At 61.4% G+C, this 56,976-nt stretch carries 49 protein-coding genes, 2 rRNA genes and 1 pseudogene (1 of these 52 only partly in view); 24 read left to right on the top strand and 28 right to left on the bottom strand.

Annotated features, from left to right (window positions below; translation table 11 throughout):
• Positions 1-471: the end of a nucleobase:cation symporter-2 family protein gene (locus JV551A3_RS21815; RefSeq protein WP_133975421.1), read on the top strand. The gene continues 1,047 nt to the left of window position 1, outside the view; 471 of the gene's 1,518 nt are visible here — the last part of the coding sequence; the start codon falls outside the window, past its left edge; its stop codon occupies positions 469-471.
• Positions 472-648: 177 nt separating this feature from the next.
• On the opposite strand, the gene radA is transcribed toward JV551A3_RS21815, so the two are convergent.
• Positions 649-2,019 (bottom strand): DNA repair protein RadA, encoded by a 1,371-nt coding sequence (gene radA / locus JV551A3_RS21810; RefSeq protein WP_003251626.1) that lies wholly within the window; start codon positions 2,017-2,019, stop codon positions 649-651.
• Between the two features lie 174 nt (positions 2,020-2,193).
• Here radA and mscL point away from each other — a divergent pair, with 174 nt between their 5' ends.
• A complete protein-coding gene (gene mscL / locus JV551A3_RS21805) occupies positions 2,194-2,613 on the top strand; it encodes a large-conductance mechanosensitive channel protein MscL (RefSeq protein WP_027595230.1) in 420 nt (139 codons plus the stop codon).
• Between the two features lie 136 nt (positions 2,614-2,749).
• On the opposite strand, the gene JV551A3_RS21800 is transcribed toward mscL, so the two are convergent.
• Positions 2,750-3,526: a ferredoxin--NADP reductase gene (locus JV551A3_RS21800; protein ID WP_133975423.1), complete on the bottom strand. Its 777-nt coding sequence runs from the start codon at positions 3,524-3,526 to the stop codon at positions 2,750-2,752.
• Between the two features lie 211 nt (positions 3,527-3,737).
• On the opposite strand from JV551A3_RS21800, the gene JV551A3_RS21795 reads away from it, so the two are divergent.
• Positions 3,738-4,445: an autoinducer binding domain-containing protein gene (locus JV551A3_RS21795; RefSeq protein ID WP_133975425.1), complete on the top strand. Its 708-nt coding sequence runs from the start codon at positions 3,738-3,740 to the stop codon at positions 4,443-4,445.
• A 97-nt stretch (positions 4,446-4,542) separates the two neighbouring features.
• Positions 4,543-5,667 (top strand): methyltransferase, encoded by a 1,125-nt coding sequence (locus JV551A3_RS21790; protein ID WP_133975427.1) that lies wholly within the window; start codon positions 4,543-4,545, stop codon positions 5,665-5,667.
• A gap of 132 nt (positions 5,668-5,799) precedes the next feature.
• On the opposite strand, the gene JV551A3_RS21785 is transcribed toward JV551A3_RS21790, so the two are convergent.
• The 3 genes from JV551A3_RS21785 to JV551A3_RS21775 are packed head-to-tail and all read right to left on the bottom strand — an operon-like array spanning position 5,800 to position 8,412.
• Positions 5,800-5,955, bottom strand: a complete 156-nt coding sequence (locus JV551A3_RS21785; protein ID WP_043197828.1) for a DUF2474 domain-containing protein — start codon at positions 5,953-5,955, stop codon at positions 5,800-5,802.
• Positions 5,956-5,964: 9 nt separating this feature from the next.
• The gene (cydB, locus tag JV551A3_RS21780) at positions 5,965-6,972 is read right to left on the bottom strand and encodes a cytochrome d ubiquinol oxidase subunit II (RefSeq protein ID WP_112250132.1); all 1,008 of its coding nucleotides are present in this window, start codon (positions 6,970-6,972) and stop codon (positions 5,965-5,967) included.
• A 3-nt stretch (positions 6,973-6,975) separates the two neighbouring features.
• Entirely contained in the window at positions 6,976-8,412 is a 1,437-nt protein-coding gene (locus JV551A3_RS21775; protein ID WP_133975429.1) for a cytochrome ubiquinol oxidase subunit I, read from the bottom strand.
• Between the two features lie 344 nt (positions 8,413-8,756).
• On the opposite strand from JV551A3_RS21775, the gene JV551A3_RS21770 reads away from it, so the two are divergent.
• The 3 genes from JV551A3_RS21770 (at position 8,757) to trmA (ending at position 12,636) form a co-directional block, all read left to right on the top strand.
• Positions 8,757-9,977, top strand: a complete 1,221-nt coding sequence (locus JV551A3_RS21770) for an MFS transporter (RefSeq protein WP_133975431.1) — start codon at positions 8,757-8,759, stop codon at positions 9,975-9,977.
• 281 nt (positions 9,978-10,258) lie between these two features.
• The gene (locus JV551A3_RS21765) at positions 10,259-11,554 is read left to right on the top strand and encodes an NCS2 family permease (protein WP_133975433.1); all 1,296 of its coding nucleotides are present in this window, start codon (positions 10,259-10,261) and stop codon (positions 11,552-11,554) included.
• Positions 11,551-12,636 (top strand): tRNA (uridine(54)-C5)-methyltransferase TrmA, encoded by a 1,086-nt coding sequence (gene trmA / locus JV551A3_RS21760; protein ID WP_133975435.1) that lies wholly within the window; start codon positions 11,551-11,553, stop codon positions 12,634-12,636. The genes JV551A3_RS21765 and trmA overlap by 4 nt, the downstream gene beginning before the upstream one ends.
• A 125-nt stretch (positions 12,637-12,761) precedes the next feature.
• On the opposite strand, the gene pcaG is transcribed toward trmA, so the two are convergent.
• Together pcaG and pcaH are read right to left on the bottom strand one after the other, a co-directional pair.
• A complete protein-coding gene (pcaG, locus tag JV551A3_RS21755) occupies positions 12,762-13,367 on the bottom strand; it encodes a protocatechuate 3,4-dioxygenase subunit alpha (RefSeq protein ID WP_133975437.1) in 606 nt (201 codons plus the stop codon).
• A 10-nt stretch (positions 13,368-13,377) separates the two neighbouring features.
• Positions 13,378-14,097 carry a protocatechuate 3,4-dioxygenase subunit beta gene (gene pcaH, locus JV551A3_RS21750; protein WP_003251597.1) on the bottom strand — a complete coding sequence of 240 codons (720 nt, stop codon included), beginning with the start codon at positions 14,095-14,097 and terminating at the stop codon, positions 13,378-13,380.
• Positions 14,098-14,321: 224 nt separating this feature from the next.
• Between pcaH and ypfJ the strand changes: the two genes are divergently transcribed.
• Positions 14,322-15,209: a KPN_02809 family neutral zinc metallopeptidase gene (gene ypfJ / locus JV551A3_RS21745; RefSeq protein ID WP_133975439.1), complete on the top strand. Its 888-nt coding sequence runs from the start codon at positions 14,322-14,324 to the stop codon at positions 15,207-15,209.
• A gap of 297 nt (positions 15,210-15,506) precedes the next feature.
• A complete protein-coding gene (locus tag JV551A3_RS21740; RefSeq protein WP_133975441.1) occupies positions 15,507-17,426 on the top strand; it encodes a HAMP domain-containing methyl-accepting chemotaxis protein in 1,920 nt (639 codons plus the stop codon).
• A 133-nt stretch (positions 17,427-17,559) separates the two neighbouring features.
• On the opposite strand, the gene ggt is transcribed toward JV551A3_RS21740, so the two are convergent.
• The 3 genes from ggt to JV551A3_RS21725 all read right to left on the bottom strand — a co-directional run bounded on the left by ggt (position 17,560) and on the right by JV551A3_RS21725 (position 21,015).
• The gene (gene ggt / locus JV551A3_RS21735) at positions 17,560-19,227 is read right to left on the bottom strand and encodes a gamma-glutamyltransferase (RefSeq protein ID WP_133979115.1); all 1,668 of its coding nucleotides are present in this window, start codon (positions 19,225-19,227) and stop codon (positions 17,560-17,562) included.
• Between the two features lie 117 nt (positions 19,228-19,344).
• Positions 19,345-20,241 (bottom strand): LysR family transcriptional regulator, encoded by an 897-nt coding sequence (locus JV551A3_RS21730; protein ID WP_112250120.1) that lies wholly within the window; start codon positions 20,239-20,241, stop codon positions 19,345-19,347.
• Positions 20,242-20,424: 183 nt separating this feature from the next.
• Entirely contained in the window at positions 20,425-21,015 is a 591-nt protein-coding gene (locus JV551A3_RS21725; protein ID WP_133975445.1) for an NADPH:quinone oxidoreductase MdaB, read from the bottom strand.
• 156 nt (positions 21,016-21,171) lie between these two features.
• Between JV551A3_RS21725 and JV551A3_RS21720 the strand changes: the two genes are divergently transcribed.
• Positions 21,172-21,486: a putative quinol monooxygenase gene (locus JV551A3_RS21720; protein ID WP_133975447.1), complete on the top strand. Its 315-nt coding sequence runs from the start codon at positions 21,172-21,174 to the stop codon at positions 21,484-21,486.
• On the opposite strand, the gene JV551A3_RS21715 is transcribed toward JV551A3_RS21720, so the two are convergent.
• Positions 21,476-22,240, bottom strand: a complete 765-nt coding sequence (locus tag JV551A3_RS21715) for a sulfite exporter TauE/SafE family protein (protein WP_133975449.1) — start codon at positions 22,238-22,240, stop codon at positions 21,476-21,478. The two genes, JV551A3_RS21720 and JV551A3_RS21715, sit on opposite strands and share 11 nt — an antisense overlap.
• A 77-nt stretch (positions 22,241-22,317) precedes the next feature.
• Here JV551A3_RS21715 and JV551A3_RS21710 point away from each other — a divergent pair, with 77 nt between their 5' ends.
• The 7 genes from JV551A3_RS21710 to JV551A3_RS21675 all read left to right on the top strand — a co-directional run bounded on the left by JV551A3_RS21710 (position 22,318) and on the right by JV551A3_RS21675 (position 29,316).
• Complete coding sequence (locus JV551A3_RS21710) at positions 22,318-23,199, top strand: LysR family transcriptional regulator (protein WP_133975451.1); 882 nt, start codon at positions 22,318-22,320, stop codon at positions 23,197-23,199.
• A 281-nt stretch (positions 23,200-23,480) separates the two neighbouring features.
• Positions 23,481-24,086 carry a CDP-alcohol phosphatidyltransferase family protein gene (locus JV551A3_RS21700; protein WP_133975453.1) on the top strand — a complete coding sequence of 202 codons (606 nt, stop codon included), beginning with the start codon at positions 23,481-23,483 and terminating at the stop codon, positions 24,084-24,086.
• Between the two features lie 30 nt (positions 24,087-24,116).
• On the top strand, positions 24,117-25,871 hold the full coding sequence (locus tag JV551A3_RS21695) for a bifunctional alpha/beta hydrolase/class I SAM-dependent methyltransferase (RefSeq protein WP_133975455.1): 1,755 nt from the start codon (positions 24,117-24,119) through the stop codon (positions 25,869-25,871).
• The gene (locus tag JV551A3_RS21690; protein WP_133979113.1) at positions 25,872-27,320 is read left to right on the top strand and encodes a phosphatase PAP2/dual specificity phosphatase family protein; all 1,449 of its coding nucleotides are present in this window, start codon (positions 25,872-25,874) and stop codon (positions 27,318-27,320) included.
• Positions 27,317-27,748 (top strand): hypothetical protein, encoded by a 432-nt coding sequence (locus tag JV551A3_RS21685; protein WP_133979111.1) that lies wholly within the window; start codon positions 27,317-27,319, stop codon positions 27,746-27,748. Before JV551A3_RS21690 ends, JV551A3_RS21685 begins: the two co-directional genes overlap by 4 nt.
• Before the next feature lie 10 nt (positions 27,749-27,758).
• Positions 27,759-28,382 carry a lysophospholipid acyltransferase family protein gene (locus JV551A3_RS21680; RefSeq protein WP_025340660.1) on the top strand — a complete coding sequence of 208 codons (624 nt, stop codon included), beginning with the start codon at positions 27,759-27,761 and terminating at the stop codon, positions 28,380-28,382.
• Position 28,383: 1 nt separating this feature from the next.
• The gene (locus JV551A3_RS21675; RefSeq protein ID WP_015271818.1) at positions 28,384-29,316 is read left to right on the top strand and encodes a phosphatidate cytidylyltransferase; all 933 of its coding nucleotides are present in this window, start codon (positions 28,384-28,386) and stop codon (positions 29,314-29,316) included.
• An 18-nt stretch (positions 29,317-29,334) separates the two neighbouring features.
• Here JV551A3_RS21675 and JV551A3_RS21670 read toward each other — a convergent pair whose 3' ends face one another.
• The 3 genes from JV551A3_RS21670 to JV551A3_RS21660 form a co-directional block, all read right to left on the bottom strand.
• Positions 29,335-29,742, bottom strand: coding sequence for a type II toxin-antitoxin system HicB family antitoxin (locus JV551A3_RS21670; RefSeq protein WP_133975461.1), 408 nt, complete (start codon positions 29,740-29,742; stop codon positions 29,335-29,337).
• The gene (locus JV551A3_RS21665) at positions 29,739-29,966 is read right to left on the bottom strand and encodes a type II toxin-antitoxin system HicA family toxin (protein WP_133975463.1); all 228 of its coding nucleotides are present in this window, start codon (positions 29,964-29,966) and stop codon (positions 29,739-29,741) included. Before JV551A3_RS21665 ends, JV551A3_RS21670 begins: the two co-directional genes overlap by 4 nt.
• Before the next feature lie 196 nt (positions 29,967-30,162).
• Complete coding sequence (locus tag JV551A3_RS21660) at positions 30,163-30,438, bottom strand: metal/formaldehyde-sensitive transcriptional repressor (RefSeq protein ID WP_056801572.1); 276 nt, start codon at positions 30,436-30,438, stop codon at positions 30,163-30,165.
• Positions 30,439-30,508: 70 nt separating this feature from the next.
• Between JV551A3_RS21660 and dmeF the strand changes: the two genes are divergently transcribed.
• Entirely contained in the window at positions 30,509-31,450 is a 942-nt protein-coding gene (gene dmeF / locus JV551A3_RS21655) for a CDF family Co(II)/Ni(II) efflux transporter DmeF (protein WP_133975465.1), read from the top strand.
• Between the two features lie 96 nt (positions 31,451-31,546).
• A complete protein-coding gene (locus JV551A3_RS21650) occupies positions 31,547-31,891 on the top strand; it encodes a cupin domain-containing protein (RefSeq protein WP_003258412.1) in 345 nt (114 codons plus the stop codon).
• A 210-nt stretch (positions 31,892-32,101) separates the two neighbouring features.
• Here the strand turns inward: JV551A3_RS21650 and mmsB are convergent, their stop codons facing one another.
• On the bottom strand, positions 32,102-32,989 hold the full coding sequence (gene mmsB, locus JV551A3_RS21645; protein ID WP_112250096.1) for a 3-hydroxyisobutyrate dehydrogenase: 888 nt from the start codon (positions 32,987-32,989) through the stop codon (positions 32,102-32,104).
• A gap of 10 nt (positions 32,990-32,999) precedes the next feature.
• Complete coding sequence (locus JV551A3_RS21640; RefSeq protein ID WP_133975467.1) at positions 33,000-34,526, bottom strand: CoA-acylating methylmalonate-semialdehyde dehydrogenase; 1,527 nt, start codon at positions 34,524-34,526, stop codon at positions 33,000-33,002.
• 132 nt (positions 34,527-34,658) lie between these two features.
• Here JV551A3_RS21640 and JV551A3_RS21635 point away from each other — a divergent pair, with 132 nt between their 5' ends.
• From JV551A3_RS21635 to JV551A3_RS21625, 3 genes are all read left to right on the top strand, one after another.
• Positions 34,659-35,603 (top strand): LysR family transcriptional regulator, encoded by a 945-nt coding sequence (locus JV551A3_RS21635; protein ID WP_133975469.1) that lies wholly within the window; start codon positions 34,659-34,661, stop codon positions 35,601-35,603.
• A gap of 302 nt (positions 35,604-35,905) precedes the next feature.
• A complete protein-coding gene (locus JV551A3_RS21630; RefSeq protein WP_133975471.1) occupies positions 35,906-36,748 on the top strand; it encodes an AbiJ-NTD4 domain-containing protein in 843 nt (280 codons plus the stop codon).
• Between the two features lie 84 nt (positions 36,749-36,832).
• Positions 36,833-37,765 carry a hypothetical protein gene (locus JV551A3_RS21625; protein WP_133975473.1) on the top strand — a complete coding sequence of 311 codons (933 nt, stop codon included), beginning with the start codon at positions 36,833-36,835 and terminating at the stop codon, positions 37,763-37,765.
• 397 nt (positions 37,766-38,162) lie between these two features.
• On the opposite strand, the gene JV551A3_RS21620 is transcribed toward JV551A3_RS21625, so the two are convergent.
• Positions 38,163-38,789, bottom strand: a complete 627-nt coding sequence (locus tag JV551A3_RS21620; protein ID WP_133975475.1) for a recombinase family protein — start codon at positions 38,787-38,789, stop codon at positions 38,163-38,165.
• On the opposite strand from JV551A3_RS21620, the gene JV551A3_RS30765 reads away from it, so the two are divergent.
• Complete coding sequence (locus JV551A3_RS30765; protein WP_166674306.1) at positions 38,782-38,946, top strand: hypothetical protein; 165 nt, start codon at positions 38,782-38,784, stop codon at positions 38,944-38,946. The two genes, JV551A3_RS21620 and JV551A3_RS30765, sit on opposite strands and share 8 nt — an antisense overlap.
• A gap of 710 nt (positions 38,947-39,656) precedes the next feature.
• Here JV551A3_RS30765 and JV551A3_RS21615 read toward each other — a convergent pair.
• From JV551A3_RS21615 to JV551A3_RS21605, 3 genes are all read right to left on the bottom strand, one after another.
• Positions 39,657-40,529: a cyclic nucleotide-binding domain-containing protein gene (locus tag JV551A3_RS21615; protein WP_133975477.1), complete on the bottom strand. Its 873-nt coding sequence runs from the start codon at positions 40,527-40,529 to the stop codon at positions 39,657-39,659.
• Positions 40,530-41,162: 633 nt separating this feature from the next.
• The gene (locus tag JV551A3_RS21610; RefSeq protein WP_133975479.1) at positions 41,163-41,639 is read right to left on the bottom strand and encodes a hypothetical protein; all 477 of its coding nucleotides are present in this window, start codon (positions 41,637-41,639) and stop codon (positions 41,163-41,165) included.
• A gap of 960 nt (positions 41,640-42,599) precedes the next feature.
• The gene (locus JV551A3_RS21605) at positions 42,600-43,526 is read right to left on the bottom strand and encodes a tyrosine-type recombinase/integrase (protein WP_235874629.1); all 927 of its coding nucleotides are present in this window, start codon (positions 43,524-43,526) and stop codon (positions 42,600-42,602) included.
• 484 nt (positions 43,527-44,010) lie between these two features.
• Between JV551A3_RS21605 and JV551A3_RS21600 the strand changes: the two are divergent.
• Positions 44,011-44,148: pseudogene (locus JV551A3_RS21600) on the top strand (LysR family transcriptional regulator); the annotation flags it as partial.
• Positions 44,149-44,300: 152 nt separating this feature from the next.
• Here the strand turns inward: JV551A3_RS21600 and JV551A3_RS21595 are convergent.
• The 8 genes from JV551A3_RS21595 to JV551A3_RS21550 form a co-directional block, all read right to left on the bottom strand.
• A complete protein-coding gene (locus JV551A3_RS21595; protein WP_133975481.1) occupies positions 44,301-44,792 on the bottom strand; it encodes an OmpA family protein in 492 nt (163 codons plus the stop codon).
• 4 nt (positions 44,793-44,796) lie between these two features.
• Positions 44,797-46,068: a diguanylate cyclase domain-containing protein gene (locus tag JV551A3_RS21590; protein WP_133975483.1), complete on the bottom strand. Its 1,272-nt coding sequence runs from the start codon at positions 46,066-46,068 to the stop codon at positions 44,797-44,799.
• Positions 46,065-46,631, bottom strand: a complete 567-nt coding sequence (locus JV551A3_RS21585; protein WP_133975485.1) for a YfiR family protein — start codon at positions 46,629-46,631, stop codon at positions 46,065-46,067. Before JV551A3_RS21585 ends, JV551A3_RS21590 begins: the two co-directional genes overlap by 4 nt.
• A gap of 204 nt (positions 46,632-46,835) precedes the next feature.
• Positions 46,836-48,911: an exodeoxyribonuclease V subunit alpha gene (gene recD, locus JV551A3_RS21575; RefSeq protein ID WP_133975487.1), complete on the bottom strand. Its 2,076-nt coding sequence runs from the start codon at positions 48,909-48,911 to the stop codon at positions 46,836-46,838.
• A complete protein-coding gene (recB, locus tag JV551A3_RS21570; RefSeq protein WP_133975489.1) occupies positions 48,908-52,585 on the bottom strand; it encodes an exodeoxyribonuclease V subunit beta in 3,678 nt (1,225 codons plus the stop codon). The genes recD and recB overlap by 4 nt, the downstream gene beginning before the upstream one ends.
• Complete coding sequence (recC, locus tag JV551A3_RS21565) at positions 52,582-56,064, bottom strand: exodeoxyribonuclease V subunit gamma (RefSeq protein WP_133979109.1); 3,483 nt, start codon at positions 56,062-56,064, stop codon at positions 52,582-52,584. The genes recB and recC overlap by 4 nt, the downstream gene beginning before the upstream one ends.
• A 274-nt stretch (positions 56,065-56,338) precedes the next feature.
• Positions 56,339-56,454, bottom strand: a 5S ribosomal RNA gene (gene rrf / locus JV551A3_RS21555).
• A 131-nt stretch (positions 56,455-56,585) separates the two neighbouring features.
• Positions 56,586-56,976, bottom strand: a 23S ribosomal RNA gene (locus JV551A3_RS21550); the annotation flags it as partial.

Below are 56,976 nucleotides of genomic sequence, written 5' to 3'. Positions count from 1 at the left end.
GCTGTCCCTACTCCGGTACTGGGTGGCGCGGGCATCGTGCTGTTCGGCACCGTGGCGGCCAGCGGTATCCGCACCCTGTCCAAGGTCAGCTACAAGAACAACGTCAACCTGATCATCGTCGCTGCCTCGCTGGGCTTCGGCATGATCCCGATTGCCGCACCGACCTTCTACCACCACTTCCCGAACTGGTTCGAGACCATCTTCCATTCGGGCATCAGCTCGGCGGCGATCATGGCCATCCTGCTGAACCTGATCTTCAACCACTTCACCGCCGGCAACTCGGACCAGCAGTCGGTATTTGCCGCCGCGTACGAGCGCACCATCCAGTACTCGGACATTTCAGCGCTGCGTGATGGCGACTACTTCAAGGATGGCAAGCTGTTCGATGCCGAGGGTAATGAAGTGCCGATGCTGGAGCTGGATGAGCATGGCAATGAGACGGTCAGGCGCACGCCGGTTGCCGAACATTGACTGCTGACTGAGCGGTGAGGTGGGGGGCCGACGCGCATCGTCGGCCCCCTTTTTCATTTACCTGTCAGGGCCCTATCGCCGGCAAGCCAGCTCCCACAGGAATTCCACAGGTTTGAAGTCTTGCACAGTACCTGTGGGAGCTGGCTTGCCGGCGATAGGGCCAGTACAGGCTAAAAATTACTCGAACAATGCATCCAGCGCCTGCTCCAGCCGGGTAACGGCAATCACCTGCAACCCTGCCGGGGCCTCTTTGGGCGCATTGCCCTTGGGCACGATAGCCCGCTTGAAACCATGCTTGGCGGCCTCCTTCAAACGCTCCTGGCCACTGGGCACCGGCCGCACCTCGCCAGACAGGCCGATCTCGCCAAACACCAGCAGGCCATGGGCCAGGGGCCGGTTGCGCAGGCTGGACATCACCGCCGCCAGCAATGCCAGGTCCGAGGCGGTTTCCAGCACCTTCACCCCGCCCACCACGTTCAGGAACACGTCCTGGTCATGGGTGGGAATACCACCGTGGCGGTGCAGCACTGCCAGCAACATGGCCAGACGGTTCTGGTCCAGGCCCAGGGTCACCCGGCGCGGGTTGGCCAGGTGGCTGTCGTCGACCAGCGCCTGCACCTCTACCAGCATCGGCCGGGTGCCCTCCCAGGTCGCCATCACCACGCTGCCCGGTACTTCCTCCTGGGTGCGGTTGAGGAAGATTGCCGAGGGGTTGGACACCTCCTTCAGGCCACGGTCGGTCATGCCGAACACACCCAGCTCGTTGACCGCGCCAAAACGGTTCTTCACCGCCCGCAGCAGACGCAGGCGACCATCGGACTCGCCTTCGAAATACAGCACGGTATCGACCATGTGCTCGAGTACCCGCGGGCCGGCGAGCGAGCCTTCCTTGGTCACATGGCCGACCAGGAAGATCGCCGTGCCGCTCTGCTTGGCGTAGCGCACCAGCAACGCCGTGCTTTCGCGCACCTGTGCCACGCCGCCGGGTGCCGATTGCAGTTGCTCGGTGAAAATGGTCTGGATCGAGTCGATTACCATGACTCGCGGTTTCTCGACACGGGCCGTGGCGATGATGGTCTCGATACAGGTTTCGGTCATCACCTTGAGCTGGTCCTGGGGCAGGCCCAGGCGCCGGGAGCGCATGGCCACCTGCTGCTGCGACTCCTCGCCGGTGACATACAGCGCCGGCATGCCCACGGCAATGTTGCACAAGGTCTGCAGCAGGATGGTCGACTTGCCGATGCCAGGGTCACCACCGATCAACACCACCGAGCCATCCACCAGGCCACCGCCCAGCACCCGGTCCAGTTCGGTGCTGCTTGTGGTGAAGCGCGGGATTTCCTCGACGCTGACTTCGGCCAGGGTCTTGATCTGCGCCTGCTGGCCGGTCCAGCCGGCACGGCCGCTACTGGGCGCAGCGGCACCGCCGCTTTCGATCATGGTCTCGACCAGGGTGTTCCAGGCCCCGCATTCGCCACACTGGCCGGCCCATTTGGGGAAGGTCGCACCGCACTCGGTGCAGCCATACAAGCGCTTGGCCTTGGCCATGGCTGGGTCTCCAGGAAAAACCGCCATGATAGCCGAGCTGGATGTGTCTCGAACGCCTTGGGATGCGACAAAACTATTCGTTCTAACCGCAGTCTGTGGCCCTGAGCACAACGCATGAAGCGTTTGAGTGGCTTACACTGCGTAAACCTTACCTTTTGTTACAAGGAACCAAACATGGGCATGATCAGTGAGTTCAAGGCCTTCGCGGTCAAAGGCAATGTCGTCGACATGGCGGTTGGTATCATCATTGGCGCGGCCTTCGGCAAGATCGTCTCGTCTTTCGTCGGTGACGTGGTCATGCCGCCACTGGGCCTGTTGATCGGTGGCGTGGACTTCAGCGACCTGGCAATTACCCTGAAGGCTGCCGAAGGTGACATTCCGGCGGTGGTGCTGGCGTATGGCAAGTTCATCCAGACCGTGATCGACTTCGTGATCGTGGCCTTTGCCATCTTCATGGGGGTCAAGGCGATCAACCGCTTGAAGCGCGAAGAAGCCGTGGCGCCGTCTGCGCCGCCAGTGCCTTCGGCTGAAGAGACCTTGCTGACCGAGATTCGCGATTTGCTCAAGACGCAGAACCAGAACCGCTTGCCCTGAGATTGCCGGGGGCTGCCTTGCAGCCCTATCGCGACACAAGGCCGCTCCTACAAGGCTTTTGCATCTCCCAGGAAGTCGCGCTCCCCTGTAGGAGCGGCCTTGTGTCGCGATGGGCCGCAAAGCGGCCCCAACGGCCTTACCAGTAGTTTTCCACAGCCACCTGCCCCGGCCGCTTGCTCAGGCTCAACTGCAGGTCGCGCGCCTTCAGTACCTTGCGCGTTTCATCAATCATCTCCGGGTTGCCACACAGCATCACCCGCGAGTGCTCCGGCGACAGTTGCAACCCCGCCGCCTCCTCCAGCCCGCCATTCTCGATCAGCGTGGTAATACGCTGGTTCAACGCACCTGGGTGCTGTTCACGAGTCACCACCGGAATGAACTGCAACTTGCCGGCGAATTCGGCCAGGTAATCACGCTGTTCCAGCCCGGCGATCTCATCCACATAGGCCAGCTCTTTCGCTTCGCGCACCGAATAGACCAGCTTGATGTTGTCGAAACGCACCCAGGCCTCGAAGTCCTGCAGGATCGACATGAACGGCGCAATGCCAGTACCGGTCGCCAGCAACCACAGGTCGCGGCCTCCAACGAAGCGGTCGAGAGTCAGGAAGCCGAAGGCCTGGCGGTCGATCAGCAGGGTATCGCCTGCCCCCAGCCGGCTCAGCTCGCTGGTGAACTCCCCTCCTGGCACCACGATCGAGAAGAAATCGAGGTGCTCGTCATGGGGCGCGCTGACCATGGAATAGGCGCGCCACACCACGCTGCCATCGGCCTTGGTCACACCCAGGCGGGCGAACTGGCCGGAACGGAAGCGGAACCCCGCATCGCGCGTAACCCGCAGGCTGAAGAGGTTCGGCGTGAGCGGCTGAACATCGAGCAGGGTCTGGCGGGTGAACTTTTCGGCGCTAGCGGTCATATCGGGCTCCAAGTTTGGCGTGCGCACAGTGTCGCGCAAAGTGGCGCGGATAAAAACCACTGCTTTGTAGGGCCTCATCTACGGCGATCCTGCCGAAGTCGTAGCGAATCCTGACCCCTATAACAAAAAAATCTCAGCGATTCGGCAAGTCTTTTCCTACACTGATGCGGGCACCCAAACGGACTGGATCCCGAGGCAAGGAGCATTTCAGATGCTTAATTGGAAACCCGAGCATCTTCTCGCGTTCGCCAACGAACGCTGCCCACAGAGGTTGTTCGACATCGCCGTACACCTGGCACAGGACATGGGCATGGAGTACCTGGGGCTGAACATTCGCATCCAGATCGCGACGCAAACACCCCGCCTGTTCCTGTACAGCAATTACCCCCACAAGTGGATCGAGCGCTACCAGCGCGAAGAGTTCTACAAGCAGGACCCGGCCGCCAATGTGAGCCATAGCTCGACCATGCCGGTGCTGTGGACCGACGACCTGTATCGCGAGGCCCCGCAGTTTCGTGAAGCGGCCTGCCGGAACGGTCTGCGTCATGGCTGGACTCAGTCTTTGCATGACCACCAGCACAACGAAAGCCAGATCAGCGTGGCCAGGCCCGCCGGGGCCATCGACAAGCTCGAACTCTACAGCAAGGCGGGCAATGTGCATTGGTTGTGCCAAACCCTGCATGCGGTACTTGGCGAACACCACCTCAAGGCACTGTGCCCGCCGCAACCAAAAATAAGCGAGCGGGAGCTGGAAGTGCTGAAATGGTCGGCCGCCGGCAAGACTGCCAACGACGTGGCCTGCATACTGTCGCTGTCGCAAAGCACGGTGAACTTCCATATCCGCAGTGTCATCACCAAGACCAACGCCGCCAACAAGGCCGGTGCCATCGCCATCGCCGCCATGCGTGGCTGGATCTGAGCTTCAAACCTGCGACCTTGGGCAAAGCCCTGTAGAATCGCCCCGGCAAAGCCCGGTGCGAACCGCAACGGGCAGTTTCGTACCCGAGCCAGACGCCATGCCCCTGTTGACCACCCCATACGCCGAACTCGACCTGATCCGCCAGCCGGAACAGGCCAACGACCCGCTGCAGGCTTTCGATGCCGCCGACGAGTACCTGCTAGCGCAGTTGCACGAACAGGCCCCCGAGGCCAACTGCCGGGTGCTGGTGCTCAATGACAGCTTCGGCGCCCTGGCCGCCAGCCTGGCAGGCAAGCTGCAGGTGGTCAGCAGTGGCGATTCGCACCTGGCGCACCTGGCCCTGGAAAAGAACCTGGCACGCAATGGCCTGCCGTTCGACAGCGTGCCGTTCGTGCCGGCCAGCGAACACTGGCAAGGCCCGTTCGATCGGGTACTGGTGCGCGTGCCCAAGACCCTGGCCCTGCTCGAAGAACAACTGATCCGCCTGCAGGGCCACCTGGCGCCTGGTGCGCAGGTGATTGCCGGGGCGATGATCAAGCACCTGCCACGAGCGGCCGGTGATCTGATGGAGAAGTACATCGGCCCGGTGCAGGCCTCACTGGCGCAGAAAAAGGCCCGCTTGCTGACTGCGACGGTGGCCGAACGGCCGGTTGCCCGCTCGCCCTACCCTAGCCGCTACCGCCTCGATGCGCCTGCGCTGGAACTGCTCAACCACGCCAACGTGTTCTGCCGTGAGGGGCTGGATATCGGCACGCGGGCGTTCCTGCCGCACCTGCCCCGCGAACTGGGCCGTGCGCGGGTAGCGGACCTGGGCTGCGGCAATGGCGTGCTGGCGATAGCCAGCGCCCTGGTCAACCCGGATGCTCAATACACCTTGGTTGACGAGTCGTACATGGCGGTGCAATCGGCGCGGGAGAACTGGCAGGCCGCGCTGGGCGAGCGCCCGGCGGTGTTCGAAGCAGCCGATGGGTTGGCCGGGGTAGAGAAGCAGTCGCTGGATGTGGTGCTTTGCAACCCGCCGTTCCACCAGCAGCAGGTGGTGGGCGATTTCCTGGCTTGGCGCATGTTCCAGCAGGCGCGTGAGGCGTTGGTGGTGGGTGGGGCTTTGTATATCGTGGGTAACCGGCATCTGGGCTACCACAGCAAGCTGGCGCGTTTGTTCCGCGGGGTGGAGCAGGTCGCGGCTACGCCCAAGTTCGTTATCCTGAAAGCCCGTAAATAGGCCCTGGGGCTGCTTCGCAGCCCATCGCGACACAAGGCCGCTCCAACAGGGAGACGCGACAATCTGAGTGATCGCGGTCCCTGTAGGAGCGGCCTTGTGTCGCGAAAGGGGCGCAAAGCGCCCCCATTGGGTTCAATGGGTGGTCAGGCCGGCGGCCCCCATGAACAGGCGCATCACCCAGGCCGCCACGCCCAGGGCCGCCACGCTCATCGCCCAGATGAGCAGCAGCCAGCCCAGCCGCTGCCACAAAGGTTTCTTCTCTTCAAAACCATGCTTGCCGGTCATCATGCTGCCCTCCTAGTGATAGCCGTCTTCATGGGTCACCTTGCCGCGGAACACGTAGTAGCTCCAGAAGGTATACATGAGGATGAACGGCAGGATGAACAGTGTGCCCACCAGCATGAAGCCCTGGCTCTGCGGTGGCGCCGCGGCATCCCAGATCGAAATCGACGGCGGGATGATGTTCGGCCACAGGCTGATGCCCAGGCCGCTGTAGCCAAGGAAGATCAGCACCAGCGTCAACAGGAACGGCGTGTAGTGCGCATTGCGCGCCACCGCCTTGAGCAACCCGTAGAAGGTTACCAGCACCAGGATCGGCACGGGCATGAACCAGACCAGGTTAGGCATGCTGAACCAGCGGTCGGCGATCTGCGGGTAGGCGATCGGTGTCCACAGGCTGACGATGCCGATCACCACCAATAGCACCAGCGCCAGCGGCCGGGCGATGTCGTGCATCTTCTGCTGCAGCGGCCCTTCGGTCTTCATGATCAGCCAGGTGCAGCCCAGCAGCGTGTAGGCAACGATCAGTCCCAGCCCGCAGAACAGGCTGAACGGGGTCAGCCAGTCAAGGGTGCCACCGGCGAAATGCCGGTCGACCACCTTGAAGCCTTCGAGGAAAGCACCCAGCGCCACGCCCTGGAAGAAAGTGGCAACCAGCGAGCCCCCGATGAACGCCTTGTCCCAGATATGGCGCTTGTCGGCGGTGGCCTTGAAACGAAACTCGAAGGCCACGCCGCGGAAGATCAGGCCGATCAGCATCAGGATCAACGGCAGGTACAGCGCCTCCAGCACTACCGAGTAGGCCATCGGGAATGCCCCGAACAGCCCCGCACCGCCTAGCACCAGCCAGGTTTCGTTACCGTCCCATACGGGGGCGACGGTGTTCATCATTACATCGCGGTCCCGCTCGCCCTTGACGAACGGGAAGAGCATGCCGATGCCCAGGTCGAAGCCATCCATCACCACGTACATCATGACGCCGAAGATGATGATCACGGCCCAGATCAGCGAAAGGTCGATACCCATGGCTCAGTGTTCCTTGCTCAGGCTGGCGGAATTGGCCTCATGGCCATCATCGGCGGCGGACAGCGGCCGCGCCGGCGTGCGTTTGGTGCCAGGGCCACCCGGGTTGTGCTCGTCACCCTCACCGGTCTGCGGGCCTTTGCGCACCAGGCGCATCATGTAGCCAAGGCCGGTGCCGAACAGGGCGAAATACACCACCACGAAAGCCACAAGGGTGAAGCCGAGCTGGGCGTAACTGTGGTTGGACACGCCGTCCGCCGTACGCATCAGGCCATACACCACCCAGGGCTGACGGCCGATTTCAGTGGTAAACCAGCCGGCCAGCAACGCGATCAACCCGGAAGGTCCCATCCACAAGGCCAGGTGCAGGAATGGCCGCGAGGTGTAGAGCGTGCCGCGCTTGCGCAGCCAGAGGCTCCACAGGCCGACGAAGATCATCAGGAAGCCCAGCCCGACCATGATCCGGAACGACCAGAAGACGATGGTCGAGTTGGGCCGGTCTTCGGGCGGGAACTCCTTCATCGCCGGCACCTGCTTGTCCAGGCTGTGGGTCAGGATCAGGCTGCCGAGGGCCGGGATCTCGAGCTTGAAGCGGGTGGTTTCGGCCTGCATGTCGGGGATGCCGAACAAGATCAGCGGGGTCGGCTCGCCGGGCACGTTCTCCCAGTGGCCTTCGATCGCGGCGATTTTCACCGGTTGGTGCTTGAGGGTGTTGAGGCCATGGAAGTCACCGATCACCGCCTGGATCGGGGCGACGATCAGCGCCATCCACATGGCCATCGACAGCATCTTGCGTACCGCCGGGTTGTCACGCCCGCGCAGCAGGTGCCAGGCCGCCGAGGCACCGACGAAGAACGCGGTGGCAACGAACGCGGCAGTGGCCATGTGCATCAGGCGGTAGGGGAAGGAGGGGTTGAACACCACCGCAAACCAGTCCACTGGCACCACCCGGCCATCGATGATCTCGTGGCCTTGCGGGGTTTGCATCCAACTGTTGGAGGCGAGGATCCAGAAGGTCGAGACCAGGGTGCCGAGTGCCACCATCACCGTGGAGAAGAAGTGCAGGCCTCGACCGACGCGGTTCCAGCCAAACAGCATGACCCCCAGGAAGCCAGCCTCGAGGAAGAATGCGGTCAGCACCTCGTAAGTGAGCAACGGGCCGGTAATGGCCCCGGCAAAGTCGGAGAAGCGGCTCCAGTTGGTACCGAACTGGTAGGCCATCACCAGGCCGGAAACCACGCCCATGCCGAAGTTGACGGCGAAGATTTTCGACCAGAAGTGATAAAGGTCACGGTAGACCTGGTTGTTGGTCCGCAGCCAGAGGCCTTCGAGGACTGCCAGGTAGCTCGCCAGGCCAATGGTGATGGCCGGGAACAGGATATGGAACGATACGGTAAAGGCAAACTGCATTCGGGCGAGCTCTAAGGCCTCTATTCCGAACATGGTGCTTCCTCTTCAGATAATCCGGCGTCCGGGCCGCTGGCCCAATCGCCCACTGCCCCCACGGTAGTCGAGTGCGGCGCGTTGGAATTGTTCTGTTCGATCGCAGGGATTTCAGCCCAAGGGCCCGATCGTTACATCTGGAACGATTGATCCAGATCAACGATTGCTAGGAAGCATAGTCCTGAATGGGCCGCCGGGCCGTGTGGTTGATTGCCGCGTGACCGGTTGCCCCACCCCCTTTCACAGCGCGTGAAAAAGTGCCGATCTCGGCAAACAGTAACTGTTTGTTACAAACAGATGATACGCTGCGTCCCCCTCTACTGCGCCGAGGCCCCTGGTTTCCGATGTCCGATTCCGCACCGCAGTTGTTGCGTCACCACCGCCCTTTCCTGGCCTTCTGGCTGGCCCGCGTGTTTACTGCCAGCGGCTTCCAGATGCTCACCGTGGCTATCGGCTGGCACCTCTACCAGTTGACCGGCAATGTGCTGGATCTGGGCCTGGTCGGCCTGGTCGAGTTCGCCCCACGGGTGCTGTTCATGCTGCACACCGGGCATGTCGCCGACCGCTATGATCGGCGCAAGGTCGCTGCGCTGTGCCAGAGCCTGCAGGGACTGATAGCCCTGGCACTGGCGTTGGGCAGTGCCACCGACAACGTCACCCGCGAGCTGATCTTCGCCCTCGCCTTCCTGCTCGGTGCCACGCGTTCATTCGAAATGCCGGCGACCCAGGCGCTGCTGCCCAACGTGGTACCGGCCGGGCTGTTCCCGCGCGCGGTGGCGGCTTCGGCCTCGGCTACCCAGGCAGCAACCATCGTGGCGCCGGCGGTGGGCGGTTTCCTGTATGCCTTCGGCAGCATCTGGGTATACGGCCCTACCGTGGCCCTGTACGCCATCGCCTGCGTGCTGACCCTGAGCCTGCAGGCGCGCGGCCAGGTGGCCCAGCGCGGACGCGCCAGCATTGAGTCGCTACTGGCCGGCATCCGCTTCATCCGCAGCCGGCCCGACATCCTCGGCGCCATCTCGCTGGACTTGTTCGCCGTACTGCTGGGCGGGGCCACCGCGCTGCTGCCGGTGTTCGCCAAGGACATCCTGCTCACCGGCCCGCTGGGCCTGGGCCTGCTGCGCTCGGCACCAGCGGTGGGGGCGTTGCTGATGTCGCTGTGGCTGGCGCGCTTCCCGTTCGAACGCAACGTAGGGCGGACCATGTTCACCGCGGTGGGCGTATTCGGCGTGGCGACCATCGCCTTCGGCCTGTCGACCTCGTTCTGGTTTTCGCTGGCAGTGCTGGTGGTGCTGGGCGCGGCGGACATGATCAGCATGGTCATTCGCGGAGCTTTTGTGCAGCTGGAGACGCCGGATGAAATGCGCGGGCGGGTGAGTGCAGTGAACGGCTTGTTCATTGGTGCCTCGAACCAGCTCGGCGAGTTCGAATCGGGGGTGACCGCGCACTGGTTTGGTACAGTGCCGGCGGTGGTGCTGGGTGGGGTGGGCACTTTGCTGGTGACTGGGGTGTGGATAAAACTGTTCCCGACACTGGCCAGGCGGGATCGGTTGCATAATGGTTGATCGCTCGCCTTTTCTGGCCCTTTCGCGGGCTTGCCCGCTCCCACAAGGACCGCGCCGCCCTCAGGCCCTGTGGTGTCCCTGTGGGAGCGGGCAAGCCCGCGAAGGGGCCAGAACAGGCCATGCAGAACCCATTCCCCAACGGCCATAGGCCCCCGCCAAGCATGCTGGTATGATGCGCGGCTTTTTTCCTCCCCACACAAAACCACGGCAACCGGTACGGTCTGTGCTTTGCTGATGGGGTCGATACATTCATGGCGCCGGGGGCGCCTTGGGGAGCGGGCATGCTGGAAAGGCTGTTTCAACTAAAAGCACACAACACCAATGTGCGCACCGAGATTCTCGCGGGCGTCACCACCTTCCTGGCCATGGCCTATATCCTGTTCGTCAACCCGAGCATCCTCGGCGAGACCGGCATGGACAAGGGCGCGATCTTCGTCGCCACCTGCCTGGCCGCAGCCATCGGCTCGGTGACCATGGGCCTGATCGCCAACTACCCGATCGCCCTGGCGCCGGGCATGGGCCTGAACGCGTTCTTCACCTACACCGTGGTCCTGCACATGGGCCACACCTGGCAGGTGGCGCTGGGCGCGGTGTTCCTGTCGGCGGTGATGTTCTTCCTGCTGTCGATCTTCCGCATCCGTGAATGGATCGTGAACAGCATCCCGCTGCCGCTGCGTTCGGCCATTGCCGCGGGTATCGGTCTGTTCCTGGCGCTGATTGCGCTGCATAACGCGGGCATCGTCGTCGATAACCCGGCCACCCTGGTGGGCCTGGGCGACCTCAAGCAGCCAGCACCGATCCTCGCCACCCTGGGCTTCTTCCTGATCGTCGGCCTCGAGTCGCTGAAGGTGCGCGGCGCCGTGCTGATCGGCATTCTCGTCGTGACCATCGCCTCGATCCTGATGGGCGTGACACCCTTCGGCGGCGTGGTCTCGATGCCGCCATCGCTGGCCCCGACCTTCCTGCAGCTGGACATCGCCGGCGCGCTGGACGTAGGCCTGGTCAGCGTGATCTTCGCCTTCCTGTTCGTCGACCTGTTCGACAACTCCGGCACCCTGATCGGCGTGGCCAAGCGTGCCGGGCTGATGGGCAAGGACGGCCACATGCCGAAGATGGGTCGTGCCCTGATCGCTGACAGTACCGCAGCCATGGCCGGCTCCCTGCTGGGTACCTCGACCACCACCAGCTATATCGAATCCGCCGCCGGCGTGAGCGCCGGTGGCCGCACCGGCCTGACCGCCATCGTGGTCGCCGTGCTGTTCCTGCTGGCGCTGTTCTTCGCCCCGCTGGCCGGCAGCGTGCCGGCCTTCGCCACCGCCCCGGCGCTGCTGTTCGTCGCGGTGCTGATGGCCTCGGGCCTGGCAGAAATAAACTGGGACGACGTCACAGAAGCCGCACCGGTGGTAGTGACCGCCCTGGCCATGCCGCTGACCTACTCGATCGCCAACGGCATCGCCTTCGGTTTCATTTCCTGGACCGCCGTCAAGCTGATCTCCGGCCGCCACCGCGACCTGAACCCGGCCCTGGTGATCCTTTCCATCCTGTTCGTCATCAAGCTGGGCTGGTTCAACGCATGAGTGCTGCTTTCGACCCCTCCTCCTACACCACGCAGCTGGACGCCAAGGTGGCCCGGTTGCGCGAGCTGCTGGCACCGTTCGGCGCGCCGGAGCCGGCTGTTTTCGACTCGCCGCGCGAGCATTACCGCCTGCGCGCCGAGTTCCGCCTGTGGCGCGAGGATGGCCAGCGCCACTACGCCATGTTCGCCCCGGGCGAGAAGCACAAGGCGATCCTGATCGACGACTTCCCCATCGCCAGCCAGCGCATCAATGCATTGATGCCCCGCCTCAAGGCGGCCTGGCAGGCCAGCGAGGCGCTGGGCAACCGCCTGTTCCAGGTGGAGTTCCTGACCACCCTGGCCGGCGATGCCATGATCACCCTGTGCTACCACCGCCCGCTGGACGAGGCCTGGGAAACGGCCGCACGGCAGCTGGCCGAAGAGCTGGGCGTGAGCATCATCGGCCGCTCCAAGGGCAAACGCCTGGTCATCGGCCGTGACTATGCGCTGGAAAAACTCGAAGTCGCTGGCCGTGTGTTCAGCTACCGCCAACCAGAAGGCGCGTTCACCCAGCCCAACGGCGCGGTGAACCAGAAGATGCTGAGCTGGGCCTTCGAGGCGATTGGCGAGCGTGACGACGACCTGCTGGAGTTGTATTGCGGTAACGGCAACTTCACCCTGCCGCTGGCCACTCGGGTGCGCCAGGTGCTGGCCACGGAAATCAGCAAGACCTCGGTCAATGCCGCGCTGAGCAACCTCGACGAGAACGCTGTGGATAACGTGCGGCTGGTGCGCCTGTCGGCAGAAGAGCTTACCCAGGCGCTGAATGAGGTGCGGCCGTTCCGCCGGCTGGAAGGCATCGACCTGAAGAGCTACGAGTTCGGTACGGTGTTCGTCGACCCGCCGCGCGCGGGGATGGACCCGGATACCTGCGAGTTGACCCGGCGTTTCGAGCGGATCCTGTACATCTCGTGCAACCCGGAGACGCTGGCAGCGAACATTGCCCAATTGCAGGACACTCACCGCATCGAGCGATGTGCGTTGTTTGACCAGTTTCCGTATACCCACCATATGGAGAGTGGGGTTCTGCTGGTTCGGCGCTGACCTTCAGATCGCCGGGGCTGCTTTGCAGCCCATCGCGACACAAGGCCGCTCCTACAGAAGGACGCGATTCCCTGTAGGAGCGGCCTTGTGTCGCGATGGGCCGCAAAGCGGCCCCGAGATCCAACTCAGAAGTCGAAGAACACCGTCTCCCCTTCCCCCTGAATACGGATATCGAAGCGATACGCCGTCTTCCCGTCCACCTCGCAACGCTTGGCCACCAGGGTCTCGCGCCGCTGCGGCTGCTCGATCAGGTTGAGCACCGGGCACTTGGCATTGGCCTCGGCCTCGTCATCGAAATACAGCCGCGTGTGCAGGTGGATGTTGATCCCCCGGGCGAACAGGCTGATGTTGATGTGCGGCGCCATCGGTACGCCCGCTGCGTTGTTCACCACACCCGGCTTGACCGTGTGCAGGGTCCATTCACCGGCATCGAAGGTGGTAGCGGTGCGGCCGAAGCTGTTGAAGGCGTTTTCCAGGTTGTAGGCGTCCTGGTACTCGCCGTTGGCATCGGCTTGCCACACTTCCAGGAACGAATCGCGCACCAGGTGGCCGTTACCGTCATACACCTGGCCGATCAGCAGAATGTGCTCGCCCGCCGCGTCCGGCTTGGCCAGGCGGTTCCAGATCTCCTGGTCGCGGGTCGGGTTGCCGGCCGCTTCCAGGGCCAGGCCGATGTGCACGTAGGGGCCGGCAGTTTGCGAAGGGGTTTCCGGCAGCAGTTCGATTGGCATGGCGGGGTCCTCAGCAGTTTTCGAAGTGGGTCTTGCGCTGGCCGCGCAGCACGATGTCGAAGCGGTAGGCCAGGCAGTCCATCGGGTTGGCGTTGCTCATGTCGAGCTTGGCGATCAACTGCTGTACGGCTTGCGGGTTGGCGATCGACTTGACGATCGGGCACATTGGGATCAGCGGGTCACCCTCGAAGTACAGCTGGGTGATCAGCTTGGTGGCGATCGACGGACCGCTGATGGCGAAGTGGATGTGCGCCGGGCGCCAGTCGTTCGGGCCGTTGCGCCATGGGTACGGGCCCGGCTTGATGGTGCGGAAGCTGTAGTAACCATCACGGTCGGTCAGGCAGCGGCCGACGCCACCGAAATTCGGGTCCAGCGGTGCCAGGTAGCGGTCATTCTTGTGACGGTAGCGGCCGCCGGCGTTGGCCTGCCACATTTCCACCAGGGTGTTCGGCACAGGCTTGCCGTACTGGTCTACCACACGGCCGGCGACGATGATGCGCTCGCCGATCGGCAAGCCGCCGTTGTTGAAGTTCAGCAGCAAGTCATGGTCATGGGCGCCGAAGCCCAGGTGGGAAAAGTCCGGACCAGTGGTTTCGCTGATCGACTGCGGGATGCTGACCAGTGCCTGGCGTGGCGAGCGGGCAATGGACGTCTTGTAATCAGGCGTAAGGGCTTTAGGGTGCCAGTTGCGATCACGGATCACGAAGCGGCTGTTGTCCTGGGCGGGCATGCCGGTTTCCTCTCTTGGAATTATGGAAATGCGAGGGGGGTCTTGAAACCCTGTCGCGGGCGAGCCCGCTCCCATATGCAGTTTCAGGCAGGTAACCCGCAATGAATATTGAATTCAGTCACAGCGAACATAACCATCTGGTTATGTATAAACACCTCGGCCTGACACTTGCCGCCTTCGTGGACTAATCTTTGTCTTCTTGTTTCACGCTTCGGAGAGCATTCATGGATTGGCGAAAAGGCCGACGCAGCGACAATGTGGTCGATGCCCGAGGCGAAGGTGGTGGCGGCGGCATGCGTTTCGGCGGTGGCAAAGGGCTGGGGCTTGGTGCGGTACTGCTGATTGTCGGCATCGGCTGGCTCACCGGCCAGGACCCGTTGCAGATTCTTGGCCAGCTCGCCGGCCAGATGGAGCAACAACAGCAGCAGGCGCCCGCAAGTGTGGGCGGCAAGGCCCCGCCGGCCAACGACCAGCAGGCCGAATTCGTCGCCTCGATCCTGGGCGACACCGAGGACACCTGGAAAGCCCTGTTCGCCGAGGGCGGCAAGCAGTACCGCGACCCCAAGCTGGTGCTGTTCAGCGGCCAGGTCAATTCGGCCTGTGGCTTTGCCTCGGCGGCAGTAGGGCCGTTCTACTGCCCGGCAGACCAGCGGGTCTACCTGGACATGTCGTTCTTCCGCGAAATGGAAACCCGCTTCGCCGCCGCCGGCGACTTTGCCCAGGCCTACGTGATCGCCCACGAAATCGGCCATCACGTGCAAACCCTGCTGGGCGTGTCGGCCAAGGTCGATGCAGCGCGCCGCAGTGGCCAGCGCATGGAAGGTGACAATGGCCTGCTGGTGCGCCAGGAGCTGCAGGCCGACTGCCTGGCCGGTGTATGGGCCTACCAGGCGCAAAAGCGCTTGAACTGGCTGGAGCCGGGCGACGTCGAAGAGGCGCTGAACGCGGCCAATGCCATTGGCGATGACCGCCTGCAGCAGCAAGGTCGCGGGCGCGTGGTACCAGACTCGTTCACCCACGGCACCTCGGCGCAGCGGGTGCGCTGGTTCAAGGCCGGGTTTGCCGAGGGTGAGGTGAACCGCTGCGATACCTTCAGCGCGCGCAACCTTTAAATAGCCGCCACAGCCGACGCAATCCCTGTGGGAGCGGGCATGCCCGCGAAGAATCCAGCGCGGTGGATGGCACCGGCTCCGCCGGTGTTCGCGGGCACGCCCGCTCCCACAAGGACTGCGCTAGCTTTTAGATTCTGAGCAAGGCACTTGCTCCCTCAATTCTGCTTTTTTGCTGAAAAAGCGTTTCAGCTTCCTCCATTACTGCCGATAACCCCTGCACGAATCAGCGGGCATCCAGAACAACAACGCCTGGCGATCGGAGATCAAGCGAGCGAAAACAACTTCTGGAGAGCGTGCATGAACAGCTGGTTCGCCAACATCAGCGTCAACCTCAAACTCGGCCTGGGCTTCGGCCTGGTGCTGATCCTCACCGGCCTGCTGGCCCTGACCGGCTGGACCAGCCTGGGCAGCCTGATCGACCGCAGCAACTGGATGGGTGATATTGGCCAGCTCAACAAGGACCTGACCGACCTGCGCATTGCGCGCCTGCAGTACATGATCGCCAACGGCGACGATGCCGCCGCCGCCAACACCCAGACCAAGCTGGACGCCTTCAGCAAACAGCAGGCCTACCTGGCCAGCACCTTCAAGAGCCCGGAAAACATCAAGCTGCTGGGTGAACTGGGCGAGACCATCAGCGCCTACAAGGTGTCGCTGAACAAGATGCGCCAGGGCTACGACGCCACCCGCACCGCGCGCACGGCCATGGACGGCTCGGCCAGCCGTGCCGACCAGGCCATGGACGCCCTCAGCCAGGAAGTCATGGCACGCCCCGAAGCCGACAGCGTGCGCCTGGCCCAGTACCAACTGATCAGCAAGGCCCGCCAGCAACTGCTGCAGGTACGCATCGATGTGCGCGGCTACATTGCCGAAAACAGTGCCGCCAACGAACAGGCCGCCCTGCGCCAGCTGGACGCTGCGCTGGCTGAGATCGACAACCTCAAGCGCCAGCTGCCGGCCGAAGACACACGCCTGCAACAATTCGAAGGCTCGGTACTGGCCTACCGTGACGCCGTGCGCCAGTTCCGCGATGCTGTCGCCAACATCACCACTGCGCGCGCCGAAATGACCGTACAAGGTGCCGACATCGTCAAGCGCAGCGACGCGCTGTACCAGATCCAGCTGCAGCGCCGCGACATCGAGAGCACCCAGGCCCGCAGCCTGCAGGCCATCGCCACGCTGCTGGCGCTGCTGGTCGGCGTGCTGGCGGCAGTGCTGATCACCCGGCAGATCACTCGCCCGCTGCGCGACACCATGGTGGCAGTGGAAAAGATCGCCAGCGGCGACCTCACCCAGCACCTGCGCGTCACCCGCCGCGACGAACTGGGCGTGCTGCAACAAGGCATCGCCCGCATGGGCACCACGTTGCGCGAGCTGATCAGCGGCATCCGCGATGGCGTCACCCAGATCGCCAGCGCTGCCGAGGAACTTTCGGCGGTGACCGAGCAGACCAGCGCCGGCGCCAACAACCAGAAGGTCGAGACCGACCAGGTGGCCACCGCCATGCACGAAATGGCCGCTACCGTTCAGGAAGTGGCGCGCAATGCCGAACAGGCCTCGCATGCCGCCACCGGCGCCGATGACGAAGCCCGTGCCGGCGACCGCGTGGTGGGCGAAGCAATTGGCCAGATCGAGCGCCTGGCCGAGGACATGCACCGCTCCACCGAAGCCATGAACCTGCTGCAGCAGGAAAGCCAGAAGATCGGCAGCGTGATGGACGTGATCAAGTCGGTGGCCGAACAGACCAACTTGCTGGCGCTGAACGCAGCAATCGAGGCAGCGCGTGCCGGCGAGGCCGGCCGTGGTTTTGCGGTGGTTGCCGACGAAGTGCGCGGCCTGGCCCAGCGCACACAGAAATCCACCGAGGAAATCGAAGAGCTGATCGCCAGCCTGCAGCATGGCACCCAGCAAGTTGCGAACGCCATGCAGGGCAGCCGTAGCCTGACCGACAGCAGCGTCGAATTGGCGCGCAAGGCTGGGGCTTCGCTGGAGAGCATCACCAGCACGGTGTCTAGCATCCAGTCGATGAACCAGCAGATTGCCGCGGCGGCGGAGCAGCAGAGTGCGGTGGCGGAAGAGATCAGCCGCAGCATCCTGAATGTGCGCGACGTGTCAGAGCAGACGGCGGCAGCCAGTGACGAGACGGCGGCGTCCAGCGTGGAGCTGGCACGCCTTGGCGGGCAATTGCAGACGTTGGTCAGCCAGTTCCGCGTCTGATCCTGGAATCTGGGGCCGCTTTGCGGCCCATCGCCGGCAAGCCAGGCTCCCACAGGGATAGCACAGGCCTCGGGGGCTGCGCCGTACCTGTGGGAGCTGGCTTGCCGGCGATAGGGCCGGCACTGACGACCGCTTACTTGATGACCATCCCTACCCCGCGCCCACGCGGATCCGAAGCGGTCTCCAGCTTCGTCCCATCAACCCGGATCGCCTGGATATCGCCCATCTCCCAACCCTGGTCCTCCAGCACATAGCCCATCTTCTTCAGCTCATCAGCCACCGGCCCGGTCAGCGGCGCATAGCTGTCGAAGTAGATGGTGTCCTTGGGCAGCAACTGATGGTGCACGCGCTGCGCCGCCACTGCCTTGTCCAGCGGCATGCCGTAATCGTACAGGTTGTTCATCACCTGGAAGATCGAGGTGAAGATTCGCGAACCGCCCGGGGTACCGATGACCAGCTCGACCTTGCCATCGCGGGTCATCAGGCTGGGGCTCATGGATGACAGCATGCGCTTGCCCGGGGCGATGGCATTGGCATCGCCGCCAACCACACCAAAGGCGTTCGCCGCCCCCGGCTTGGCGCTGAAATCGTCCATCTCGTCGTTGAGCAGGAAGCCGGCGCCTTTTACCACCACGCCACTGCCGTAGTCGAGGTTGAGGGTGTAGGTGTTGCTGACCGCATTGCCCTGCTTGTCGACGATCGAGAAGTGCGTGGTCTGGTGCGGTTCCAGGCCCGGCTTGACCTTGTCTGTATCGGAAATGGCCTTCGGGTTGACCTGCGCGGCGCGCTTGGCCAGATAGTCCTTGGCCACCAGCTGATCCACCGGCACCTTGGTGAAGCCCGGGTCGCCAAGGTAGTCGGCGCGGTCGGCGAACACGCGCTTCTCGATCTCGGCCAACAGGTGTATGTACTGCGCCGAGTTGTGCGCCACACCCTTGAAGTCCGCCGCGCGGTTTTCCTTGATGCCCAGCAACTGGGCCAGGGCGACACCACCGGAGCTTGGCGGTGGCGCGGTATAGACCACGTTGCCACGCCAGCTCACGGCCATCGGCTCACGCCATACGGCCTGGTAGTCCTTGAGATCCTGTTTGGTGATCAGGCCCTTGTCGGCCTGCATCTGCGCCACCAGCAGGTCGGCGGTCTTGCCCTGGTAGAACTCGCTCACGCCCTTGTCGGCGATGCGCTCCAGGGTCTGGGCCATTTCCGGTTGCTTGAACAGCTCGCCGACCTTCATGTTGCCGAAGTAGTCGTTGAAATTGGTCGCGGTCTTGAACATGCCCTGGGCATCGTTGCGGTACTGGTACTGCTTTGCCGCCACCTTGAAGCCGTTTTTCGCATAGCCGATGGCCGGGGTCAGCAGTTCGCTCCAGGGCAGCTTGCCGAACTTCTGGTGCGCCTCCCACAACCCCATCACCGTGCCCGGTACGCCAGCAGCGCGTGCCCCGACCAGGCTGAGGTTTTCGATGACCTCACCCTTTTCGTCCAGGTACATGTTGCGCGTGGCGGCCTTGGGCGCGACTTCGCGGTAGTCGAGGAAGTAGGGTTTGCCGTCGACGAACAGGGTCATGAACCCGCCACCGCCGATGTTGCCAGCCTCGGGATAGGTCACCGCCAGGGTGAAAGCCGTGGCCACTGCCGCATCCACCGCGTTGCCGCCTTTCTTGAGGATGTCGGCGGCCACCTGTGCACCATATTGATCGGGGGCGGCTACTGCGCCGCCCTCAAGGTTGGCGGCATGAACCGAGGAACAGCTCAGGATCGCGGCTGCGAGAGCCAGGTACTGGAACGGAGCAATACGCATGACACTTCCTTGGTGTTGTTTTTGTTGAGCAGTCAGTAAGGCCGAAGCGCTTCGACTGTGCAAACAACCGCAGGAAGTTTCGCCGCCTGTGGACAGGATCTGTCGCGTTCAGGCAACTCAGCTGGCGTACATCGCCAGCTTGCGCTGTATGAAATCGAGGAAGCACTGGATACGCAGCGCCAGCTGGGTGTTGCGGTAGTACACCGCATGGATCGGCTGGCGGTAGCCGTTGTTGGCTTCGCTCAGCAGCACTTGCAGGCGCCCGGTGCGGATGTCCTCGTGGGTCATGAAGTGCGACAGGCTGACGATGCCCTCGCCGGCCAGCGCCAGTTGGCGCAAGGTCTCGCCGCTGGAGGCGATCAGCGACGGGCGGATGCTCCAGCGGTCACCCTGGGCATGGCGCAATGGCCAGTGGTTGAGCGATTCGGGCTGGCTGAAGCCGAGCAGGCAGTGCTTGGCCAGGTCCTCGACCCGCTGCGGCGTGCCGTGCTGCTCGAGGTAGGCCGGGCTGGCCAGCACCTGTACCGGGCTGCATCCAAGGCTGCGCGCGTGTAGGCTGGAGTCGGCCAGTTCACCGATACGGATCGCCACATCGGTGCTCTGCTCGAGCAGGTCGATGATCAGGTCGTCAGTATTGAGTTCCAGCTCGATGCCAGGGTATTGGCGGCGGAATTCGCCGATCCACGGCAGGATGGCATGCAGCATGAACGGCGCGGCGGCGTTGATGCGCAGGCGCCCGGTAGGGGTCTGGCGGTTCATCGACAGGCGCTCTTCCATCTCGTCCATCTGCTCCAGGATCAACCGAGCGCGTTCGAGGAAGAAGCGACCCTCCTCGGTCAGGTCCATGCGCCGAGTGGTGCGGTTGACCAGCGTGGTACCCAACTTGCCCTCAAGGCGCGACAAGGTACGGCTGACAGCGGACGGGGTCTGGCCCATCTGCTCGGCAGCAGCGGAAATAGAGCCGCAGTCGATGACGGCGACGAATACCTGGAGTTCTTCGGATCGGGTTTTCACATCTGCGCCTGTGGTTGGTCTCTGCTGGGATTAGATAGCCGGTTGTCGAGGCCAAGTCCAGCAATGCCTGTACGGGCCTCTTCGCGGGTGAACCCGCTCCCACAAGTGCTGCGCGGTTCTCAAAGACTGTGGGATACCTGTGGGAGCGGGTTTACCCGCGAAGAGGCCAGCACAGGAAAAACCTTACTGCGCCTTGCCGAACACCTTGTCCAGATGCGCCTCATAGGCCGCCAAAGCAGCCGGCACATCCGGCCGCTTCATCACATCCACCGCCAGGAAAGTCGGCAGCCCGGTCATGCCGAGGAACTGGTTGGCCTTGTGGAACGGGAAGTACACCGCGTCCACCCCCTTGCCCTCGAAGAAGTCGCTCGGGTCGTCGAATGCCTGCTGCGGTGCATTCCAGGTAAGCGAAAGCATGTACTGCTTGCCATGCACCAGGCCACCGCTGCCGTACTTCTGCGAATGGTCCGCACGGGTACGGCCGTCGTTGGCATACAGGCTGCCGTGGCCTGCGGTGAACACTTCATCGATGTACTTCTTCACGGTCCATGGCGCACCCATCCACCAGCCGGGCATCTGGTAGATGATCACATCGGCCCAGAGGAACTTCTCCACCTCTTCCTGGGCGTCGTAACCACCGTCGATGAAGGTCTGGCGCACATCGAAACCGGCCCGGTCCAGGTGAGCGATAGCCGCTTCGTGCAAAGTCGCGTTGAGGCGACCGTCGGAGTGAGCGAACTGTTTACCACCGTTGAGCAAAAGGATCTTCTTCATGCGGGCCTCGCGGAAAATTCAGGCCGGCAGGTTAGGGGCTCGCGGGCGCGGGATACAGTAATGCATGGGCAAAATACAATTGACCTGAAGTCACGAATAAATAACCCATTATTGCCTTAGAATCGTATCACCCTCCCCATCACCGAGTAGCGATCCATGAGTGAGCAGTACGCCTTCATCCTCAAAGCCAAGACCCGCCCGGAAATGGCTGAAGCGTTCGAAACCTTGTTCCGCGCCTATGTCGAGCCAAGCCGCCAGGAGCCGGGCTGCATCGAGTACCACATGCTGCGTGACAAGCAGGACCCCAGCCTGTTCGTGTTCTTCGAGGTCTGGGCCGACAAGGCCGCGCTGGATGTGCATTCGGCGCTGCCGCACATGACCGCGTTCTTCGAAAAACGCATGGACTACCTGGAACGCGATTTCGACATCCAGATGATCGACATGCTCAGCGCACCCAGCGCTAACCGCTGATCAGCAAATGGCCGCCGAGTGCGGCCAGGCCGAGGAAGAAGCACCGCTTGAACAGCTGCGCGCTGATGCGCTGACGCAGCCACTGGCCGACCTGCATGCCGATCAAGGCCGGCGCCAGCATGAGCAGCGAAGCACCCAGCGCCTGGCCACCCAGGGCATCCTGCCCGGCCAGGCCAACGGCCAAGGCCAGGGTCGAAACCGTGAATGACAGGCCCAGGGCCTGGATCATCTGTTCCCGGCTAAAACCCAGGCTCTGCAGGTAGGGCACCGCTGGTATCACGAATACCCCGGTCGCCGCCGTGACCACGCCCGTAACCAACCCGCAAAGCGGCCCCAGCCAGCGCTCCCGCCCCGGCGCCAGGCGCAAGCCCGGGCCGACCAGCCCGTATAGTGCATACACCACCAAGGCCGCGCCCAGTGCATGTACGGCCCAAGGGCCGCTGTTAATCCCCAGCCAGGCACTGCCCAGCAAGGTACCGACGAAGATCATCGCCAGCATTGGCCACAGGCGTGCCAGCAACCCCCGCAGGTGCCCACCGCTGGCCAGCTGCCACAGATTGGTGAGGGTCGAAGGCACGATCAGCAATGCCGCAGCCTGCGCCGGTGACATAGCCAGGCCCAGCAGGCCCATGGCGATGGTCGGCAGGCCCAGGCCGATCACCCCCTTCACTGCCCCGGCCAGCAGGAAGGTCAGCACCACCAGCAGCGACAGCGCTGGGCCAATGTTCTGATAGAAAGCGAGCAAGGTATCCATGGGCCGATGATGGCGTGTGCCGGCCGGGCTGAAAATCTGCCATATACTCAGCCAGACTCTTGCCAGGACAGAGCCACATGCATTTCGACCTTATCGACCTCAGGCTGTTCCAGCACACCCTGGAGTGCGGCAACATCACCGCCGGCGCCAGCCGCAGCCATCTGTCGCTGGCAGCAGCCAGCGCGCGAATCCGCGCCATGGAGGCATCGCTGGGCATCCCTCTGCTGGAACGCAACCGCCGTGGCGTGCAGCCAACCCCGGCCGGCCAGGCACTGCTACAGCATGCCCGGCTGATAACGCAGCAGGCCGAGCGCCTGCAGTTCGACCTGGGCCAGTACGCGCAAGGGCAGCAGGGCCAGGTGCGCCTGCTGTGCAACACGGCCGCGCTCACGGAGTACCTGCCGGAACTGTTGGCCAGCTACCTGACTGAAAACCCCGGAGTCAGCGTGGATGTGCAGGAGTTGCCGAGCCTGCGCATCGTGCAGTCGATTACCCAGGGCATGGCAGACCTGGGCATCGTTTCGACCGCCGCGCCCAGCGCGCACCTGCAGACCCGGCCGTTTCGCGAAGACCCGTTGGTGTTGGTAACGCCGCTGCACCACCCGCTGGCCAGCGAGGTCGCGCCGAGCTTTATCGATAGCCTGGCCCATGGCTATGTCGGCCTGGGAGCCGGCAGTGCACTGGCGTTGTACCTGGAAGAGCAGGCGCTGCGCGAGGGGCTGCGCATGCGGGTTCGGGTGCGTGCCGAAGGGTTCGATGGCGTGATCCGCATGGTTGCGGGCGGAGCCGGAGTGGGGATTGTGCCGCTGGCTGCAGTGAAGCGTTGGCAAGGGGTGTTGCCGTTGCACTGGGCGGCGCTGACGGAACCATGGGCCAATCGCCGGTTGCTGGTGTGTGCGCGCGATTTTGCAGCATTGCCGGGGTATGCCGCAGGGTTGGTAACCACCCTCACCCGCTGACTGAGTGGATGGCACGGGCTTCGCCCGTGTTCGCGGGTGAACCCGCTCCCACAGGATATGTGATATCTCTCGGATGGGCGCTGTGCCTGTGGGAGCGGGCGAGCCCGCGAAGCAGCCACCGCGATGGATGGCACGGGCTTCGCCCGTGTTCGCGGGCGGGCCCGCTCCCACAGGATATGTAATATCTCTCGAGTAGACGCGGTGCCTGTGGGAGCGGGTTTACCCGCGAAGAAGGCTCGCACACAATGGCGCCATAACGACCCACCGAAAAGGACCTTCCAGTGGCATCGATCTACCAGCTCAAACCGCGCTTCCAGGCCCTGCTCCGCCCTGCTGTCCAGCGCCTCCACGACCGCGGTGTCACCGCCAACCAGGTCACCGTCGCCGCAGCCCTGCTGTCAGTCCTGCTGGGCCTGCTGCTAGCCGTCCTGCCGCATCTCACCTGGTTGTTCATCCTGGTGCCGGTCTGGATGCTGCTGCGCATGGCGCTGAACGCCGTCGACGGCATGCTCGCCCGGGAGTTCGGCCAGCAATCCACCCTCGGCGCCTACCTCAACGAACTGTGCGACGTGATCGCCGATGCCGCGCTGTACCTGCCCTTCGCCCTGCTGGCCGGTGTATCGCCAACCTTGATCGTACTCGTGGTACTCAGCGCCACCTTCAGCGAATACGCCGGTGTCATGGGCCCGCTGGCCGGCGCCTCACGGCGCTACGACGGCCCCATGGGCAAGAGCGACCGGGCGTTCGCTTTCGGCGTGCTGGGTACCGGTGTTGCCTTCGGCGTGCTGAACGGCGCCTGGATCAACGGCTTGTTGCTGGTCATCCTCGCACTCTCGCTCTATACCCTCTACAACCGGGTTCGCCAGGGGCTGGCCGAAACCCGCTGAGCCCACTGCCGTCGTAAAAGGATGTCGACCATGCGCCAAGCGCAAGCGCTGCACTTCTCCACCCATGACGGCGTCGAGCTGCACTACCGTCACTGGCCTGCCACTCGTAACCAACACCAGCCACGCCGGGCCGTGGTGATGTTCCACCGCGGCCACGAACACGGCGGGCGCATGGCCCACCTGGCCGATGAGCTGGACATGCCGGGCTACGATTTCTTCGCCTGGGATGCCCGCGGCCACGGCCAGTCGCCGGGCGCGCGCGGCGACAGCCCGGGCTTCGCCACCAGCGTGCGCGATGTGCAGACCTTCATCGAGCACATCCAGGCCAGCCATGGCATCGCCGAACAGGACCTGGTGGTGCTGGCGCAGAGCGTCGGGGCCGTGCTGGTCGCCACCTGGGCCCACGACTACGCACCCAAGGTGCGCTGCCTGGTGCTGGCCTCGCCAGCGTTCAAGGTCAAACTGTACGTGCCATTTGCCCGCCCTGGCCTGAGGCTGCTGAAGGCCTTGCGCGGCAACTTCTTCGTCAACAGCTACGTCAAGCCTCGCCTGCTCACCCACGACCCCGAACGGGTCATGTCGTACGTGGCCGACCCGCTGATCAGCCGGCCGATTTCGGTGACCATGCTGCTGGGCCTGTACGAAGCCGCCGACCGGGTGGTAGCGGATGCCCAGGCCATCCAGCTGCCGACCCAGCTGCTGGTGTCCGGTGCCGACTTCGTGGTCGAACGCCAGCCGCAGGAACGCTTCTTCGAACGCCTGGGCAGTGCGCGCAAGGAAATGCACATCCTGCCAGGCTTCTTCCACGACACCCTGGGCGAGCGTGATCGGGCCCATGCCTTGCGGCGCATCGAGCGGTTCGTCGAACATTGCTTCGCCAGCCCCGCAGCCCTGCCGTCGCTGCTCGATGCCGACAAGACCGGCGCCAGCTGCGCCGAGGCCGAAAGCCTGGCCGCAGCGCTGCCGCGCAACTCGCCCCGCGACCTTTACTGGCGCGCTACCCGCGCCGGCCTGCGCCTGGGCAAGGGGCTGTCCGAAGGCGTCAAGCTGGGTTTCGACACAGGTTTCGACTCCGGCAGCACCCTCGACTACGTCTACCGTAACCAGGCGACCGGCAAGGGCAAGCTCGGCCGCCTGGTCGACCGGAACTATCTCGATGCCATCGGCTGGCGTGGCATTCGCCAGCGCAAGCTGCACGTCGAAGAGCTGCTGCGCCTGGCCATTGGCCACCTGCGCGAACAGCAGCGGCCAGTGCACATCGTCGATATTGCTGCCGGCCATGGCCGCTACATCCTCGAAGCCCTGCAAGAGCTGGAGCAACTGCCGGACTCGATCCTGCTGCGCGACTACAGCGAGCTGAACGTGCGGCAAGGCAGCGCGCTGATCGTGGAAAAGGGCCTGGCTGACATCGCCCGCTTCGTCCAGGGCGACGCTTTCGACCGCCAGAGCCTGGCCACGCTGGAGCAATCGCCTACCCTGGCCGTGGTCTCCGGCCTGTACGAACTGTTCGCCAGCAACCAGCTGGTGGGCAACTCACTGGCCGGCCTGGCCGACGCGGTGGAAGATGGCGGCTACCTGGTCTACACCGGCCAGCCGTGGCACCCGCAATTGGAAATGATCGCCCGCGCCCTCACCAGCCACCGCGGCGGCGAAGCCTGGGTGATGCGTCGGCGTAGCCAGGCCGAAATGGACCAGCTGGTAGAGGCGGCGGGGTTCCGCAAGCTGGCCCAGCGCATCGATGAATGGGGCATTTTCAGTGTCAGCCTGGCACAACGGGTGCGCTGAATGAGCCCATCACGCGAGCCCGGGCTGATCCGCCGGGGCGTGTTCTGGCTTCTGTTGCTGGGGCCGCTGTTTTTCCTCAGCTACGGGCTGGCGAACAACCACACCGCCGGGCGCAGTGATGTCGGCAGCCTGGTCTTCGGCTGGGAAAGCCGCATGCCGTTGTGGCCGTGGACGATCATCCCGTACTGGTCGATCGACCTGCTCTACGGCTTGTCCTTCCTGCTGCCGCGCACGCGCCAGGAAATGGACCGGCACGCGCTGGCGTTGCTGACCGCACAGTTGATCAGCGTCAGCTGCTTCCTGCTCTGGCCGCTGCGCTTCACCTTCGAGCGGCCGGAACTGGGCGGGGTGTTCGGCTGGATGTTCGATGTGCTGATGGGCTTCGACAAGCCGTTCAACCAGGCGCCTTCGCTGCATATTGCCCTGCTTGTGATCATCTGGACGATGTTTGCCCGGCACGTGCAGCGCCAGCCCTGGCGTTGGCTGATGCATGGCTGGATGGCACTGATCGGGGTGTCGGTGCTGACCACCTGGCAGCATCATTTCATCGATGTGCCGACAGGGGCATTGGCGGGGTTCGTCTGCGTCTGGTTGTGGCCACATCAAGGGCAACTGCCCTGGCAGCAGTTGCGCCTTGCGCGGGATGCCAAGCGTTGGCGGTTGGCGTTGTTCTACGCAGTGGGGGGGCTGCTGTGCGCAGTGCCTGCCGTNGCGTTGGGCGGTGCCTGGCTGTGGTTGACCTGGCCGGCCGTGTCGCTGGCTTTGGTGGCGCTGAACTATGGCGTGCTCGGTGCAGGCGGGTTTCAGAAAGGCGCCGATGGGCGCTTGTCCAATGCAGCCAGCTGGCTGCTGGCACCGTACCTGGTAGGGGCGTGGGTCAACTCGCGGTTGTGGACCTGGCGGCATCCGCAGGCGGATGAAGTGTGTGATGGCGTCTACCTTGGGCGGATTCCTGGGTGTGGAGCGCAGTTCGCTGCGGTAGTCGATTTGTGCGCGGAGCTACCGTGTCAGGTCCAGGACAGCGCGGCCCCTTGTAGGAGCGGCCTTGTGTCGCGAAAGGGCCGCGAAGCGGCCCCAGCAATATCTGCTACGAAGCTGAAAATCTGGGGCCGCTTCGCAGCCCTTTCGCGACACAAGGCCGCTCCTACACAGGTCGCGTCCGCCGTTGGTTATGCATGTTTTCCTACCTTGGACCTGATCGCCCCGGAAAGCCCATTGCTGCACCAGGCCGCCATCGCCATCGAACGCCTGCGCTCCCAAGGCCCGGTGCTGGTCTGTTGCGCCCTGGGCTATTCGCGCAGTGCCAGCGCCGTGGCCGCCTGGCTGGTACTTACGGGTCGCTGCACTGATGCTCGCCAGGCCGAGGCGCTGATCCGCAAGGCCCGACCCGGCGTGACCCTGCACAGCGCACATCGCCAAGCCTTGCAACAGCTAGGGACACAACCATGACGCTGTACGTGGTGGCCAGCCTGCTGGGACGTGGCAAACAAATGGAACGCCTGTCGGACGGCCTCACCCTGCTGGCCCTGGCCTACGGCCTGGCGCCCTTGCTGGGGGCCCAGTTGCAACCAATGGCCAGCCTGCTGTGCGTTGTACTGCTGGTACTAGGCGTACTGCACAAGTACTGGGCCATTCGCGTGGCCCTGGATGCCGAACTGTTCGCCCGCCTCGCCGCCAGCCGCGACCTGGCAGCGGACACCCAGGCCCTGGACCATGCCCTGTTCGAGCTGAAGCTCAAACCGCAGGCCACCGATTCCCGCGCCTGGCCTGCACGCAGCCAGGCCGCGTTGGCCCTGCTGCGCTGCCAGGCAGTGTGCCTGGGCCTGCAGCTGTCGCTGGCCCTGGCCACCCTGCTGACATTGCCTTTGAAGGGATGACTACCAATCCATGCTCGCCAACCTGACCGCCTACCTCATTACTTCCGCCGCCCGCCTGATCACCGGTGCCCGCGCCCTGTGGCTGGGCTGTACACCGCTGCCGGTGCAGCGCCTGTACTTCGCCAACCACAGCAGCCATGGCGACTTCGTACTGCTATGGGCCTCGCTGCCGCAACCGCTGCGCAAGCGTACCCGTCCGGTAGCCGGCGCCGATTACTGGGCCAAACCGGGCATTCGCGACTTTCTCATCCGCAAGGTCTTCAATGGTGTGCTGATCAACCGGCAACACAGTGCCGGCCAGGGCAGCCCGTTGCAGCCGATCCTCGAAGCCGTGGCCCAGGGCGACTCACTGATCTTCTTCCCGGAGGGCACCCGCAACCTCGGCGACGAGCCGCTGATGCCGTTCAGGAGCGGGCTGTACCACCTGGCAGCAGCCAACCCCGAAGTCGAACTGGTGCCCGTATGGATCGCCAACCTCAACCGGGTGATGCCCAAGGGTCGTGCCTTGCCATTGCCGTTGTTGTGCACATTGAGCTTTGGCGAGCCGCTGCACCTGCAGGCGGATGAAAGCAAGCAAGCCTTTCTCGAGCGGGCCAGCCAAGCCCTGCTGAACCTGGCCCCCAAGGATGCCTGAGATGGACGACAACACCCTTTCCCTGTTCGCCGGCATCGGCGCCCTGCTGTTGCTCGCCAGCGTGATCGGCCGCCTGCTCAAATGGCGCGCCGGCCCGGCACCGCACGCGGTGATCGACAACCTCAACGCCCGCATCAACGCCTGGTGGGTGATGGTACTGGTGATCGGCATCGCCTTCCTGTTCGGCAAGTACGGCGTGATCGTGCTGTTCTACGGCGTATCGTTCTATGCCCTGCGCGAGTTCATGACCCTCACCCCGACCCGGCGCAGTGACTACCCGGCGCTGGTGGCGGCGTTCTATGTTGCACTGCCAGTGCAGTACGTGCTGATCGCCATGGACTGGTACGGGTTGTTCAGCATCTTCATCCCGGTGTACCTGTTCCTGTTGCTGCCGATCCTGGCCAGCTTCGGCGGCGACACAACGCGCTTTCTCGAGCGCGCCTCGAAGGTGCAGTGGGGGTTGATGATCGCGGTGTACTGCGTGTCGTCGGTACCGGCATTGATGACCTTGGACATCCCGGGTTACGAGGGCCGCAACCTGCTGCTGATCGCCTGGCTGATCCTGGTGGTGCAAATCAGCGACGTGCTGCAGTACGTGTGCGGCAAGCTGTTCGGCAAGCACAAGGTGGCGCCCAACCTGTCGCCATCCAAGACCGTCGAAGGCCTGGCCGGCGGCGTGGCGCTGGCCACCCTGATCGGTGCCCTGCTGTGCTGGATCACCCCGTTCACCTTCTGGCAGGCCGCACTGATGGCCTTGGCGGTGAACGCCATGGGCTTCTTCGGCGGGTTGGTGATGTCGGCGATCAAGCGCGACCGTGGGGTGAAGGACTGGGGGCACATGATCGAAGGCCACGGCGGCATGCTCGACCGCATGGATTCGGTGTGCTTTGCCGCGCCGGTGTTCTTCCATTTTGTGCGGTATTGGTGGGCGTAGCGAAAGTGAGCGTACCGATCAGTGCGAAAGAGCCAACTCTCGCAGTGCAGCCGAAGCCAGAAAACCGGAGCGGGACGCATAGCGATGATCACGCTTCACTTTTTCGTCGATTCGTTGAAGCAAGTTGTCCGGTAGCGTCGCATTGAAGCGAACCGCCTTGCCCAGGTACGGGGTGACATCAAAATCCACAACGGCCCAGACCCCACCTTCATAGTCAGGGTTCGCCACATGGACATCGACTTCCTGTGCCTGCGGCAACGCCTCGTTATCTGCGACCAACCCTTCAAAATGCAGTGCCAGCGCTTCCTGAACATTCTCCAGTGCTTTTGCAACAGTGGCACCGGCGCTGAAGCAACCGGGCACATCAGGTACGGTCACGCCGTAGTCCGAGTCGGCGTCTTTGTGCAATACGACCGGGAATTTCATTGACTACCTCCGTTGATGCTCGTGCTGGCAGTGCCGTTGGCTTGAATCAAGCCAGCCTGCTTCAAGATGCTGCGTACTGTGCCCTTGGGGAGTTCACTCTTGGGGTGAGGAACCGTGACTCGCCCCTTTTTTGTCGGGTGTCTGAACTGGTGATGACTACCTTTCACATCAACCTGGTACCAGCCGTCGGCTTCAATAAGCTGGATAACTTCACGACTGCGCATTCATTCTTCCTCGGCAGTCGATGTGTATCATACACACCGAATTGACCAGAACAAAGCGCACTACACACTATGCATACGCGTCGCGACTAGCGGACAGATTGGATGGCAAAGTAAGAACATGCCTTCTGACACGTAGGAAATCAGCAGGTACCATCGGGTACCGATACCCCCCTAGGGTATCGGTGCCGCCGGTCTGCTACTTGAGGTACGACCGCAGCAACGCCGCCACCTTGTCCGCTTCGTCCTGCCGCGCCTCGGCACTCAGCCCGTCCGCCACCAGGTGTTCGCGGATATGCCCTTCCATCACTTCGGCCATCAGCCCGTTCACCGCACCGCGCACGGCGGCGATCTGTTGCAGGATCGCCAGGCAGTCCTTGTCCTGCTCCAGCGCTGTCTCCAGGGCAGCCGCCTGGCCCTTGATCTTGCGCACCCGGGTCAGCAGCTGCTTCTTGCTCTTCAGGGTATGTGCCATTGGGTTTCACACCATGCTAGGTATACTGGGGTATAGTATGTTTCTCGACGTTCCGGGAGCATGATAAACCATGGCGACACAAACCTCAGACCGCTGGCAGCACAGCCACCAGTTCCATACCAGCAACCTGGGCGCCGAGCGCAAGACGCGCCTGGCCGTGTGGCTGACCGCAGTGATGATGGTGGCGGAAATTACCGGGGGCTGGTTCTTCAATTCCATGGCATTGCTGGCCGACGGCTGGCACATGAGCTCCCACGCCCTGGCCCTGGGCCTGTCGCTGCTGGCCTATGCCGCCGCGCGGCGTTATGCCGGCGACCGGCGCTTTGCCTTCGGCACCTGGAAGATCGAGATTCTTGGCGGCTACTCCAGCGCCCTGCTGTTGCTGGGCGTTGCCGGGCTGATGGCATTCCAGTCGGTGGAGCGCCTGCTGGCACCGGGGCCGATACATTATGACGAGGCGATATTCATCGCCGCTGTAGGCCTGACCGTCAACCTGATCTGCGCCTGGCTGCTGCGTGATGACCATCACCATCACGATCATCACCACCATGGCCACGACCATCACCATGCCCATGGCCACCACCATCACGACCTGAACCTGCGCTCGGCCTACCTGCATGTGGTTGCCGATGCCGCGACCTCGGTGCTGGCGATCGTCGCCCTGCTCGCCGGCAAGTATTGGGGCGCCAGCTGGCTCGACCCGGTCATGGGCCTGGTAGGTGCGCTACTGGTGGCGCTGTGGGCCCGCGGCCTGCTGCGCGATACCGGCCGGGTGCTGCTGGATGCGGAGATGGATGCGCCGGTGGTGGAAGAAATCCGGGAGGTGGTGGCGCAGCTGCCGGTGCCGGCCAGCATTACCGACCTGCACGTATGGCGCGTGGGCAAGGACCAGTACGCCTGCATTCTCGGCCTGGCAACCCAGGGCGTACTCAGCGCCGACAGCGTGCGCCAGGCCCTGGGCGTGCACGACGAACTGGCGCACATTACCGTCGAGGTCAACCGCCTGGCATAGCGCGACCAGACAGCTGGACGTCGAGCCCAGGCAACTGCGGCTCGGCCAATGGCCCTATGGTGACGAGTCATTCAGCCAGTCACCAGGAGTTGTGCCATGTCCGATTTCATCACCGTCCTGCGCGAAACCTGCCCGACGCCGGTCGTGGACGCCACCAAGTGGAAGCGCATCGGCGGCGATCCGCACACCGTCAACCTCAACGCCTACCTGTCGGCCGACGGCAGCAAGATCATGGGCACCTGGATCTGCACCCCGGGCAAGTTCGAGGTCAACTACGAGAAGTGGGAGTTCTGCCACTTCCTCGATGGCTACTGCATCATCACCCCGGAAGGCGAAGAGCCGAAGCACCTGAAAGCAGGTGATGTGTTCGTGATCGAACCTGGGATGAAAGGCACCTGGGAAGTGGTCGAGACTGTGCGCAAGTATTTCGTGTTCGCTTGATCTCAAGGCTTGCATAGCCCCTGTGGGAGCGGGTTTACCCGCGAATGCAGCGGTGAAGCTACTGCAGCATTCGCGGGTGAACCCGCTCCCACAGGGTCATATGCTGCCTGCTGAATCGGGAGCAAAAAAAAATCGCGGATCAGGCGCCCTTCCCTCTGGTGCGCAGTTACAGAGGGAAGGCCGCCTGGCCCGCGATGAAGTCCTCGCTCGTCAATCCTTCTTGCGGTAACCCTCGACAATCGCCGAGAAGTCCTTGCCACCCTCGCCGCGCAGGCTCATGGCCTGATACAGCTGCTGGGCCACGGCCCCCAGGATCACCGGTTGATGCGCCTGGCGTGCAGCCTCGGTGGCCAGCCCCAGGTCCTTGAGCATCAGCTCGGCGCCAAAGCCACCGGTATAGCCACGCGATGCCGGCGCGGTTTCGATGATGCCCGGCCACGGGTTGTAAGTGTCCGAGCTCCAGCAACGCCCGGTCGAACTGTTGATGATGCCGGCCAGCACCTTGGTGTCGATGCCCAGTGCATTGCCCAGGGCCATGGCCTCGGACACGCCGATCATCGAAATGCCCAGCAGCAGGTTGTTGCAGATCTTGGCGATCTGCCCTGTGCCGACTTCACCGCAGTGCACGATGTTGCGGCCCATCTGCTCCAATACCGGTTTGAGGGTGGCGAACAGCTCGGTGCTGGCACCGACCATGAAGGTCAGGGTGCCTGCCGCTGCGCCGCCGGTGCCACCGGACACCGGCGCATCGCCCAGATCCACACCCTTGGCCGCTGCGGCCTTGGACACATCACGTGCAGTCTGCGGGTCGATGGTGCTGCAATCCACGGTTGGCGTGCCGGGGCGAATACCCGCCAGCACACCATCCTCGTTCAGGTACACGCTGCGCACATGGGCCGCAGCCGGCAGCATGGTGATCACCAGCTCGCTGTTGGCCGCGGCGTCCTTTGGCGAAGGGCTGATCTGCCCACCCAGTTCTGCCAGTTCGGCCAGCACGGCCTTGTTCAGGTCGAACAGGTTCAGTTGGTGCCCGGCCTTGATCAGGTTGCGGGCCATGGGTGCGCCCATGTTGCCGAGGCCGATGAATGCGATACGCATGACTCTCTCCTTAGCGCAGGCTGATGGTGGTGTTCACACCGTCGTTGACGCTGTCGTCATCGAACCAGCGGGCGGTGACGGTCTTGGTCTGAGTGTAGAACTGCACCACCTGCTTGCCGTACGGGCCGAGGTCGCCGAGCTTGGAGCCACGCGAGCCGGTGAAGCTGAAGAACGGTACCGGGACCGGGATCGGAATGTTGATGCCGACCTGGCCTACGTCGATTTCGCTCTGGAACTTGCGTGCTGCCGCACCGCTTTGGGTGAACAGGCCGGTGCCGTTGCCGAACGGGTTGGCGTTGACCAGGGCGATGGCTTCGTCGAGGGTGTCTACCTCCAGGGTCACCAGCACCGGGCCGAAGATTTCCTGGGTGTAGATCTGCATGTCGGTCTTCACCCCCGAGAACAGGGTCGGGCCGACGAAATTGCCTTGCTCATAACCCGGTACCGTGACGTCACGGCCGTCAAGTTCCAGCTTGGCGCCTTCCTTGATGCCGCTTTCGATCAGGCCCAGCACACGCTCCTTGGCGCGCTTGGAAACCACCGGGCCGACATCGGTGCCTGGCTCGCAACCGGCACTGACCTTGAGCTTGCTGGCCGCTTCCTTGATGTCCGGCAGCCATTCGCGAGCCTTGCCCACCAGCACCGCCACCGAGGTGGCCATGCAGCGCTGGCCTGCAGCGCCGAAGGCGGCACCGACCAAGGCGTTGACGGTTTGCGTGCGGTTGGCATCGGGCAGCACCACCGCATGGTTCTTGGCGCCCATCATCGACTGCACGCGCTTGCCGTGCTGGCTGCCCAGGTTGTACACGTGGGTGCCCACTTCGGTGGAGCCGACGAAGGAAATCGCCTTGATGTCCTGGTGGGTGCAAATGACGTCCACCACCTGCTTGCCACCATGCACCACGTTGAGCACGCCAGCCGGTACGCCGGCTTCCAGCGCCAGCTCGACCAGCAGCATGGTCGACAGTGGGTCCTGCTCGGACGGCTTGAGCACGAAGGTGTTGCCGCAGACGATGGCCATGGGGAACATCCACAGCGGGATCATCGCCGGGAAGTTGAACGGGGTAATGCCGGCGCACACGCCGATAGGCTGGCGCAGGGTGTAGGTGTCGACGCCGCCAGCGACGTTCTCGGCAAATTCGCCCATCTGCAGGGTGCCGATGGACGCGGCGTGCTCGACCACTTCCAGGCCGCGGAAGATATCGCCTTCGGCGTCGGCCAGGGTCTTGCCCTGTTCGGCACTGAGGACCTGGGCGATGCGTTTGGTGTGTTCGCGGATCAGCGCCTGTAGCTTGAGCATGATGCGCATGCGCGCGCCGATCGGCGTGTTACGCCAGGTCTGGAAGGCGCGGTGGGCAGCGGCCACGGCCGCGTCGACTTCCTCTACCGTGGCGAACGGTACGCGCGCCAGCACCTCTTGGGTGGCCGGGTTGACGATGTCGCGCCATTCGGTGGTCCTGGACTCGACCCATTGGCCGTCGATCAGCATTTTGACCTGTTCGATTTTGGTCTGGGCAGGGGATTGCGGTGCGTTCATCTGCGTTCTCCTTGGAATTATTGTCGGGACGAGATCGCCATTGCCGGGCAAACGCGAGGTGGCGTCCTGAGGCTTGTTTCGAGTATAGATGTGCAAACATCCAACAAGAACGCACAAAAAAACCGGATCATCATGCAAAAAGACCTCACATCCCTGAGCGCGCTCAACTGGGACGATTTGAAGTTCTTCCTCGAAGTGGCCCGTACCCGCAAGGCCAGCAGCGCCGCCAAGCGCCTGAGCGTGGACTACACCACCGTGTCGCGGCGCATCAGTTCGCTGGAGGGTGCGCTGGGCACCTTGCTGTTCGAAAAGTCCCGGACCAACGGCTTTGTCCTCACCGCCGAGGGCCAACGCCTGCTGGGCTATGCCGAGTCGATCGAGAGCACGCTGCACATGGCCTGCGAGCAGGTCTCCGGGTCGGGCGTGGCGTTGTCGGGGCATGTGCGCATGGGCTGCACCGAAGGCTTCGGCAGCTTCTTCGTCACCCCGCAGCTAAGCCACTTCGTCGATGCTTACCCGGCGATTTCGGTAGATATCCTGCCGCTGCCGCATTTCATCAGCCTGTCCAAGCGCGAGGCGGACATCGTCATCGCCCTGGAGCGACCGGAGCATGGGCCTTATGTGTGCTGCAAGCTGTGCGACTACCGTTTGCGGCTGTATGCGACCCAGGATTATCTGGACAGCCACGCACCGATCCACCAGATCGCGGACCTGGCCAGGCACCCGTTCATCAGTTATGTGGACGACCTGGCCTTCAGTTCGGAGCTGCTGTACCTGGCCAACCTGATCCCCAGCGCCAGCGCGCATTTGCGCAGTACCAGCGTGATTGCGCAGTACACAGCGGCGTTGCAGGGGCGTGGGCTGGCGATCTTGCCGTGCTTCCTGGCGGCGCAGGACCCGCGCTTGGTGACGGTGTTGCCGGAAGAAATCGAGGTGACGCGGCAGTTCTGGATGTATTGCCGGGAGGATTTGAGGAAGTTGAAGCGGATTACCCTGCTGTGGGATTACATCCGAGGGGTGACAGAGGCGAATGCGCCGTTATTGATGGGTGAGACCCGGGAGATGCGGTTTGCGTAGCCTAGATCGACAAGGAGTAAGGGTTGCTCATCCTACCCACCGCTAGGGTGCAATGACAACGGTTTGTGACAGAGGTTGTGACAGCATTTGTGACAGCATTTGTGACAGAGGTTGAGCCAGTTCATGGCCGTCCCCTCCCCGGTGACCGGCTGAGCACCATCACCTTGGAGTAAGAGTGAGCCTAAGCCGTATGCATGTATGATCAACCTAGTGGCCATTGGCAATCAGCCACCGTGTACACTACGAGCATGGATCAAGCCGCCGTTGGCTACGACAGGCAAAGATGAGGTGCGATGGTGACGATGGATTTTTCGCAACGAATGGGCTTGGCTCCCACACATAAAGTTGCGCAAGCTGACAGCATTGATAAAGAGTTAACTGCATCTCTCTGGAACGTGCTGACTATTCATTTGTTTTCACAGTACAACCCAAGTTATGACTTTGACTCTGACAATCTTGCATGGTCAAATTTTCATGGCTTTGCTCAAGCATTGTATTCGCAGTACTTTAAGAAACCCGTCGACCTCATGCCTGATCGCTGGTCAGTATTCAAGCAAGGTATGCGAGAGTATTTTTTTAAAGCCCCTTGGCATCGTGTGTATAGCTTTTTAGAGTTTGTAGTAGAGATTAACTACATGGGCTCATCAACGCTTCTTATCGATGAATTCAACAAAGTACTGGATCGGGAAAATTCCGCTTATCGCTTTGCGGTGGGAAAAGTTACACCAATTACGTCTCCTGAAGAAATTGAAGAAATTGAATCTGCAATTTCCAAGTCAGACCGCTATGCAGGCGTAAGAGTCCATTTGCAGCGATCATTAGGCCTGCTAACCGACAAAGAAAATCCAGATTATCGAAACTCGATTAAAGAAAGCATAAGTGCTGTTGAGTCCCTTGCGAAAAAACTAGTTGGCGACGATAAGGCCACACTGGGTCAAGCACTAAAAATACTGGAAACCAAGCACAATTTGCACAACAGTATGAAGTCGGCATTCATGACACTTTATGGCTACACAAGTGATGCTGGCGGTATACGACACGCACTGCTAGATAGCTCTACCACTCCAACAAAAGCTGACGCCAGATTCATGCTAATCTGTTGTTCATCCTTCATAAATTTTGCAATTGACAGCATTGAAGACTGAGCACCAATCATGCCACTCCTTGAAGAGATAGCCATAAAATAATATAGCAAAGAAGCCATAGGGAACTACAGTGGAGCTAGCACTATGAAGAGCATTTTCCTCCCACCCATGCCATTTCTCTTGCCGTTATTTGCAATTCTCATAGGGATTGCTTGGGCGTGCTATGAGATAGTTGTAAAGAACCTAAACTCAAAGGATATAGCATTCTCCTTTGCCGCACTGGCCGCCGCCTTCGTCATGTTCTATCTGAATGTTTGTCTTGGATTAGAGGAGAAGAAAAAAGAGGAGTCAATTAAACTACACATGACAATAAGCAACGACTGCGTAATTGATGTTTTTTCTTTACTTCCATTCAAATCTAAATTCATTATCTTCAACCGCGAAGCTCTAAGTCTTGCCTGCATACAAACACTAGCTAAGTATAGCGATGGCAGCAAGGTCCTAATTCCAGAAAATGCACTTAATGAAGATGATGGTTTGGCAGACGCCACAAAGTTTTTCTTACTAAACTGCATCTTTGGGTATTGGCTTGATGATTATGCCGACTGGCAGATGAAGAAAAAGCTTTACAAAGGTAGTTATTTATCTAGCTTTAGGAATTCAAAGGATGATAAAAGCGACGACACATTCATATCCAAGGATGAAATAGATAGAGTTATCGGAAATTTTGGCAAGGGTTTCTCTCTTAGCGATAAGGTTAGGATGACAAAGGGGTTGACCTTACCCCCAAATACAACATTATCGATGAGCGGAGATAAAGTCTCCCTAGAGAACCCATTTGTTAAATTTGAGTTTTCGATTGATGTAGCCAACTCTTTGGAAGTAGCCTACCCGGAAGTTTGCAAAGACGGAAAGGTAATGTTCCACCTTGGACACGAACATTCAAATTTAAACTATGAAGCCAATATAGACATTACCATAACAATGAAAAGAGAAAGACAGGGAAGCATTGAATACGCAAAATATGAAGAATGGACAAATCGACTGGTCGAATTCTTCAAAAGTGGATTTGAGTAGTCCCCACCAAAGATATCAATATGTTTTATTCTACCCGCACATCAGAATCTTCTATCTTCCTGTCAATCGTCCATGTGCAGGTTCTTTCAGATGTTTCGCGCAAGCGAAAACTCTTTTTACCACAAACTAATCCCCCTCAACTTCAGAATTGGGTTTTCAGTCAAACTAGGGATGTTCTGTAGCCAAAATCCGACACGGAGATTGATCGACCGGGTTTAACACCCCCGGACTGTCAGAAGAGTCTACTTGCCTATTTTTATGGAATCCGATGGCGACTACTGGCGTGTACAAACAAGAACGCCCCACTAAAGCTTATAGGAAGCTTTAGCGAGGCGACTGGATGTATATCTACCCTGCCCCACAGGGTTGGCCCATGCGGCTCTGTATGAAGCCGACCTTAGAAAGCTGCTTTCATCTCTTTCTGTACTCGTTGTACGGTGCTGAGCGCACAACCAACAACGGTTGCCGTCTTACGTAGACTCTGACCGCCTTCAAGGGCCATACGGATACGCTCATGCAAGGCTTCATCTGTCTTGCGGCCCCTGTACACCCCTTTAGCCTTCGCAGTGTTGATACCCTCAGCTTGACGGCGGCGACGGTCTTCATAGTCCTTGCGTGCAACCACAGCCAGCATGTCGAGTAGCATACCGTTGATGGCCTTAATCATACCTTTAGTGAAGTCATCAGTAGCATCTGAATTAGTCAACGCCGTATGGCTAGTGTGTAGGTCCAGGCTAACGATGTTGATGCCCTTGTCTTTGATGCGAGCTTTCAAATCATCCCAGTCATCAGCTTGGAGACGGGACAAACGGTCCACTTGCTCGATGAGCAGCACATCACCTTCATGACTGTCATCAATCAGCCTATTGAGTTCTTCACGCTCCAGCTTTGCACCAGACACGTTCTCAACGTAGAACGTGGCGACCTTGTGGCCGTGTGCAATGGCGAACTCAGACAGAGCAGCACGTGCACGGTTTGCATCTTGATCTTGTGTCGATGCCCGAAGGTAGCCACGAATGAACATGATGAATTCGGCCTGTATCGTTTTGGGTGTACCGATTATGGATGAGCCGCTTAGGGTCGTCAAACATAATTTATCGGTACAGCTGGGCGGCTATTTTGAGGTCATCAGAATGTACTGCCTGATGTACACCCAAATCGGTATTGGCACTCAGCGGTGACTGCACACCTACCTGAACGCCCAGGACAGGAGCGATCATCGTCAGCATGGGATTGGAATGATGAAATTCCCGGCGATCAAATATGAGAATGGAGGAAAATCAAAAGGGGTATGACGACATTGGAAAGAAGGGTGTGACGACATTGGTGAATATTGTTTCTCACCGTTCGACGGTGAGGATGATGGTGTTGTGTTTGTGTGTTTTACTCACCCTGTCTTTCGGATGATCTAGGGTAACCCTATTCAGCGTTGACGCTGAGGAAAGATAAATGAGGATAAATCCTCAAGAGCGTCAACCTATCGGTTTCCTTGCCAAACATCATCACTCATACATTTAGTGTCAGCAGGTGAGCCGCAAGGCGAATGCTTTTTAAGAAGAGGACAATAAGTCCGATAAGCTCTTGATCTGTCTTCTGTACTCAGTACAGGAAAGCAATATTCATAGCTTCGCTATGAGTCATGATCTCTTTATTTTGATGGGTTTTGTACCCATCTCCTCTTCCATTTTTCCTAGATCATTCTTTGCAGGGTGTACACCCTGAAGAAAACCTACCCTGTGGAAAATCTCCACAGAAGACAAAAGCACGGTCACCATCTGTCGATAGGTTCCCTATCCCACTTGTAGTAGGAACTCACCGCAACCCAGTATCCATGCGGGCTGCAGAGCATTTTTACCAGCAGAAACTCAACTTTTTGCAGGGTTTTTTGGGTTCATGCGGCAAGCTGCAATGGTAACTCCATCTGGGCTAATCGCATGGCTTTAACACTCTCGCCGTATTCGACATAACGGCCATGCAGATTCAGCTCAAGCTGTTCTGTCGTGTACACCGTGAATTGCATTGTACATGGTGGAAAACCATCAGGTGCCGTCCTATCGCCTGTCCAAGGCTTTGGAACGGGGTTAGGCGTAACAAGGTTATTAACATCACCACCCTGCTTATACAAAGCAGTTGCATACTTGTCCTTAAGCCAGTCGTCACCACGGAATATGAATCGTGGGTTAACAGTGAGAATCACCTCACCTTTCCTCACTGCACATAATGGGGTGCGGGAGGTACGGACACGAACAAAGCCTCTATCCTGTAAAGGTTTAAGCTTCCGCATTAAGTCATCAACATGCACCCCCAGCAGCTTTGCCAAACCGACCTGAGTGATTGCCAACATGTTTCGATACTTGATAGCACGCTCAAGCACCTTCAAAGTTTTCATCACTGGTGCTGTAATCCTGCAATCAATGGTTTTGTTCGAAATCTTCCAAACCCAATCAGCCTGAGCCTGCATGTTGTCGAGCAGTGCCTTGTTACGTGGTGGCAACTTGCGAAGATCAACATGTTTTAGATGCTCTTCGAAGTCATCAATGCTACGACAATCAGCCAGTGACCGCTTGTAGTCATACCGATCAGCATAGATAGACGATGCATCATCAGGACCAAGAATTTCACCAGTTGCGGTGTCAACTACAAAACCATCAATGAAGGATCGGTGCACTCGAACCCACGTGCCGTCGATATGATTTATCCAACCTAGGCCGGACCCTTTACACTTCTTGCAGCGACAGTAGAAATCCAAATTACCATTTGCCATTACTTCAATTCTCCTTGTTCAGTTCATTTGCATAGGCAGTTCCTCAAGGTATTGCCATGTGTGTTTACAGCTTTAGCTGTGATGTGTTTCTCAAACAGTCCCTTAGGACAATCCGTAGACGCAGGAAATCCCCCTACAGCGTGCAGTTCGTTCTTACGAGTGCAGTTCGTGTGGAGATGGGTGCGTTGCACCGGGGCGTACTGGATTGAGGCTGCGTATTCTACACGAAAGTTGACGCAAATGCAAGTAACTCTTATTTAGATAAAATCAATTCTCATCTACTACACATCAAGCCTCTGTAAGCTTTCCTGCTTCGATTTGAGCAACGATAGCCTCTACCCGCCACCCCTTTCATGCCCGGCCAGTTAAATCGCTCAGAATCAATCGGTTGACGCCTTCCTGCCGCATTAGCAATATTATCTCTCAACAAATAAGAGCAAGCGTCCTATCCGTTTTAAAATGACGATGTTTCAGTGCGAACTGGACATGGGTTGAGCATTTGATCGGTAATCACCAATGTTTATCGGATCAAAACCACTTCCCCGTGGATACAAAAAAGCTCCACACCAGCGTTAGCTAATGTGGAGCGCCCTGATAACTTCACTGTTACTGACCCTTAGGTCGCGTTGATGGTTACGCTGGAATCTCAAGCGGCTTGTAGCAAGCTTGGACTTGCTTTTCGATCTCAGCCAACTTCTTTGCTGCTGCTTGTTCTGCGGCCTTAGCCTCCTTTTCCTGCTGACTCTGGATCAGTTGTTGGCGGAGTAGGTCCTGATACCTAGTATGTTCCTTCTCCAACCATTCAATATACTCAGCCTTCACTTCGGCTTTGATTTCCTCAATGTCAACCTGTTGTACCGCCAGCGGTTTAACCATGTAGACACTATGGTCTAAAGGTGCGTGCATCACGCGCTTGATCGGCGTGATCGTATAACCCTGACTCGCTTTGTCAATCACAGCTTGAAGGAACTCATGCTCAAGACTGGCTCTTACTAACTCCATACTTCGCTCAGTACCACGATATGCATTAACCCATCCCTCTACACGTCGGTCGTATTCTGATTGACTCCACTGCGGCGGTGTACCACTGATTTTAATTTTCTCTGTCATTCGTTCATTTCCTTTGTTATTTGTTGTTAATGTGTGCAATTGCTTTGGCGATAAGCTCGACTCTGTAATGTTCTAGGTCAAGCGATGGAGTATCTGCAAGTGCTGGTGCATGTTTAGTTAAGACTGGCTTGTTGCTCACAACGTTTGCATCTTGCTGCTTTACTTGTCGCTGCTTGCGATTAGCGTTAGCTCGCTGAAGTCCTTTGGTAAATGCGTCAATGTTCAACGTGAACCACCAACCAAGTATCCAGACAACAGTTCAATCATGTCTGAGCAACGTTGACCTTCTGCACGGTTACCTGTACAGGCTGCTGCTGCACGAAGTGATTTGTAGTATTTCAGATGCTGGTGAATCTCATTATTCGTCATTCTTAGTTCCTTTTTATGGGTTGCAGGTAAGGTGATTGCTCACCAGTCTGTTAAGGTAAATATCCATGCTCAGATTCGCGGCATACGCCTTCAAGAACAAATCAGTATGGTTAACAACAGACATACGGAAGGGGACCAGCACTGATTGTTCCTTAAGTGCTCGCCACCTTTTTACTCGACATTTGCCTGAGCACACCTTAGCGTGACTTCGTTTGTTGATGAGTGGTGTATGACAGTTTAAGCATGTACGTTCTTCAGACATAGGGTATCCTCCATGCGATTGGATAGTGATTAAATTATTGAAGACAAAAATAAAACCTCTCGCCACAATGAAGTGAACGAGAGGAAAAAGGAGAAATGTGTACCACCATGGTGAGAACCACAGCGGCAGGAACAACCGTAGGTCAGAAAGGAAAGGCCATGAACTACAGTTGTTCAGCAACACCGGTGAGCGGTGTAAGAAAATATTAAGAGGAAGGATTGTACAACCCTGAAAAGCACTGAGCTTTAATCTCTTAACATACGCACACTATATCACGAATGATTCTCATTTGTCAATAGGTTACATGCGTTATCTGCACTTTTAGTCAACTATTTTTCCGACACATACTCCAGATCAGCTTGGATAAACACAGCCTTCAACATCTTCTCAATCACTTCCACAGGAACCCCAGCTCCATAGGTATCAAAGGTGATCGTTCCTGAAGCATGACCCATTACAGCCTGAGCGTGAGTAACAGGAACCCCCTTCGCTTGCATCAACGAAGCCAGAGAGTGCCGCAATGAGTGAAATACTAAGCCGCGTTCATATTCATCCCCTAGAGCAGCAGGGATAGCGTGCTGATTAACCCACTCACCTGACGGCCTGTAACCAATCTGGGCCAGCGATTCGCTCCCACTGCGGCGGATAACATCGACGTACCTTAAGAACGCTGCTAGGTCGAAACCATAGGCACGGTCAGTAAGCGGCACCAGTCGCTCGCTCTGCTTGTTCTTGATTGACTTCCCCTCCCCTGCCTCATTGATGTGAATGGCAACAAGGCCAGATTTCATGGCTACAACGTCACCCGGAGTCAACTGGCATATCTCCTTCAGCCGCCCGCCAGTGATGATGCCTAGGCTGAGCAGCCACCGCTTCCATGATGCCTCTGGAAGGTTGTTCGCATATTCCATCAGCTTGCTCACCTGATGCTGTGAGAAAGCCTTACGGGTCGATTCAACCCCCTTTGTAAGTTTCAGCTTCTTGTCGTATGTCTTGCTCAGGTGCCCATTCTCCATAGCCCATGCGAGCACAGCCGACATCTTCACAATCAACTTGTTTACCGTTGAGGGCATCCGTCCTTGGGCTAGTCGCCCCCTGAACGCTACAAGGTCTTCTCTTGAGTGGTTCCTGAAGTCCAATCCCTCCAGATGCTCACTGATCACCTTGTGACACAAAGTCGTTTCCTTCAGGGTTGAAGGTTTCTGCTCTCCAGCACGATCAGCCATGTACAACTGAGCGAGTGCATCAAAGGTCATCGGTGACTCTGCTGGCGCTGTGCTCATCACCTCTCTGTTCGGTGTTTCCACTGTGCTTGGGGGAACGGTGACGCTCCGGTACATATCCCCCCAATGATGAAAGGGATGACAGTCATCGGCAGACACCACGGTGCGACTCACCAATGTCAGCAGATGCTCCCGTAGATCGTTCCACAAGGCTTCAGGCCGCTCAATGTGGAAGGTTTGGAGTGACGCTATGAGGTGACTAGAGGTCTCCATTGCACGCCTTCGATCAGTGGTCTTCAGAGACACAGACACCATCCTGCTCACGCTACCTGTCATGCGAATGCGCAAGTAGTAGGTACCGTGTCGCCGGTAGTGGTAGGGACTGGCTAGTCGGCAATGTGGCCTCAAGGGCATCGTGCGGGTTGTGACAACACTTGTAACAGGGGGGCTCTGTAGGATGACGCTCATGGTGGTTAACCCCTTGAATCTATTGGATTAACCCTTTCCCTCTTTGTCGTTCTGGATGTATTGCCGGGAGGATTTGCGCAAATTGAAGCGGATTACCCTGTTGTGGGATTACATTCGCGGGGTGACGGAGGCGAATGCGCCGTTGTTGATGGGTGAGACCCGGGAGATGCGGTTTGCTCAGGAATGATGGGGCTGCTTCGCAGCCCATCGCCGGCAAGCCCGCTCCCACAGGTACAGCGTAATCTCGGAGCCAGCACAGTACCTGTGGGAGCGGGCGTGCCCGCGAACACCGGCGCAGCCGGTGCCAGGCGCCGCGTTGCCTGGCCCGTGAGGCGGTGGTCAGTAGGAAGCCACCACGATGGACACGCGCCGATTCTCGGTACGCCCGGCGCTGGTACGGTTATCCGCCACCGGCTGGCTACTGCCCAAGCCGCGGGACTGGATGTTCTGCGCCTGCATGCCCACCTCGATCAGCGCCTTGGCCACGCTCTGCGCCCGGCGCTCGGACAACTGCTGGTTATACGCCGCCTTGCCTGACGCGTCGGCATGCCCGTCCACCCGCACACCCTGGATGCCAACGCCGAGCAGCGCCTTGCCAATGCGCTCGACAATCGCCTGGCTCTGGCTGTTGAGGCTGTCCAGGTCGCTGCCGAACAGCACCTTGCCAGACAAATCGTAGGCCCAGCCTTCATCGGTCGGGGTAAAGCCTTCGCGCTTGAGCACGGCAATCTGTTCGGCGGTGAGGCTTTTGGGCGGAGCGCTCTGGCAGCCGGTCAGCGCCAGCACGGCGAGCAACAAGGCCCAAAGGGGGAAACGCAAACGCTGTATCACGGGGTCAACTCCTGTTCTTGACTTCGCTGGCGGACCGCTCCGTCTGCGCCACTTGCCAATGGCCACGGCGCTTGCGCTTGGCCTGGTACATCGCGGCATCGGCGGCATTCAGAAGGCTGGCGGGGTCGGCGCCGTCATCGGGGTAATAGGCAATGCCGACACTCAACGAGGTGGCGATACTGCGGCCATTGTCCAGCTGCACCGGCAGCTTCATGCTGGCAACGATCTTCTCGGCAACGTGCTCGGCGTCCTGGCGCGAATGCAACGGCGTCAGCAGCACAGCGAACTCGTCGCCACCCAGGCGCGCCACCAGATCGTGCTCGCGCAGTTGGGCACGCACACGGTCGGCCACGCTGATCAGCACTTCGTCGCCCACCGCATGGCCGAGGGTATCGTTGATCTGCTTGAAGTGGTCGCTGTCGAGGAACAGCAGCGCCAGGTGATCCTGCTGCCGTTCGGCATTGCGCACGCTGCGGCTCAGGCGCCCCTCGAAGAAGGCGCGATTGGGCAGGCCGGTCAGGCTGTCGTGGCTGGCCTGGTGGGCCAGGGTCTGGTTTTCGTTCTGCAGGTGGCTGTGCCATACCTCCAGCTCATCCAGCAACGCGTTGAAGTCATTGCCCAGCTCGTTGAGCTCGGCAATCGGCGCTTCCGGCACGCGCCGGTCGAAACTGCGCTCGCGGCGGGCGGCGTGGGCGACACTGGCCAGGCCGCGTAGCGGGCGGACGATATCGCTGAGCAGACGCCGCGACAGGTATTGGGCAGCCAGAGCGCTGAGCACCGTACAGAACAGGATGCCAGCCAGCCCGCTGAACAGGAACAACAACAGGCTACGGCCCTGGCCGACCAGTTCGATGCGCCCGACCTGCTGTTGCTGATGCGTGATCGGCAGGTTGATTGGCTCATCCAGCAAGGCGGTGGCGACCTGGGCTTCCAGCCGCGCGAGCACGCCGGTATCGCTGCGCTGCCAATGCGCCAGTTGCTCGCCTTCGTTGTTGAAGACCCTGGCCTCGGCCACTTCCTCGGTACTGGCGATCAGCGCCAGCGATTCATTGGCCGCAGCGCTGTCGTCAAACACCACCGCCGCTTCCACGGTGTAGCTGATCGAGCGCGCGATCAGGTGCAGGTTGTCATTGGCGTAAACGCGCAGGGCGAGCACGCCCAGCAGGGTCAGGGATATGCCGGCCAGGCCCACAGCGAGCAAAGCGACGCTGAGGTGGCCACGGCCCAGCACCGAGCGCAGGGTCGGTCGCACGCCCCGTTTGCGGTTTGGTTTCATGGTTGCACCGCCCGCCGCCGCGACAACTGCAGCACGCTGGGGTGAATGCGTACGCCGGAGCGGGCCACCGAGTCGAGGTTGACTTCAAAGGCGACCTGCTGGTCGCTGACCCGCAAGCAGAACAGGCTGCCGACCGTGCACGGGTCATCTGCCTCGCTGATGCTCAGCACCGGGTGGCCGCTGACGCGCTCGAACAACCGGTCGCGCTGGCCCTGGTCGAGCTTGCCGATGTAGATAGCGTCGCAGGCCTGGGCGACCTGGCTATCGTCTGCCAGCAGCCGCCGCACTTGCAGCGGCCGGCCGGACTCCTGCACATGGCCTTTGATCAGGTCATCGGCGTATTCGGTCGGGCCGACCAGGCACAGGCGCAAGGGCGAGGGTTCGACGGGCCAGCGGGCATAGCTGAAGATGCCCAGCACCACCTGGGTGACAGCCTTGGCACGTTGCTGCGCCTGGACGGCAGTCATGGCGGAGTCTGCCTGGGCCGGGCCTGAGGAAAGGAACAGGGCGGCCAGCAATAGCGAAAGCGCACAGCTCGTCATTCGCCTTGCGGCCACTTTCATGTGGGAATCTCTTGAGGCCCTTTCCGATATCGGCGCAACGATAGCACATGGCCGCATGCTTGTATGAAAGGCGCTGATCCAATGCGATCCCTGTGGGAGCGGGCGTGCCCGCGAAGCAGGCACCACGGTGGCTGGCACGGGCTGCGCCCGTGTTCGCGGCCACGCCCGCTCCCACAGGGGATCTCCTATTGGCTCACTACAGGGTCAGACCTGCTCCAGCATCAAGCCGGAAATACGCCGTACCTTGCGCGCGACCGCTTCTTCGAAAATACCCTGGCGGGGCTCGACCAGGCTGAAGCAGTGCTTGGCGCGGGTGATGCCGGTGTATACCAGCTCCTTGGTCAGCACCGGGTTGAGCGCATCCGGCAGCACCAGCGCGGTGTGGCTGAACTCCGAGCCCTGGGACTTGTGCACGGTCATGGCGAATACCGTTTCCACTTCGTTCAGGCGGCTGGGCAGGACGAAGCGCACGCCGCCACTGCCGTCGTTACGCGGGAAGGCCACGCGCAGCAAGGGTTCGCCGCGCTCATCCGGCAGGCGCAGGGCGATGCCGATGTCACCGTTCATCAGGCCCAGACCGTAGTCGTTGCGGGTCACCAGCACCGGGCGCCCTTCGTACCAGGGCTGCTGGCTGTCGATCAGCCCGGCATTGTGCAGCACGCGGGCCACCCGCTCGTTGAGGCCTTCGACACCCCAGGCGCCGCGGCGTACCGCACACAGCAACTGGAAGTCCTCGAAGCTGTGCAGCACCTTGCCCGCCCATTGCTCCCACGCGGGGTCGTCAATGGCGGTATCGAGGGCCGGGCGGAAGCGGCCAAGGGTGCGCAGGTAACTGCGGTAACCCTGCGGGCCGTCGCTGCCGCGGTTGAGTCCGTCGAGCAGCAGACGGTCGAAGGCGCGGTCCTGCTCGTGCTTCAGGGCCAGGCTGTGCACATCGGGCGGCGGCGCGGCCAGCAGGTTGCGCGCCGCATGGGAATCCTGGCGGTTGACCAGCCGGGCCAGCTGGCCAATGCCGCTGCCTTCGCCGAAACGCCGCGAGAAGCGCAGCATCACCACCTGCTGGGCCAGCGGGTTGCGCTGCTCATCGCCGGCCTTGAGGCCGCTACCCGCCAGCGACTCGCCACCGGTCTGCTCCAGCCATGCCTCGGTAGCCGGCGAGTAACAGCCCTCCTCGGCATCCCGGCACAGGTCGCCCAGTACCGCGCCGGCCTCGACCGAGGCAAGCTGGTCCTTGTCGCCCAGCAGTACCAGGCGTGCCCGTGACGGCAGGGCATCGAGCAGGTTGGCCATCATTTCCAGGTCGATCATCGACGCTTCGTCGACCACCAGCACGTCCAACGGCAGCGGGTTACCGGCATGGTGGCGGAAGTGCCGCGAACCGGGGCGGCTGCCGAGCAAGCGGTGTACCGTGCTGACCTCGGTGGGGATCTGACCGCGCACCTCGGGGCTGACCTGCAGGCGCTCGACCTGCTGGCCGATGGATTCGGTCAGGCGCGCGGCCGCCTTGCCGGTCGGCGCGGCCAGGCGAATGCGCAGTGGCCTGCCCTGCTCCACCGCCGGCGCCTGCAGCAAGGCCAGCAGGCGGACCACGGTAGTCGTCTTACCGGTGCCGGGGCCGCCGGTGATGATGCTGAAACCGGCGCGGGTGGCCAGTGCACAGGCGAGCTTCTGCCAGTCCACCTGGCCAGCCGGCGCACCACCGTCGAACAGCTGCGCCAGACGGCCAGGCAGGTCGCCCGGAGGTGCTTCGACCTGGGACAGGCGCTGGCGCAGGGTATGGTCGATGCGCCGCTCGTAACTCCAGTAACGGCGCAGGTACAGGCGCTCGCCGCTGAGCACCAGAGGCCGCGCTTGCTGGCCCGGGGTATCACCGGCCGCCACCAGCGGGCTGGCGGCAATGCGCTGGCGCCAGGCGTGCAGGTCGAGGTTGGCCAGCAACTGCGAGGGCAGCAGCAAGGGGCCGGTCAAGGCATCGCCTTCAGGTGGCAACGACAGGGCGAAATCGGGCTCGGCCAGGGTTTGCTGCAGGTCGAGGCAGACATGGCCGTGGCCCAGCTGGTGGCTGGCCAGGGCGGCGGCCAGCAACAGCAGGGGGTCGCTACCGGGGGCTCGCTCTTCCAGGAACGATACGAACGCACGGTCCAGGGCACGCAGCCAGCCTCGCTCTACCCAGCGGTCGAGCAGTTGCAGCAGGTCGCCGCTGTCATGCTGCGGCGCCAGTGCGAGCAGGTGCTCGGCGTGCAGCGGGGTGGGCAACAGGTCGACGAGGCTTCGGCTCATATCACGGCTCCAGCAAACAGGTCCTGCTGTACGGGCGGGTGCTCGCCACGGAACAGCGCATCGAGGCTTTCGATCAGCTCACGCGGTGGCTTGGCGTGGTAAACGCCGTGGCCGCTGCTGCTGGCGCCTCGCAGGAAGATGAACAGAGCGCCGCCGACATGGCGGTCGTAGTCGTAGTCAGGCAGGCGGGCGCGCAACTGGCGATGCAGGGCCAGCAGGTACAGCACGTACTGCAGGTCGTAGCGATGTTCGAGGATGGCCTTTTCCATGGCCAGGGCATCGTAGGCCTGGATATCCGGCCCCAGCCAGTTGGACTTGTAGTCGGTCACGTAGTAACGCCCGTCCAGCTCGAAGGCCAGATCGATGAAACCCTTGAACATGCCATTGAGCAAGGTCGGCTGCGCCGCCGGCCGCGCCAGGCCGCGGTGGGTATGACGTACCACCAGGCGGTCGAGCTGTTCGGCATCGACCTGATGGCTGGCGAACCAGAACTCCATTTCGATCTGGTAGTGGCGCAACTGCCCGAGCGTCACGCCGAGGTCGCTGCCCGGCAACGGCAGCGCTTCGCCCAGCAGGCGCTGCAGCCAGTGGGTCAGGGTGGGGATCCAGCCGGTCCAGTCGCGACGGTTGCAGCGCTGGCCAACGGTTCGCTCGATCAGCTGTGCATTGCTGCTGACCTGGCTGAAGCCCTCGCGGCCAACCCATTCCAGCAAGCCATGCAGGAAGGTGCCGGGGTTTGGCCCGCGCGGGAAGCGGTGGATATCGCCACTGTCAGCCGGGACCTCGCGCAGCACCTGAGTATCGACCACTTCATCATCCAGTAACTGTTGGGCCTGGGAGCTGTCGGCACCGAGGGTCTGGTCGCCGACGCGCAGGGCACTGTACGAGGCAATCCACCAATGCTCGGCGCCCGCTGCGCGGCGCGGCTTGCGGGCAGGCAGCAGCTCACGCTCGGCGTGCGGCATGCGATACACCTGCTCATCTGCCGACGGCAGGCCCGGGCAGGTGATGTGCGGGCACGTTGCAGCCAAGGCCTGCAACCAGTCCGTCAGTTGTTGCGAGCTCGGCAGGGCGAGTCCGCCTCCCAGCAGGTAGCCGAACGCAGAGCGGTGCAATTGCGAGCTCTTCTGGTTGCCCCGCTTGAGGTCGGCGACACCCAGCCAGCAAGCATGCTGGGCACGGGTCAGGGCCACGTAGAGCAGGCGCAGGTCTTCGGCCAGGCGCTCATCGTCGGCGCGCTCGATCTGTTCCTGGTCTGGGGTGAGGGTGAGATGGCTGTTGCCCTGGCTATCATGCCAGGCCAGCGGCAGGCGACTGCCGTCCACCGGTTTGCTGGTGCAGATGAACGGCAGGTAGACCAAGGGGTATTCCAGGCCCTTGGACTTGTGGATGGTCACCACCTTTACCAGTTGCTCATCACTCTCCAGGCGCAGGATTTGCTCTTCACCAGCCTGGCCGGAACTGGCCAGATGTTCGGCCAGGTGGCGGATCAGCGCCTGTTCGCCGTCCAGTTCGCCGGCGGCCTGCTGCAGCAGCTCGGCCAGGTGCAGCAGGTTGGTCAGCACCCGCTCGCCATCGCTGCGGCGGATCAGGGTACGCGGTAACTGGAAGTCATGCAGCAGGTGCCGAAGCATCGGCAGCACGCCCTGGCGCTGCCAGGTGTCGCGGTAACGGCGAAAGCGCATGACCCAGTCTTCCCAGACCCGCTCGTCCTGGTTCAGGCGGTCCAGCGCAGCCAGCGACAGATCGAGGGTGAGGCTGGCCAGGGCGGCCTTGAGCAGGCGCTCCGAATCGGGCTCGGCGCAGGCCTTGAGCCAGGCCAACAGGTCGTGGGCCTCCTGGGCGGCGAATACCGAGTCCTTGTCGGACAGATACACACTCCGCACCTCGCGCACGGCCAGTTCGGCGCGGATCATTTGCGCTTCATGGCCATCGCGCACCAGGATGGCGATGTCCGATGGCAGGCACGGCCGCAGTTCGCCCTCGGCATTCTGAAAACCAGCCGTGCCCTGCTGGCCACCATTGAGCAAGGCGACGATATGGCTGGCGCAACTGGCTGCCAGCTGCTGGCGGTATACGCTACCGGAGACCGGCTCTTCGCTTTGCAGTTGCCAGCACTGCAGGGCTGCGCAAGCTTCACCATCGATCAACAGCTGCTCGCCACGGCCTTTGGCGCGTACCTCGATGAACGGCAGCGGGTTGTCATCGGCCTCACGGAACAGGAATGCGCCACGCCCTGCCTGACGCGCCTCGGCCTGCAGGAACACCTGGTTGACCGCCGCGACCATGGCCTTGCTGGAGCGGTAGTTGGTGTCAAGGCTGTGCAGGCGACCACTAGTGGCACGGCGGGCGGCGAGGTAGGTGTAGATGTCGGCACCACGGAAGGCATAGATCGCCTGCTTGGGGTCGCCGATCATGAACAGGCCGGTTTCGGCGCGGTTTTCGCTGATCTGGTAGATGCGCTCGAAGATGCCGTACTGCACCGGGTCGGTGTCCTGGAACTCGTCGATCAACGCCACCGGAAACTGCTCGCGGATAAGGCTGGCCAGGCGCTCTCCGGCCTCGCTGGCCAAGGCGTGCTGCAGGCGCAGGAGCATGTCGTCGAAACCCATTTCCGCGCGCCGACGCTTCTCCACTTCGAAGCGCGCCGATACCCAGTTGGCGGCATGCTCGAGCAACGAGGCATCCGGGCTGTCCAGAGCCTGCAACTGTTGCTGCAAGCTCTGCATGGCGTCGAGGGCCGGGTGCTCGGGTGGTGCGCCCTTCCAGGCTTCGGCCATACCCGCCGGAGTCAGGCGGGTGAAGCCGGTGCCCAGGTCGAGTTCCGCCAGTTGGTCGTCCGCGGCCCAGGCGCAGAGCTTGTCGAACCAGGGTTCGAAGTAACGAGCCTGCATCTTGCGGCCATCGACCTGTTTGGCGGCCAGCGCATCCCGGCAGATCTGCCGCAGTTCCTCGGCCCACTGCGCCCAAGGCGCCTTGAGCCGGGCCAACTGCTCGCCACGCTGCTGCAGCGATGCCTTGATCAGTGCCGCAGGCTCTCGCCCGTCCTGCTGCGCGCGCACGCGACCGAACAGCGGGCGTATCCGCGGCAGCAAGGCATCGGGGCTGCCCCAGTGGGCGCGCACCCAGGCCAGCGCATCACCTTGCATGCCATAGCAGAAGCGCCGCCAGTAATCGCGCATGACCTGGCCCAGCAACTCGCTGTGGTCGGTTTCCAGGGTCTGGGTAAACAGGCTGCCGCTGTCGAAAGCATGTTCGCGCAGCATGCGCTGGCACCAGCCGTGAATGGTCGACACCGCAGCCTCGTCCATCCACTGCACGGCGATTTCGAGGCGCCCGGCACAGCGTGGCCAGGCTTCTTCCGGGTAGTCGCCACGCAGCTGGTGCAGCAGCGGGTCCGCCGCCTCCAGCTCGCCAAGGAAGAACCGCGCAGCTTCGGCCAGGCGGGCACGGATACGTTCGCGCAGCTCTTTGGTGGCGGCATCGGTGAAGGTCACCACGAGGATCTGCGGTGGCAGCAGCTCGCGATCGAAACCCTGCTCGCCGCCGTGACCGAGGATCAGGCGCAGGTAAAGCGCCGAAATGGTGAAGGTCTTGCCCGTGCCGGCGCTGGCCTCGATCAGCTGGCTGCCATGCAGGGGGAAACTCAGTGCCAGGGGACGGTCCTGGGTCATGCGCCTTTCTCCGGGTTGCCCAGGGTCTGCCACGGGGCGTTGAACAATGGGCGGTACAAGGCTTCGCACCAACCTTCGAAGGTTTCATCAGCGGTGAGAGCGGCGAAATCGCGATACTGTCGGGCCAGGGCGATGCTTTCACTGCGCTCGCCGAAGCTGGTGCGCTCGTCACCTTCGTACGCGCGGGCTGCAGCAGCCAGGGCTTTGTCGCTATCGTCCTGGGCCAGCCAGGCAAATGCGGTCTTGGCCGCGACAGGCAATGGCGCATTCATTGCCGCCTGGCGGGCTACCAGCAGGTCCCCCAGCAACTGCGCCGCCTGCGCTTGCGGCAATGGCGCGAGCAGCAGGGTCAGGTCGCTGGCCACCAGTGCGCTGTTGTAGGGGTAGCCCGCCGCGCAGGCCGCCAGGTGCGTGACCCAGGGCGCAATCAGGCGGTGCCACTTGAGGGCGTTACGCCCGGCACTGATGGTGTTGGGGACGGTGGTTATGCTGAGCAGGCTTTGGTCATCTGCCTGGAACACCCGCCCAAGCCAGCCTTCGAGGCAGTGCGAGCCGTGCTCGAAATGCACAGGCAATGCCCCCTCGACCAGCTGTGGCCAGCGTTGCAATAACTGGCGATGGCGTTGCAGCAGGTCTGGCAGGGGTTCGATCAGCTCGCGCTGCAGCAGCTCGCCGAAGCCGGCCAGGGGCAGCACGCCGCAGGCCTGCAAGCGCCGGGCCTGGGCCTGCAGGGCCTGTTCGGCATTGTCCGGCTCGGCCAGCGCTGCACCCAGCAGGCTTTCACTGGCGCCGTACCGTTGCAGGGTATCGAGGACGAAGGGTTCCTCGTCCGGCGTCGGTGCTGCCAGCGCTTCGAAGTACACCTTCAGGCGCTGACTGAAGAAGTGCCGCACAGGGTGACGCAGGAAATCACTCAACTGAGCCAGGCTCAAAGCCTCATCGGCATGATAAGGCGGCAGGCCGGGGTCACCCTGCTCCTCTTCGTGGTCTTGCTGGTGCAGTACCTGCCATTCGTGAGCAAAGCTGAACAGCGGGCTGTCTTTCTGAAAGTAACGTGGGCTGAAAGGTTGCAGCGGGTGCTCCTGGGTCAGCGCGTGCAGCAGTTGCTCGCCCGGCTCTGCTGGCTGCCCCGGCTCCGCAGCTGCCAGCTGCCAGCCGGCGGCAAGGTGGTCGCGCAACTGGCCGATCAGGACCGAGGCCGGGCGTTCGCTGTTGTCCCGGATGCTGCGCCCGACCCAGCTGACATACAACTGGTCGCGGGCCGACAACAGCGCCTCGAGCAGCAGGTAGCGGTCATCCTCACGGCGCGAGCGGTCACCGGGGCGGTAGTCGCTGGCCATCAGGTCGAAGTCCAGCGGCTGCTGAGCACGGGGATAATCGCCGTCGTTCATGCCCAGAAGGCAGACCACCCGGAACGGGATGGCGCGCATCGGCATGAGGGTACAGAAGTTGACCGAGCCGGCGAGGAAGCGCTGGGACAACTTGCCTTGGTCGAGGCCCGAGAGCCAGGCCTCGCGCACTACGGTCAGCGGCAATGGGTCTTGCAGACCGACGGCTTCGCACACTTCAAGCCAGCTGTCACGCAGATCCTGCAGCTGCATCAGCAGAAACTCGTCGCGCTCGCCTTCGGCCAGGAAAAACACTTGCAGCAAGGCATGCAGCCGCTCGCCCCACTGGCTGACAGTAGCAGGCTCGGACAAGGCCTGGCTGGCCACTTCGAGGGCGTCGAGCAATGCGACCAGCGGGCCGATCAGTGCCGCATCCAGGCCACCGATTTCATCGTAGGGTTCGATGCCGTCACAGGCCTCGCCCACGCCTACGGCATAACCCAGCAGCATGCGCCGCAGGCCGAACCGCCAGCTGTTCTGTTCCAGCCCTGCGGGCAGGCCCAGGCTGGCCCGCTGCTCGGCATTGAGGCCCCAGCGGATGCCGGCTCCCTCGATCCAGCGGTGCAAGGTAGGCAGGTCGTTTTCGCGAATGCCGAAACGGGCGCGGACTGCCGGCACGTCCAGCAGGTCGAGCACTTCGCTGACCGCGAAGCGGCTGTCCGGCAGTTTGAGCAGGTGCTCGAGAGCAATCAGCAAGGGTTCGCGGCCACGCTGGCCCTGGTCGGCCAGGGTGAACGGGATGTAGCGCGGATCGTTGCGCTGCAACTGGCCGAATACGGCGCGGATATGCGGCGCGTAGGTATCGATGGCCGGCAGCATGACGATCACATCACGTGGGCGCAGGGTTGGGTCGGCGCTGAACCGGGCCAGCAGCTGGTCGTGAAGAATCTCCACTTCACGTTGCGGGCTGTGGGCGATGTGGAAGCGGATCGAGCGGTCCTTCGCCGGCTCGACTGGATGCCAACGCTCGCGGGTTTCGGCGAGCGGACGCAGCTCGAGGATGTCGTCCTGCAACTGGCTGAGCAGTGTGGTGGGCGAGCCGTCACTGAACAGGTCAATGCGGCCGTCGCTGAACACGCCCTGGTAACTGCCCGGGTCATCGTAGCTGTCGAGGAGGTTGATGTAGTCGCGGCCTTGTTTACCCCAGGCAGCCAGCAAGGGGTGGGCATGCTGGTGCAGCGACTGGTCGTCCAGCTGCAAGGGCATGCCCTGCTTGCGTTGCTGGCGCTTGTACTGGTGGCGCAAGAGGTCCTTGTCGGCAACGATATCGGCCCAGTGGTGGCGGCAGGGGTTGTGCACACATAGCAGCACCTGGCTGAAGCGTGCCAGGCCCGCCAGTGCCTCAAGGGCCTGGGCTGGCAGCGAGGATATGCCAAATATGATCACCCGGGCCGGCAGACCGGCAGGTGCCTGTTCCAGGCTGTTGATCCGTTCGATGAAACGCTGATGTACCCCGGCGCGGCTTTGCTCCATGCCTTGCTCGCCAACATCATCCAGCAATGCACGCCACAACTCAGCCTGCCAGCGGTTGCCCGGGGGCAGCGCCTTGCGCTCGCCGCGGGCGGTATTGAGGATATGCTCGCCAGCGGCCCAATCCTTGAGCCAGTCGGCGCGGTAGACCTGATACTGGTCGAACAGGTCGGCCAGGCGCTCGGCGAGCTGGTAGCGCTTGCGCAGGTCGCTGTCGTCGGTGAGGAAGCGCCGCAGCGGCTCGAAATGAGGGCGTTCGATCAGGGCCGGAAGCAGGCGCATCAGGCGCCAGGTCAGCGGTGCCTTGTCGAGCAGGGAGACTTCGGGAATTTCGTCGCGGCCCAGCACGCTGCGGTACAGCTGCCACATGAAGCTGCCTGGTAGTTGCACGTCGATGGCCGCGGCGATGCCGCAGCCACCCTGGTCATCGTCCCGAGGGTCTTCGGCAAGGGCCAGCTTGAGCCATTGAGCGATGCCATTGCTTTGCACCAGGGCGATTTCGTTTTCCAGGGGCGCCAGGGGATAGCGACGCATCCAGCTCACCACCAGGCTGCGCAGGTCGTCGAGGCGGTTGCCGTGGACGATCATGAAGCCGGGGTGGAGGTGAGTGGTGTTGGGCATCGGGAGGTCTCTGGCTGGCGCTGGTGGCTGGGGGGAAACGATATCATGCGAATGCCCGAAAGAGCCGAATGCCATCAGGCTCCTCACGTGTTCATACGGTCCCTGTGGGAGCGGCCGTGGCCGCGAACACCGGCGCAGCCGGTGCCATGCACCGCGTCGCCTGCTTCGCGGGCATGCCCGCTCCCACACAGGGGATTGCGTAGGGCTGGAGATTTTTGCGCCAGAAAGACAAAACCCCTACCTGCATGCGCAGATAGGGGTTTTGCGAAATGAATCTTGACGATGACCTACTCTCACATGGGGAAACCCCACACTACCATCGGCGATGCATCGTTTCACTGCTGAGTTCGGGATGGGATCAGGTGGTTCCAATGCTCTATGGTCGTCAAGAAATTCTGTTGCCAGAATGTCCAGATGGACAGCCCAGCGAATTCGGATATGCGATATTTGTGATGTTGCGAACTTTCGGTTCTTTCGTCTTCACCACCGCAATTCGCGTCAGCAAATTGCTTGGGTGTTATATGGTCAAGCCTCACGGGCAATTAGTATTGGTTAGCTCAACGCCTCACAGCGCTTACACACCCAACCTATCAACGTCGTAGTCTTCGACGGCCCTTTAGGGGATTCAAGATCCCAGTGAGATCTCATCTTGAGGCAAGTTTCCCGCTTAGATGCTTTCAGCGGTTATCTCTTCCGAACATAGCTACCCGGCAATGCCACTGGCGTGACAACCGGAACACCAGAGGTTCGTCCACTCCGGTCCTCTCGTACTAGGAGCAGCCCCTCTCAAATCTCAAACGTCCACGGCAGATAGGGACCGAACTGTCTCACGACGTTCTAAACCCAGCTCGCGTACCACTTTAAATGGCGAACAGCCATACCCTTGGGACCGGCTTCAGCCCCAGGATGTGA

Source organism: Pseudomonas inefficax, assembly GCF_900277125.1.
GTDB lineage: Bacteria > Pseudomonadota > Gammaproteobacteria > Pseudomonadales > Pseudomonadaceae > Aquipseudomonas > Aquipseudomonas inefficax.
The sequence above is the reverse complement of the archived record's forward strand: the minus strand, read 5'-3'. Positions and strand labels throughout refer to the sequence as shown.

Excerpts from the sequence above, each read along its gene's own strand:
- mmsB (WP_112250096.1), bottom strand. The coding sequence starts at position 32,989 with ATGCGTATCGCATTCATCGGCCTCGGCAACATGGGCGCACCCATGGCC.
- JV551A3_RS21660 (WP_056801572.1), bottom strand. The coding sequence starts at position 30,438 with ATGGCACATACCCTGAAGAGCAAGAAGCAGCTGCTGACCCGGGTGCGC.
- ggt (WP_133979115.1), bottom strand. The coding sequence starts at position 19,227 with ATGCGTATTGCTCCGTTCCAGTACCTGGCTCTCGCAGCCGCGATCCTG.
- trmA (WP_133975435.1), top strand. The coding sequence starts at position 11,551 with ATGAGTGCTGCTTTCGACCCCTCCTCCTACACCACGCAGCTGGACGCC.
- pcaH (WP_003251597.1), bottom strand. The coding sequence starts at position 14,097 with ATGCCCGCCCAGGACAACAGCCGCTTCGTGATCCGTGATCGCAACTGG.
- recB (WP_133975489.1), bottom strand. The coding sequence starts at position 52,585 with ATGACCCAGGACCGTCCCCTGGCACTGAGTTTCCCCCTGCATGGCAGC.
- JV551A3_RS21640 (WP_133975467.1), bottom strand. The coding sequence starts at position 34,526 with ATGAACGCACCGCAATCCCCTGCCCAGACCAAAATCGAACAGGTCAAA.
- mscL (WP_027595230.1), top strand. The coding sequence starts at position 2,194 with ATGGGCATGATCAGTGAGTTCAAGGCCTTCGCGGTCAAAGGCAATGTC.
- JV551A3_RS21610 (WP_133975479.1), bottom strand. The coding sequence starts at position 41,639 with ATGACAGAGAAAATTAAAATCAGTGGTACACCGCCGCAGTGGAGTCAA.
- JV551A3_RS21670 (WP_133975461.1), bottom strand. The coding sequence starts at position 29,742 with ATGAAATTCCCGGTCGTATTGCACAAAGACGCCGACTCGGACTACGGC.
- radA (WP_003251626.1), bottom strand. The coding sequence starts at position 2,019 with ATGGCCAAGGCCAAGCGCTTGTATGGCTGCACCGAGTGCGGTGCGACC.
- JV551A3_RS21585 (WP_133975485.1), bottom strand. The coding sequence starts at position 46,631 with ATGAAAGTGGCCGCAAGGCGAATGACGAGCTGTGCGCTTTCGCTATTG.
- JV551A3_RS21725 (WP_133975445.1), bottom strand. The coding sequence starts at position 21,015 with ATGAAGAAGATCCTTTTGCTCAACGGTGGTAAACAGTTCGCTCACTCC.
- JV551A3_RS21590 (WP_133975483.1), bottom strand. The coding sequence starts at position 46,068 with ATGAAACCAAACCGCAAACGGGGCGTGCGACCGACCCTGCGCTCGGTG.
- JV551A3_RS21630 (WP_133975471.1), top strand. The coding sequence starts at position 35,906 with ATGGATTTTTCGCAACGAATGGGCTTGGCTCCCACACATAAAGTTGCG.
- dmeF (WP_133975465.1), top strand. The coding sequence starts at position 30,509 with ATGGCGACACAAACCTCAGACCGCTGGCAGCACAGCCACCAGTTCCAT.
- recD (WP_133975487.1), bottom strand. The coding sequence starts at position 48,911 with ATGAGCCGAAGCCTCGTCGACCTGTTGCCCACCCCGCTGCACGCCGAG.
- JV551A3_RS21675 (WP_015271818.1), top strand. The coding sequence starts at position 28,384 with ATGGACGACAACACCCTTTCCCTGTTCGCCGGCATCGGCGCCCTGCTG.
- JV551A3_RS21720 (WP_133975447.1), top strand. The coding sequence starts at position 21,172 with ATGAGTGAGCAGTACGCCTTCATCCTCAAAGCCAAGACCCGCCCGGAA.
- JV551A3_RS21615 (WP_133975477.1), bottom strand. The coding sequence starts at position 40,529 with ATGGCAAATGGTAATTTGGATTTCTACTGTCGCTGCAAGAAGTGTAAA.
- JV551A3_RS21685 (WP_133979111.1), top strand. The coding sequence starts at position 27,317 with ATGACGCTGTACGTGGTGGCCAGCCTGCTGGGACGTGGCAAACAAATG.
- recC (WP_133979109.1), bottom strand. The coding sequence starts at position 56,064 with ATGCCCAACACCACTCACCTCCACCCCGGCTTCATGATCGTCCACGGC.
- JV551A3_RS21790 (WP_133975427.1), top strand. The coding sequence starts at position 4,543 with ATGCCCCTGTTGACCACCCCATACGCCGAACTCGACCTGATCCGCCAG.
- JV551A3_RS30765 (WP_166674306.1), top strand. The coding sequence starts at position 38,782 with ATGAACATGATGAATTCGGCCTGTATCGTTTTGGGTGTACCGATTATG.
- cydB (WP_112250132.1), bottom strand. The coding sequence starts at position 6,972 with ATGGGTATCGACCTTTCGCTGATCTGGGCCGTGATCATCATCTTCGGC.
- JV551A3_RS21620 (WP_133975475.1), bottom strand. The coding sequence starts at position 38,789 with ATGTTCATTCGTGGCTACCTTCGGGCATCGACACAAGATCAAGATGCA.
- JV551A3_RS21635 (WP_133975469.1), top strand. The coding sequence starts at position 34,659 with ATGCAAAAAGACCTCACATCCCTGAGCGCGCTCAACTGGGACGATTTG.
- JV551A3_RS21770 (WP_133975431.1), top strand. The coding sequence starts at position 8,757 with ATGTCCGATTCCGCACCGCAGTTGTTGCGTCACCACCGCCCTTTCCTG.
- pcaG (WP_133975437.1), bottom strand. The coding sequence starts at position 13,367 with ATGCCAATCGAACTGCTGCCGGAAACCCCTTCGCAAACTGCCGGCCCC.
- JV551A3_RS21605 (WP_235874629.1), bottom strand. The coding sequence starts at position 43,526 with ATGACCTTTGATGCACTCGCTCAGTTGTACATGGCTGATCGTGCTGGA.
- JV551A3_RS21710 (WP_133975451.1), top strand. The coding sequence starts at position 22,318 with ATGCATTTCGACCTTATCGACCTCAGGCTGTTCCAGCACACCCTGGAG.
- JV551A3_RS21795 (WP_133975425.1), top strand. The coding sequence starts at position 3,738 with ATGCTTAATTGGAAACCCGAGCATCTTCTCGCGTTCGCCAACGAACGC.
- JV551A3_RS21740 (WP_133975441.1), top strand. The coding sequence starts at position 15,507 with ATGAACAGCTGGTTCGCCAACATCAGCGTCAACCTCAAACTCGGCCTG.
- JV551A3_RS21650 (WP_003258412.1), top strand. The coding sequence starts at position 31,547 with ATGTCCGATTTCATCACCGTCCTGCGCGAAACCTGCCCGACGCCGGTC.
- JV551A3_RS21625 (WP_133975473.1), top strand. The coding sequence starts at position 36,833 with ATGAAGAGCATTTTCCTCCCACCCATGCCATTTCTCTTGCCGTTATTT.
- JV551A3_RS21680 (WP_025340660.1), top strand. The coding sequence starts at position 27,759 with ATGCTCGCCAACCTGACCGCCTACCTCATTACTTCCGCCGCCCGCCTG.
- JV551A3_RS21800 (WP_133975423.1), bottom strand. The coding sequence starts at position 3,526 with ATGACCGCTAGCGCCGAAAAGTTCACCCGCCAGACCCTGCTCGATGTT.
- JV551A3_RS21765 (WP_133975433.1), top strand. The coding sequence starts at position 10,259 with ATGCTGGAAAGGCTGTTTCAACTAAAAGCACACAACACCAATGTGCGC.
- JV551A3_RS21715 (WP_133975449.1), bottom strand. The coding sequence starts at position 22,240 with ATGGATACCTTGCTCGCTTTCTATCAGAACATTGGCCCAGCGCTGTCG.
- JV551A3_RS21695 (WP_133975455.1), top strand. The coding sequence starts at position 24,117 with ATGCGCCAAGCGCAAGCGCTGCACTTCTCCACCCATGACGGCGTCGAG.
- ypfJ (WP_133975439.1), top strand. The coding sequence starts at position 14,322 with ATGGATTGGCGAAAAGGCCGACGCAGCGACAATGTGGTCGATGCCCGA.
- JV551A3_RS21785 (WP_043197828.1), bottom strand. The coding sequence starts at position 5,955 with ATGATGACCGGCAAGCATGGTTTTGAAGAGAAGAAACCTTTGTGGCAG.
- JV551A3_RS21665 (WP_133975463.1), bottom strand. The coding sequence starts at position 29,966 with ATGCGCAGTCGTGAAGTTATCCAGCTTATTGAAGCCGACGGCTGGTAC.
- JV551A3_RS21775 (WP_133975429.1), bottom strand. The coding sequence starts at position 8,412 with ATGTTCGGAATAGAGGCCTTAGAGCTCGCCCGAATGCAGTTTGCCTTT.